This is a genomic window from Bradyrhizobium centrosematis, from assembly GCF_045571495.1.
In the GTDB taxonomy this organism is placed as follows: domain Bacteria; phylum Pseudomonadota; class Alphaproteobacteria; order Rhizobiales; family Xanthobacteraceae; genus Bradyrhizobium; species Bradyrhizobium centrosematis.
The window spans coordinates 1-57465 of sequence record NZ_CP120703.1 but is presented as its reverse complement, the minus strand read 5'-3'; the positions used below and the strand labels follow the sequence as shown (position 1 = coordinate 57465).

Below are 57465 nucleotides of genomic sequence, written 5' to 3'. Positions count from 1 at the left end.
AGCGTAGGCCTTCTCCTGGTAGTCGACGGTCAGCGGCAGGAAGTCGACGCCTTCGCGCGGCGCCTTCGCCGCGACGACGGTGGCGAGGACCACGGTTTCGCCATAGGTGGCGACGACGGCGCCGTCGGCCTGGCGGGCGATCTTGCCGGTTTCAAGCTTGAGCGGGCGTCCGCCCCAGTCGATCTCGACTGAATGCTTATTGAACATAGAGGTCTTCTTTCATGGGTTCTCGAAGGACGGACGACCCCGAAAAACAAAAACCATGCGCAAGATTGCGGGACGCTGGTCGGAGCGGATGACCAGCGTCCTGCGATCCTGCCATGGTTTTTGGATTTCGGATGGCGTCCATCCTTTCGGGTCATACGGGCGCCTTGCCCGTTGTGCCCAGCCGCCGGATTGCTGCTGGACTGTCAGTCGGCACAAACGCGAACACCGAACCGCGGTCTTCGCCGTTCGTGCCCGGATGCTCGCCCTCGACGACTCGCATCCAACGCGCACGCAGCCTCGATCAAAAACCTTTAAACAAAGCGCTTTCGTTCGAAACCACGTGCAAAAACGCGCGCCGGTGGCGCGCGCAGGAACTGTTAACGACGAATATTGTGCTTCTCGAGCAGCGCCTTGTACCGTGCCTCGTCCTTCTTCTTGAGATAGTCGAGGAGCGAGCGGCGGGTCGAGACCAGCTTCAAGAGACCGCGGCGCGAATGGTTGTCCTTCACGTGGGTCTTGAAATGGTTGGTGAGGTTGTTGATGCGTTCCGAGAGGATCGCGACCTGAACCTCGGGCGAGCCGGTGTCGCCGGCCTTGGTGGCATTCGTCTTGATGACTTCCGCTTTGCGTTCTGCGGCAATCGACATCGTCAATTTCTCTCGTTGCGACCGGGGCTGGCAGTCAGGCCGGTCAGGTTGAACACACGCTTGGGGATGATTTCGCCATTGCCAACTTCGGCAAGCGCCAAAAGACGGCCTGCCACCGTGACATAGACTGTGCCGCTACAAGTGGGCGCATCCCGTCCGCGCAACAAAACGGCCTGACCCCGATGGAGCCTTGCCGCATCAGCCCGAGTGACGGCCAGTGCCGGGATGTCGTCCAGCGCGGTCTCAACGGGCAAAAGCGCGTCGGCGAGGCTGCCCTCGCCGGACGCGGCTCTATCGCACAAAGCCTCCAACTGATCCAGCGGAATCATGTCATTTTCGCCAAATGGGCCGACCAGGGTCCGCCTGAGCGCGCAAATATGGCCATAAGTGCCGAGAATCCGGCCCATATCGCGGGCCAGCGCGCGGACATAGGTGCCCTTGCCGCATTCGGCCTCGAACACGGCGTGGTCGTTATCTGGTTGATTAACAAGGGTTAAATGATGAATCTCGACCGGGCGAGGGGCCAGTTCCACGACCTCGCCGTCGCGGGCGAGGTCATAGGCGCGCTCGCCCTGGACCTTGATGGCCGAATAGCGCGGCGGGATCTGCTCGATCACCCCGGTGAAACGGGGCAGCAGGGCCAGGATGGCCTCCCGGGTCGGACGCTGGTCGGAGGTCGCGGTCACCCGGCCCTCGATGTCGTCGGTGTCGCGCTCCTCGCCCCAGCACACGGTGAACTGGTAGCGCTTGCGGCCGTCCATGACGAAGGGAACGGTCTTGGTGGCTTCCCCGAGCGCGATCGGCAACCCGCCCGAGGCGAGCGGGTCGAGCGTGCCGGCGTGTCCGGCGCGCTTGGCGTTGAACAGGCGCTTGAGTACCGCGACCGCCTGCGTCGAGGTCATGCCGATCGGCTTGTCGAGCACGACCCAGCCATGAACGTCGCGCCGGTCGCGGCGAACCTGGTTGCCTTTCTGCTGCTTGGCGCGCGGATCGTTGTTGACGCGGCGCGGCTCCTGATGCGGCTGAGAGTTGCCGCCCATGTCTGCAAAATTGTTTGTCTGCACGTCGCGCTGATCAGCCTCGCTGTCGCCGATCGTGCCGTGAGCCGGGTCCATCGTCATTGCTCTTCTTCCCGATCCGAATCCAGATCCTTGTCCAAGTCCTTCTGCACCGCAGGTGTTCGCAAAAGCTTCTCGATCCGTTCCGCTTCGTCGAATCGTTCGTCGACGCGGAAGCGAATGTCAGGTGCAAATTTCAGGTTAACGCGCCGCGCGACCTCGCCGCGCAGGAACTTCTTGTTGCGCTCGAGCGCAGCGATGACGATCTCGGTGTCGCGGCCACCAAGCGGCATCACATAGACTGTCGCGAGCTTCAGGTCGGGCGACATCCGTACCTCCGGCACGGTGATGATGTGGCCTTCGAGGTCCGCATCATGCACGTTGCCTTGCGCCAGAATATCGGCCATCGCGTGGCGAACCTGCTCGCCGACGCGCAACTGACGTTGCGAGCCTCCGCCCGGCGCGGAACTCTTCTTCTGATGATGGCGTGGCATTCTCGAAAATCACCTCGTCATGCCCGTGCATGGGGCACGGGCATTGTCATTTGTCCTGTTGAAACGAAGAGGGGTGGATGGCCGGAAAAATCCGGCCATCGCACTCCCGCAATTTCAGTTCAAAAAGATCCGAGCGCTTCGGTAAGATTTGGACTTACAGGGAGCGCTGGATCGTCTCCACGCGATAACACTCGATCACGTCACCGGCACGCATGTCGTGATAGTTCTCGAAGGCCATGCCGCATTCCTGACCGGACTGGACTTCCTTCACTTCGTCCTTGAAGCGCTTCAGCGTCGACAGCTTGCCTTCGTGCACCACGACGTTGTCGCGGATCAGGCGCACATTGGCGCCGCGTTCCACGGTGCCGTCGGTGACGCGGCAGCCGGCGACCTTGCCGACCTTGGAGATGTTGAAGATCTCCAGGATCTCGGCATTGCCCAGCATGGTCTCGCGCAAGGTCGGCGCGAGCAGGCCGCTCATCGCCTTCTTCACGTCGTCCACGAGGTCGTAGATGATGTTGTAGTAGCGGATCTCGATGCCGTTGCGCTTGGCGGCCGCAGCTGCCTCCTTGTTGGCACGAACCGAGAAGCCGATGATCGCGGCGTTGAAGCCTTCCGCGAGCGTCACGTCGGATTCCGAGATGCCGCCGACACCGGCATGCAGGATGCGGGCGGCGACTTCGTCGGTGCCGAGCTTCTCCAGCGAGCCGAGGATCGCTTCCAGCGAGCCCTGCACGTCGGCCTTGACGATCAGCGGGAATTCCTTGCGGCCCGCCGTCTTCAATTGCGACATCATCTGCTCGAGCGAGCCGCGCATGCCGGAGATCGAGGCTGCCGCGTTCTCGCGCTTCTGGTGCGCGCGGTAGCTGGTGACCTGGCGGGCGCGGGCTTCGTTCTCGACCACGGCGAGACGATCGCCGGCTTCCGGCGGACCGTTGAAGCCGAGCACTTCGACCGGCACCGAGGGACCTGCTTCCTGCACGGTCTCGCCCTGATCCGAGATCAGCGCGCGGACGCGGCCCATCTCGGCGCCCGCGACGATGATGTCGCCGACACGGAGCGTGCCGCGCTGGACCAGCACGGTCGCCACCGGACCACGGCCGCGATCGAGCTTGGCCTCGATCACGGTGCCTTCGGCCGGACGCTCCGAATTGGTCTTCAGGTCGAGGATTTCGGCCTGGAGCGCGATCATCTCGAGCAGCTTGTCGAGATTGGTCTTGTTCTTGGCGGACACTTCGACGTCGACGACATCGCCGCCGAAGGATTCCACCTGCACCTCGTGCTGGAGCAGCTCGGTGCGCACCCGTTCCGGCTTGGCGTCGGGCTTGTCGATCTTGTTGATCGCAACGATGATCGGCACCCGCGCCGCCTTGGCGTGGTTGATGGCTTCGACCGTCTGCGGCATCACGCCGTCATCGGCCGCGACCACCAGCACGACGATGTCGGTGACCTTGGCGCCGCGGGCGCGCATCGCGGTGAACGCGGCGTGGCCGGGCGTGTCGATGAAGGTGATCTTCTTGCCGCTCTCGGGCGACACCACCTGGTAGGCGCCGATATGCTGGGTGATGCCGCCGGCTTCGCCGGAGACCACGTTGGCATGACGGAGCGCATCGAGCAGCGAGGTCTTGCCGTGGTCGACGTGACCCATGACGGTGACGACCGGCGACCGGGTTTCGGTGTCGGTGGAATCATCGACGGTGTCGAACAGGCCTTCCTCGACGTCGGACGCGGCAACGCGCTTGACGGTGTGGCCGAGCTCTTCGGCGATCAGCTGCGCCGTGTCGGCGTCGATCACGTCGGTGATCTTGTGCATCGCGCCCTGCTTCATCAGCATGCGGATGACGTCGACTGCGCGCTCGGACATGCGGTTGGCGAGTTCCTGGATGGTGATCGCTTCCGGGATCGTCACCTCGCGGACGAGCTTTTCCTTGGGCTCATTCGAGGCGTGGCCCTTCAGGCGCTGGGTGCGACGGCGGAACGAGGCGATCGAGCGCTCGCGCACTTCGTCGGCATTGAGCGCGGTGACGACCGTCAGGCGGCCACGCTCTTTCTGCGGGCCGGGCTTGTGGGTGGTCTTGGGGGCTGCCGCGGGACGCGCGGCGCCGCCGGGGCCGCGACGGACCTGACGCGGACCATCGTCCTCATCCGGTCCCGCGGCCATCGCGGGCGTGCGACCCAGCGGGCCGCCGCCCGGCGGCCGCGTCGTGGTGGTTCCGGGACGCGCGGTCGTCGTTCCCGGGCGTGCCGTCGTCGGGGCGGCGCCGGGACGCGCTGCGGGCGCGCCGGGACGCGGCGCGGGAGCGGCCGGGGCGGCAGTTGCCGGGCGCGGAGCGGATTGCGGTTGCTCGCCCTCGCCGAAGCGCTTCTTGGCTTCGGTCTCGGCCTTGCGCTTGGCCTCTTCCTCGTGACGGTGGCGCTCTTCCTCGGCCTTGCGGCGGGATTCGGCGGCTTCGCGCTCGGCCCGTTCGGCGGCCTCGCGGACCGCGCGACGCTGGGCCTCTTCCTCGGCCTGGCGGCGCTCTTCGATTTCGCGAACCTTGGCATCGGCCAGCGCGCTGGCGCGGGCGGAACGTTCGTCCTCGGTCAGCGTGCGCAGCACGACGCCGGAGCCGGCGTTGCGCGGCGGCGCCGAGCGTGACGGAGCAGGCGCAGGGGCGGCCGGTGCGGGCTTCGCAACAACCGTGGGAGCCTGCGGCTCGGCGCTGCCGTCGATGCGGCGCTTGCCGCGCTTCTCGACCACGACCTGCTTGCTGCGGCCATGGCTGAAGCTCTGGCGGACAGTGCCCGTTTCGACGCGCGGCTTGAGCGATAGCGTCTTGCTCGGAACGCTCAGCTTCTTGTCGTCAGGGGTCTTGGTATCAACCATTCAGCAGTCCTAATCCTGATTTGTCAGTGTTGTGCGTTGCCGCACCGTCCAATCGGGTCGTCTTGTCTCTCAGAAATCCTGGCCGGGCTCTTCGGCAGTCTTGTCAACGTCCGCCATCCGGTATCGGACCAGCATCTGGCTACGTGACAGGAATGACTTGCTCGCCGGGCCCGCGAGCAGGGCAGCATGTATCACATTTGACCGGGTCAGTGCCAAATCCAATTCTACCGATTTCAGCGCGGTGACGACGGGAATCTGCGCCTTGGCGCCGCGATTTCCGGCATTTTGACGCGCCAGCATGTCCAATTTGCGGATTCCGTCCGCGGCCCCGTCGCTGGCGTGGATCAAGACCTCGACCGTGCCTTCTCGAAGGGCGCTTTCGACCTTGCCGAAGCCGGCCACGACCTGGCCGGCCTTGGCGGCGATCCCAAGGGCTTCCGTCACGCTCCGAACCAGGAGCGCCTCGATGTCGGCAGGAAGCGTCTGGGGGGTGCGAAGCTCGCGCTTGAAGGCCTTGCTAAATTGGTGACGCCGCACGGCTTCCGCAACCACCCCGCGGGAGGCCGTGAGCCACATACCGCGCCCGGGCAGCTTGCGCTTGAGATCTGGAACCACGTCGCCTTGCGGCGAAATGACGAAGCGGATCAGCTCGTCGATCGGCCGGACCTCGCGGCTGACCGCGCACATGCGCATGGTCGCGGACCTTTCGGCCCGCGGTCCATGGTCAAGTTCGTTGTCAGTGCTGGCGAGCATCCGGGCGACATCCTCCGTTGCCCTTAAGCCGGCTGATCTTCGGTCGCCTCGGCCTCCTCAGCCGGCTTGGCGAGATCGGCCTCGGTGATCCAGCCAGCCTTGACGCGGGCCTGCATGATCATCGCTTCGGCATCGTCGCGGGAGATATCGATGCCGTCCAGGGCGCCCGGATGCTTGGTGGACTCGCCACCTTCCTTGCGCTCGGTCCAGCCGACCAGATCGTCGGTGGCGCAGCCCGCGAGGTCTTCGACCGTCTTGATGTCGTTCTCGCCGAACTTCACCAGCATCTTGGAGGTGACGCCGGGCACCTCCTTGACGGCGTCCTCGACACCGAGCTCCTTGCGCTTCGCCTCGATCTCGGCTTCCTGCTGCTCGAGATATTCGCGGGCACGGCTCTGCAGCTCCTGCGCGGTCTCCTCGTCGAAGCCCTCGATGCCGGCGAGTTCCTTGAGGTCCACCATGGCGAGTTCCTCGACCGAGGTGAAGCCTTCGGACGCCAGCAGCTGGCCGACCACCTCGTCGACGTTGAGCGATTCCATGAAGACGCGGGTGGAATTCTCGAAGTCGGCCTGGCGGCGCTCCGATTCCTCCTGCTCGGTGAGGATGTCGATGTCCCAGCCGGTGAGCTGCGAGGCCAGACGCACGTTCTGGCCGCGGCGGCCGATCGCCAGCGAGAGCTGGTTGTTGGTGTCGGGCACCACGACCTCGATGCGCTCGCGGTCTTCGTCGATCACGACCTTGGAGACTTCGGCCGGCGCCAGCGCGTTGACCACGAAGGTCGCGATGTCGGGCGACCAGGGGATGATGTCGATCTTCTCGCCCTGCAATTCGTTCACCACGGCCTGCACGCGCGAGCCGCGCATGCCGACGCAGGCGCCGACCGGATCGACCGAGGAATCGCGGGAAATCACGCCGATCTTGGCGCGCGAGCCCGGATCGCGGGCCACCGCCTTGATCTCGACGATGCCGTCATAGATCTCCGGCACTTCCTGCGCGAACAGCTTCGCCATGAACTGCGGATGGGTGCGCGACAGGAAGATCTGGGGACCGCGGGTCTCGCGGCGGACGTCGAAGATGTAGGCGCGGACGCGGTCGCCGTTGCGGAAGACTTCGCGCGGCAGCATCTCGTCGCGGCGGATGATGGCTTCGCCGCGGCCGAGATCGACGATCACGCTGCCATATTCCACGCGCTTGACGACGCCGTTGACGATGTCGCCGATGCGGTCCTTGAATTCCTGGTATTGGCGGTCGCGCTCGGCCTCGCGCACCTTCTGCACGATCACCTGCTTGGCCGACTGCGCGGCGATGCGGCCGTATTCCAGCGGCGGCAGGGTGTCGGCGATGGTGTCGCCGACCTGGGCGCCGGGATTGGCGCGCTGCGCGTCGACCAGCGAGATCTGGTTGGAATGGTTCTCGACCTTGTCGACCACCAGCATGTGGCGCGACAGCCGCAGCTCGCCCTTCTTCGGGTCGATCTCGGCGTGAACGTCAGTCTCGCTGCCGTAACGAGCCCGCGCCGCCTTGGCGATGGCGTCCTCCATCGCCGCGATGACGATGCCGCGGTCGATCGATTTCTCGCGCGCAACGGCGTCTGCGATCTGGAGCAACTCAAGTCGATTGGCGCTGACTGCCATGGCTAGTCTCCTTCGTCAGGCTCGATCTCGCCCCGCCGCGCGCGTTCGGCGGCAAGGCGATGTTTCTTCGTGTTGGTCGGGGCCGGCTTCTTCTTTTTCTGCGGCTTGCTGTTCTTGGTGGTCTTTTCGCTGATCTTGGCGTGCGGCGCCTGCGGCGGCTCGAGGCCGAGATCCCGGCGCATCTGGCGCTCCTCGGCCTTGCCGCGGCGCATGGATTCGGCGATCAGCTCGTCGGTCAGCACCAGCCGGGCCTCGCCGATGTCCTCCATGGTCAGGAGCACATCGGGATTGTCGCCCGCCTTGACGTCGTCGCGGTGCAGATGCACCCGGTTGCCTTCGACGGCGCCGAGCGTGCCGCGGAAGCGCTTGCGCCCCTCATGCGCGACCGCCATCTCGATCTTCACCAGATGGCCGGAATAGCGCTCGAAATCGGACCGGCGGACCAGCGGACGGTCGATCCCCGGCGAGGAGATTTCCAGCCGGTAGGCACGATCGATGGGATCGGCGACGTCGAGGACAGGCGAGAGCGCCCGCGAGATCGCCTCGCAGTCTTCGAGCTGCATCGAGCCGTCCGGCCGCTCGGCCATGATCTGCACGGTGCAGCCGGCCTCGCCGGAAATGCGGATCCGCACCAGGCGATAGCCCATGCCCTCGAGCACCGGCGCTGCGACCGCCGACACCCGTGCCGCCACGCCGGGCTCGACCACGAGTCTCGGCTCGGCCAGCAATTCGGCATCCGTGGAACCAGGGGTCGGTTCGGTCATGTCCAGGGTCAGGCGCTCGATGGTTAAGGCTTGGTTACGATTTCAAAGCCCGCTTTCGGAACTCTCCCGACATGCGTCGGGTCGCATCTTCCGCCGAGCCGCGTTCAGGTAATAAAAAAGAGCGGGTCCTTTCGGGCCCACTCTCACTACGCGGATCGTATGAGAAGATGAATTGGCGCTGATATAGCGCTTTCCCCCCTCCTGGACAAGGCCCATTGCGGGCAAGGGCGGCCTTTTTGCGCCGGTTCGCGGCCCCCTTGGCGCAACGCTTCCTTCATCAAGCAGGCCTAGATTCCCTGATTGTGGGGCGGCTTGGACCAAGGGCGCACCCGCGGCGTGCCCTGTTCGAGTTGCGTTTTCATGACCGTTGCCACGTCGCTCATTCCCGGACTTGACGATATCGTCAAACGCGGCGATCCGCGGCGACGCGGCGAGATCGCGCGTGCCATCTCCGAATTGTTTTTCCAGGATTCCGCCAATCTTCGTCCCGAGCTGATCGATCTCTTCGACAATCTCCTGATCGACCTCGTCCCACATGCGGAGCTTGCCTCGCGCGTCGATCTCGCCGAGCGCTTCTCGCATCTGAACAACGCGCCGCCGCATCTGGTCAATCAGCTCGCGCGCGAGAACGAGATCATGGTGGCCGGCCCGGTGCTGCGCCGCTCGCCGGTGCTCGATGACGCCGCTCTGGTCGAGATCGCGCGGCTGAAGGGCCAGGGCCATCTGCTGGCGATGACGGAGCGTCCCGCTCTGTCGGCTGAGATCACCGACGTGCTGGTCGAGCGCGGCGACCGCGACGTGGTGCGCCGCGCCGCCGGCAATGCCGGTGCGGTGTTCTCGCCCGGCAGTTATTCCGAGCTGATCAAGCGCGCGGCGCAGGACGGCGTGCTGACGCTCAAGATCGGCCAGCGCAAGGATCTTTCGGGTGAAAACCTGAAGCAGCTGCTCGACGGCACGCTCGACGTCATCCGCCGCCGCCTCTCCAGCGTGGTCAATCCGGCGCGCCAGGCCGAGATCAAGCGCGCGATGATGGCGATCGAGGAGGCCGCGCTGCCGCCCGGGCCACGGCGGGATTACTCCGCGGCCCAGCGTACGGTGCTCGCCTTGCATCGCGAGGGCCATCTCGGCGAGAGCGCGCTGCTCGGCTTCGCCAAGGCGAACAAATACGAAGAATCGATCGCCTCGCTCTCGGCGCTGTCCGGCGTTCGCCTCTCGGTGCTCGACCGCCTGATCGCCGGCGACCGCTACGATCCGATCCTCATTGTGGGCCGCGTGCTGAATCTGGGCTGGCCCACCGTGCGCGCGCTCATCCTGCTCTGGTATGATTCGCACCGCACCCCGGCGGATGCCGACATCGAGACCGCGCGCGTGAACTTCTCGCGCCTGATGCCGACGACCGCCGAGCGCGTCGTGAATTTCTGGCGCAACCGGCAGACGATTTGAAGCTCTCTCTCTTGTCATTGCGGGACGAGCGAAGCGCAAACCCGGACTCTCAAGATTGCGGGCTCGATGCGGCGCATTCGCCAGGGAATGCCGACTACGTTCTTCTGAACCGCAAGTAAGCCGCCTTGCGTCCCTCGCGCGCGGCCTTGCGGCCGTAGCGCGTCATGGTGTAGCCGGCCCATGGCTGCCTGAAATCGTCGGCGCGTTCGGCAAGCCAGACGAAATCCGGCGAACGCGCAAGATGCGACAGCGTCCAGGCGCAGTAATCGTCGATGTCGCAGACGAAGCGGAATTCGCCGCCTCCCTTCAGCACACGCGCCATCGCGGCGATCGTCCTGTCCTGGACGAAGCGCCGTTTCCAGTGCCGCCGCTTCGGCCAGGGATCGGGGTGGATCAGGTCGATCCGCGACACCGACGCATTGGGCAGCCAGGCCAGCAGCTCGGCGGCATCGCCGGCGAACAGGCGGATGTTGCCGATGTTGGCGGCCTCGATCTGCGCGAGGATCTTGGCCATGCCGTTGACATAGGGCTCGCAGCCGATGAAGCCGGTCGTGGCGAAGTTCTGTGCCTCCGCCGCAAGATGCTCGCCGCCGCCGAAGCCGATCTCGAGCCGCACGTCCTCGGTTGCGGGACCGAAGATCTCGCGAGCATCCGCCGGCGTCTCGCCGGCGATATCGAGCGCCAGGTGCGGCAGCAGATGATCGATCAGCTCGGCCTGGTGCTGCCTGAGCTTGTGGCCCTTGCGCCGCCCGAAGAAGGCGCGCTCGCTGTCCTCGCGATCGGGGTCTGATTTGCGCTCGCTCATCGCAGCGTCTGATACAGGCGGTGGAGCAGCCGCGCGCGCGGCGCGAGCGAGGAGACATAGAGCTGCTCATAATGGGTGTGGGCGCCCTTGCCATCGACGCCGAGCCCGTCGAGCGTTGCGGTGTGCGAGGCGGTGAAATTGCCGTCCGAGCCGCCGCCGGTGTGGGTGTCGATCAGCTCGAAGCCGATCTCGCTGGCGAGCGTCTTCGCATGCTCGTAGAGCGACGCTCCCGCATTGCTCTTCTCGTAAGGCGGGCGGTTGAGCTCGCCGGTGACGATGACCGTGACGCCGTCGGTCTTCGAGGTCAAAGCGAGAATCTTGCCGACGAACTCGTCGGCATCCCTGAGGCTCATCACGCGCAGATCGACCTCGGCATAGGCCTCCTCCGGCGTGACGTTGGGGCGCGTGCCGCCGCGCACGACACCGACATTGACGGTGACGCCGCGTGCGAGATCGTTCATCCCCTCCAGCGCCAGGATGACGTTGGCGAGTTCGCGAACGGCGCTGCGGCCGTCCTCGGGCCGGGAGCCGGCATGCGCCGGCACGCCCTTGACGAACACCTGGAAGCGTCCGACGCCCTTGCGTCCGGTGACGATCTTGCCGCCGTCGCGCGCCGGCTCCGTCACCAGCACGTATTTGGCCTTGCGTCCCTCCTGCTCGATGAGCGCGCGCGAGGTCGGGCTGCCGATCTCCTCGTCGGAGGTGAACAGGTGCGTGATGCCGAGCGGCGAGCGATCGCCGGTCGCACACAGCGCACCAAACGCGTGATGGGCGATGTAGGCGCCGCCCTTCATGTCGTAGATGCCGGGACCATACGCGACGTCGCCTTCGACCTTGAACGGCAGCCGCTCGATGAAGCCGAGGGGATGAACGGTATCGAGATGGCTCAGCACCAGGATGCCCGGCCGGTCCTGGCCCCAATCGGTGCGCACGATGAGATGATCGCCGCAGCCATCGACGCCGGCGACGCGCTCGAGCGTGACGGGCAAATCGCGGTATTGCTCCGCGACCACGGAGATCAGCTTGTTGACCTGTTCAGGCGCTTCCGTCGGCGTCTCGATCTCCACCCAGCGGCGGATGCCATCGAGAATAGTTTGGGAATCGAACCAATTGGAGCTGGCCATGGACGCATCTGTGCCTTTGAATCGCATCATCGAGGCGGACGCGCATCAGGACGCGGCCACAAATGACGACATAGGCCAGATTTGACGCGGTCTCAAATCGCCATCGAGATGGCAGGTCAGCGCTTGTCGGGACCTTCGCGAGCCGCGATCTGCTCGACCAGATCGACGATCGAGCGGCGCATCTTCGAATCGGTGATTCGCGTGAACGCCTTGGTCAGGGCCAGGCCTTCGGAGGTCGCGAGAAAATCCGAGACGTAAGAGGGCGAAGCGCCTTCGCTGAAGCCATCCGGGCCCGGCACGCCGCTCGGACCGCCCTCGAACAGGAATGACACCGGCACCTGCAGAATCTCGGCGATTTGCTGGATACGGCTTGCACCGACCCGGTTGGTGCCCTTCTCGTATTTCTGGATCTGCTGGAAAGTCAGGCCCAAAGCTTCACCGAGCTTTTCCTGGCTCATGCCCAACATGATGCGGCGCATGCGCACGCGACTGCCGACATATTTGTCAACAGGGTTGGGCGCTTTCGACATTTCCTCAGCCCTCCAAACACCACCCTCAGCGCAATCAACTGGAGTGCCTCAGGTGCAATCAACGTCAAATCAAACCCTGTTATTGGGAAACATTGCGGAGAAATTTAGCAACGCACCACTGTCTTTTGCAGCCGGTGCAGAATGGGGAGCCCGCGTGCAGTCTGTCAACCGTGGGACTACGGTTGTCAAAAGTTTCCGGCTACCTCCGCGGCGACGGCGCGATCAGCTATGCGCGCTTGGCGACGCGTCGGCGGACAGCCAGAATCACGGCCAGCGCGACAAGCATGGCCGCAGGCGCATCGCCCACCCGCGCATAGACCGTCGGCGGGATGGCGGCGGGCAGATTCGCATCCAAAATGCCTTCGATTCCCAAACCGAGGCTGGCGACGGTGCGGCCCAGCGGATCGATCACCGCGGAGACGCCGGTATTGGCAGAGCGGACCAGCGGCAATCCGAGTTCGATCGCGCGCATGCGCGACTGCTCCAGATGCTGATAGGGGCCGGTCGAGATGCCGAACCAACCGTCATTGGTGAGGTTGACGATCCAGCCCGGACGTTCGTTGCGTCCGGCCACTTCACCGGGAAAGATGGCTTCGTAACAGATCAGCGGTAGCGCGGGCGGCGCGCCCGGGACTTGCAGCGCATGCCGCACCGTGCCGGGAATGAAGCCGCCGCGCACACGCGTCAGTTGCTCGAAGCCGAGCGTCTCCATCAATGACTGGTAGGGCAGAAATTCGCCGAACGGCACCAGATGCAGCTTGTCGTAGACTGCAAGCACGCCGCCATCATGGTCGATGACGTAGATCGAATTATAGGCGCGCGTGATCGGCGTGCCCGGCGGCAGGTCGGGGGCGCGGACCGAACCCGTGATCAGCACGGTGCCCTTCGGCAGAAGCTCGGCGATTTGCGCCATCGCGTCGGCTTCTCGGGTCAGGAAGAACGGAAAGGCTGATTCCGGCCAGATCAGGATGGTGGCATCGCGCACGCCGGTCGATTGCGGGCCCGAGGCGCGGTCCGACAGCGCCAGATATTTCTTCATCACCTCCGGCTTGGCGGCATAGTTGAATTTCGCATCCTGCTGCAGGTTCGGCTGCATCAGGCGCAGCTTGGCGCCTGCGACCATCGTGGTCGGATGCAGCGAAAGGCGGATCGCGCCGAAGATGCTCATGACAAGCAACAGCGCGATTGCCGCCGCCGGCGCGCGCCACGGCAGGCGCCGATCGGGCGTGCGGTCGATCAGCGTCGCGGGGCTGGCGAAGATCGCAACCGTCAGGAAGGTCATGCCCCACAGGCCGATCAGCGACGCCGTCTGCGCCAGCGGCAGCGGCTCGGACAGCGCATAGCCGAACGCATTCCAGGGAAAGCCGGTCAGTGCGTGGCCGCGCAGCCATTCGCCGACGGTGAGGCTCGCAGCGAGCGCGAGCACGCGCGTGGCGTTCTTGGTCCAGAGCAGGCGCGCCAGTGCAAAGCCGATGGCCGTGAAGATGGACAGATAGGCCGGCAGGCCGAGCACGGCGAACGGCGTCAGCCAGGCGAACACGTCGGCATCGACGAAGAAGGCATAGCCGATCCAGTAGAGGCCGGGCACGAAATAGCCGAGCCCGAACCAGTAGCCGGTCAGTGCGGCAGCGGGGACGCCGCCATAGCGGCCGGCGCCGGCCCCGTCGATCAGCCACACCAGCACCGGGAAGGTAATGAACAGCACCGGGAAGAGGTTGAACGGCGCCAGTGCCAGCACCGACAGCGCCCCGCACGCCATGGCGATGACCGCGCGCTTCCATCCCCAGGCGAGGATGATGGCAAGCGCAATTTGCCGAAGGCGCTGGAACGGACTCACTGCTGGCCGGTCCCGTCGCTCGGCGGCGGGCTGGGCGTGTCGCCGGCTGGCGGCTGGCCGCCATCCGGGGCGGCCTCGCGCCGCCGGCTCTCGCGCTGGGTGCGCGGCGCCGGGCGCTCCTTGCGCGTCGAGATGCGCAGCCGCTTGACGCGGCGCGGATCGGCGTCGAGCACCTCGATCTCGTAGGTGCCGGGGCCCGAGATCACCTCGCCGCGCACCGGCAGGCGGCCGACGAAGCTGACGAGATAGCCGCCCAACGTCTCAACCTCCTCGCCGGCTTCGCCGGTGACGAAATCCTCGCCGATCACTGAGCGAACGTCGTCGAGGCTGGCGCGGGCGTCGGCGATGAAGGCGTTGTCGGGCAGGCGCACGATCGAAGGCGGCTCGTCGCTATCGTGCTCGTCGTCGATCTCGCCGACGATCTGCTCGACGATGTCCTCGAGCGAGACCAGCCCGTCGCTGCCGCCATATTCGTCGACCACCAGCGCGAGGTGAATGCGTGTGGCCTGCATCTGCGCGAGCAGGTCGATCGCCCGCATCGACGGCGGCACGTACAGCAGCTTGCGGATGATGCGCGCTTCCTCGAGCGGCAGCGCGAGATCGACGGCGCGCAGATCGAGTCCGGCCGGCAGCGGCTTCTTGCGCTTGGTCTTGGTGGCTTCCGACACGCGGGCCCGCGCGGTCATGAAGGCGAGCAAGTCGCGGATGTGGACGATGCCGACGGGATCGTCGAGCGTCTCGTTGTAGACCACGAGGCGCGAATGGCCGGCGCTCTCGAAGCGGTCCATCAATTCGCCGAGCGGGATGTCGCGCTTCACCGCGACGACGTCGGCGCGGTGCACCATGACGTCGGCGATGCGGCGCTCGTGCAGGCCGAGGATGTTGCGCAGCATGGTGCGCTCGACCGCCGAGAAGCCGGTGTCGTCGGGCGTGGTTGCATCGAGCACGACCTGGAGGTCGTCGCGCACCGATCCCGCCTTCCAGCCGAACAACGTGCGGATCGCGCGCAACAGCCAGCCATCGGCCGTCGGGCGCATCACCTCGCCCTGCGTCACCACGGCGGGCAGATTGGCCGTGGTGCGCGGATTGTCGTGGATCGGGTCGGAATCGGGCATCTCAGTGCGTTCCCGCGCGATCTGCATAGGGATCGGGGATGCCAAGGTGAGCCAGGATCTGCGTCTCCAGCGCTTCCATCTCCTCGGCGTCGCCGTCATTCTCGTGATCGTAGCCGATCAGGTGCAGGAAGCCATGCACCGCGAGATGGCTCAAATGGTGGTCGAACGGCTTTTGTTCCTCGTCCGCCTCGCGCCGCATGGTCTCGTAGGCGATCGCTATGTCGCCGAGCATGCGCGGCGCATCGCCGGGCTTCCATTCGCCTTCAGGCTGGAGCGCGGGAAACGACAGCACGTTGGTCGGTTTGTCGATGCCGCGCCAGTTGCTGTTGAGCGTGCGGATGCCGGCATCATCGGTCAGCATCACGGCCACTTCAGCGTCGGCGACGTCTTCGTCGACGCTCTCGGCGGCCGCGGCAACGGCACGCAGGATCACGGCTTCGGAATCAGGCTCGTGCTGCCAGCAATCGGCGACGACGAGAACCTCGGTCATGGGAAGGTTGGTTTGGGACATTGTGCTGTCTGGGACGAAAGGGCGCCGTGTCGGCGCCCTCAGGGGACCCGCTGTTGCCTCGTCAGGATTGGCCGGTGGCCGGCCGCTGCGGCGAACCTTCGTAGGCGGCGACGATCCGCGCCACGAGTTCGTGGCGGATCACGTCCTCGGCCTTGAAATGGACTTGGGCAATGCCCTCGACGCCGTTCAGCAGCCGGGTCGCTTCGGCCAGGCCCGAGGTCTGGCCGTTCGGCAGGTCGATCTGCGAGGGATCGCCGGTCACGATCATGCGGCTGTTCTCGCCGAGACGGGTCAGGAACATCTTCATCTGCATCGAGGTGGTGTTCTGCGCCTCGTCCAGGATGATGGCGGCGTTGGTGAGCGTGCGGCCGCGCATGAAGGCGAGCGGCGCGATCTCGATCTCGCCGGTCTGCAGCGCGCGCTCGACGATGCGCGCATCCATGAGGTCATAGAGCGCATCGTAGATCGGGCGAAGATAGGGATCGACCTTCTCGCGGAGATCGCCGGGCAGGAAGCCGAGCCGCTCGCCGGCTTCCACCGCCGGACGCGACAGGATGATGCGATCGACCTCCTTGCGCTCGAACAGCTGCGCGGCGTGGGCGACGGCGAGCCAGGTCTTGCCAGTGCCGGCCGGACCGATGCCGAACACCAGCTCGTGGCGCTTCAGCGCGCGAATGTAGGAATCCTGTGCGGCGGTGCGCGCACGCACCGGGCGCTTGCGTAAGTTGATGCTGTCGAAAGCCGATTTGGCCGATTTGGCGTCGAACTCGAACAGCGAGCCCTGGGCGATCACGGCACGGATCGCGCCTTCGACCTCGCCCTGGTCGAGATCCTGTCCCTTCGCGGCTTGCGCGTAGAGCATCTCCAGCACGCGGCGTGCGGCATCGCAGCCGTCGCGCGTGCCGCCGATGGTGATGTGGTTGCCCTTGGAATCGACGACGACGCCGAGCCGCCGCTCGATCTGCGCCAGGTGCTGGCCGTAGGGGCCGACCAGCGCGGATGCGGCACGGTTGTCGTCGAAGTCGATGACGACCTGGGTCTCGGGCGGAACTTGCATGTCGCGGTCAAATTTGCGGCTGGGAGCGAACGAAGACGAATCCGATGCGCTTTTTGGCAAGGGTTCAGGCTCCAGTGGCTTGCGATAAAGCGGGCTCGCGCGCGCTATGCGGCGTGGCGAGCTCGCCGAGAAAGCTGTAGCGCTGGAGGCTGTCGATCCGCACCGGCAGAATCTGTCCGATGATGTCGGCGGAGGCCATCACATGCGCAGGCTGGAGGAAGGCGGTGCGGCCGACGATCTGGCCGTCCTTGCGGGCGGTGCGTTCGAACAGCACGTCGACCGTTGAGCCAATCGCGGCCTTGTTGAAGGCCGATTGCTGGCTGTCGATCAGTTCCTGGAGCCGCTCCAATCGCTGGTCCATCTCGGCGGGGGACACCGTCTCCTGCATGTCCGCGGCCGGCGTTCCCGGCCGGGCGGAGTATTTGAACGAATAAGCCGCAGCGTAGCCGATTTGCGTGACAAGCGCGAGGGTGGCGAGAAAATCTTGCTCGCTCTCGCCGGGGAAGCCGACGATAAAATCTGATGAAAAAGCAATGTCTTGGCGTGCGGTACGAAAACGGTCGATGACCCGCCGGTAATCATCGGCGGTATGTTTCCGGTTCATGGCCGCCAGAATACGGTCCGAGCCCGACTGCACCGGCAGGTGCACGAACGGCATCAGGGCACCGAGATCGCGATGAGCCGCGATCAGGCTGTCGTCGACGTCGCGCGGATGGCTGGTCGAATAGCGTAGCCGCGCGATGCCGGGAATCGTCGCCAGATGTTCGAGCAGACGTCCGAGCGGCCAGATTTTTCCGTCGGGTCCCTCGCCATGATAGGCGTTGACGTTCTGCCCGATCAGCGTGAGCTCGCGCACGCCGTTGTCGGCAAGGCGCTTCACGTCGTCGACGATCTTTGCAACGGGCCGCGACACTTCCGAGCCGCGCGTATAGGGCACGACGCAGAAGGTGCAGAACTTGTCGCAGCCCTCCTGCACCGTGACGAAAGCGGAAATGCCGCGTGCGCGGATCGCATCGGGCCTGGGCTGGGCGAGGAAGCCGAACTTGTCCTGAGCGGGAAACTCGGTCTCGATTGCGCGGCCTTGGTCGTCGGCGCGCTTCAACAGCTCCGGCAGATGATGATAGCTCTGCGGTCCAACCACGACGTCGACGACCGGCGCGCGGCGCACGATCTCCTCGCCTTCGGCCTGCGCCACGCAGCCTGCGACCGCGATTTTCATCGTGCGGCCCCCGCGTGCCGCCTCGTCCTTGGCGACGCGCAGGCGCCCGAGCTCGGAATAGACTTTTTCGGAGGCCTTCTCGCGGATATGGCAGGTGTTGAGAATGACGAGGTCGGCCTCCTCGGCACTCGCGGTCTCCACGAATCCTTCCGGAGCCAGCGTGTCCACCATGCGCTGGGCATCGTAGACGTTCATCTGGCAGCCATATGATTTGATGTGCAGCTTGCGCGGCGGCGTCATGGAACCCGAAATGGCGGTGAAGGACGGCCTTCAAATATAGGCTGGAGGGTCGAAAATCCAGCGAATGAGGGCCATTGGCGCCGTCATTCCGGCGCGCGCGCAGCACGAACCCGGAATCTCGCGCCAAAATCTCCGGATTCCCTGTTCACGCGCGTCGCGCGTGCCCTCGAATGACATTAATGATCAGTCCGCCAAGGCCTTCGCCTCCACCCGCCGGACCAGTTCCGGCAGCTGATGCATGTCGGCAAAGGTCAAGTCGGCGCCGGTCTGGCGCAGGATTTCGGCATAGCCGTCGCCGCAATGGCTGCCCCCGTAAAAGCCGAATACGGTCATGCCGGCGGCGCGGGCACCGGTAATGCCGGCCAGGCTATCCTCGATCACGACGCAGCGCTCAGGCGGCACGCCCATTTCGCTGGCCGCGAACAAGAACAGGTCCGGCGCCGGCTTGCCGTTCTTCACTTGCGAGGCCGAGAAGATATTCGGCGCCAGGCGCTCGTAGAGCCCGGTGCTCCCGAGGCTCACGCGCATGCGCTGATGCGAGCCGCTGGAGGCGACGCAGACGCGTTGCGTGACGACATCGAGCACATCATGGATGCCGCGGATCGCTTCGAGGTCGGCCTCGAACGAACGAAATAGCTCGTCCTGAAGATCGCCGTGATAGGCCTCCGGCAGCTTGCGGCCGAGCTCGGTCTCGATCTCCAGATTGGCCTGCCGCGTCGAGCGGCCGAGAAAGCGCTCGAACACCTGGTCCGGCGTGATCGGATAGCCGTGCTTGGTCAGCACATCCGCGTGCGCACGACAGGAGATCACCTCGCTGTCCACGAGCACGCCGTCGCAATCGAAGATGATGAGGTCGATGTGCACTTAGTTGGTGGGCTTGTCGTCGTCGAGCGGGACGCAATAGAGCTCGAGGCGGTGATCGACCAGCTTGTAGCCGAGCTTGCGGGCGATCTCCGCCTGCAGCTTCTCGATCTCCTCGGAGGTGAACTCGATCACCTTGCCGTCGCGCAGATTGATGAGGTGGTCGTGATGGCTGTCGCGCATCGTCTCGTAGCGCGCGCGGCCTTCGCGGAAATCATGCCGTTCGATGATGCCGGCATCCTCGAACAGCTTCACGGTGCGATATACGGTCGAGATCGAGATCTTGTCGTCGACGGCGACGCAGCGCCGGTACAATTCCTCGACATCGGGGTGATCGATCGCCTCCGCCAGCACGCGGGCGATGACGCGGCGCTGCTCGGTCATGCGCATGCCGGTGGCGGCACAGCGCGCCTCGATACCAGAGGCCTTGGATGCGGCGGAAGCTTTAAGTCCAGTCATGTGTTGTCTGCCTGACGGGGCGTCTTCTGCCATCAATATTACGACAAGTCACGTCGCATCAGAAGGGCGTTCAATTGTTCCCCGTTCGGCTGCTTATAGTAGCGTTCGCGGCGCCCGACCACCACGAATCCGCACCGGTCATAGAGCCGCCGCGCCGGCTGGTTGTTTTCCTCGACTTCGAGAAATATTGTGCGCACGCCGCGCCCTGCGAGGTGACTGAGATGGGTCATCAGCAGCGTGCGGGAGAGGCCGCGGCCGCGATAGGCCTCGTCCACCGCGATCGAGAGGATTTCCGCCTCGTCCGCGCCGATCCGCGACACCGCAAAGCCGATTGTCCTGCGGCCGAGGCGCAAGCGATGCACCAGCGTGTTGCGCTCGCCGATCATGCTCTCGAATTCGCCTTCACCCCAGCCATGCGCGAAGGAGGCGCCATGCAGCTGCGCCAGCCGCAGGGCGTCGCGCGCGGAGGCGGGCTCGACGGCGGCCGTGCCGCCGCGCCACCATTCCGACAGCCAATTCATCATGAGATCGCGGCTTGCGCTGCAAACGGCGGCTGTGCCGCCGGCTTGGCGTCCGGCGCCTTCAGGTAGAACGGCCGCGCCGGATTTGTCGCGGGATCGGCGGCCGCGCCGAGCCATGCGACCCAGCCGATGTCGGGCGCGGGCTGCGCGTCGACCGCGACCGGCTGCTCGCCATCTTTCGGCCAGCGCGCGGCGAGGATGTCTGCGGCATTGCCGATCAGATGCGGCGGACCGAATTGCGAGGCCGCGATGGCTTCGTCGATGGGAGCGACGCGCGGCCGCACCAGCTGGCTGCCGTCGCCGGCGACGATCTGGAAATAGACGTGGTCGTGACGGGCGTCGATTGCGGACATCACGGGCGACGATTTGCTCTGGCCGACGATGCTGGCGGCATAGGCCGACAAAGTGGTGAGGCCGACGGCGGGCTTGTCGGCGGCAAGCGCAAGGCCGCGCGCCGCCGAAATGCCGACGCGCAGGCCGGTGAAACTCCCGGGGCCGACGGTGACGCCGATGCGGTCGAGTGCGGTAAAGGCGAGGTTGGCCGAGTGCATCACGCGCGCGATCATCGGCATCAGCGCCTCGGCGTGGCCGCGCTTCATGAGAAGCTGCTCCTGTGCAAGGAGCTCGACCGCTTCGGTGTCGAGCACGGCGACGGAGCAGGCGTCGAGCGCAGTATCGATGGCAAGGATCAGCATGGAGAAGCAAATGGCGAGTGTCGAATGGAGAGCAGTCTAGCGAACGGAGCGCCTCTCCGCCATTCATCACGCACGATTTGCACGCCCCCGATATGCCACCCTATGACAACCGTCATTCCGGGGCGGCCCGTAGGACCGAACCCGGATCTCGAGATTCCGGGTCTGGTGCTGACGCACCATCCCGGAATGACGACTTCGTCGTCACATCGGCCGGACTTCGACCACGTCCGGCACGAAATGCTTGAGCAGATTCTGGATACCGTGCTGCAGCGTCGCGGTCGACGAGGGGCAGCCGGAGCAGGCGCCCTTCATGTTGAGATAGACGATGCCGTCCTTGAAGCCGCGGAAGGTGATGTCGCCGCCGTCATTGGCGACTGCCGGCCGCACGCGGGTCTCGATCAGGTCCTTGATCATGTCGACCGTTTCGGCGTCGGCCTCGTCGAAGAACTCGTCCTCGTCGTCGAGATCGTCATCGGCCTGAGCCTCGCCGCCGGCGAGCAGAGGCGCGCCGGACATGTAGTGCTCCATGATGGCACCGAGGATCGCGGGCTTGAGCTGCTGCCATTCACCGCTCGCCTTGGTCACGGTGATGAAGTCCGATCCGTAGAACACGCCGGTGACGCCGGGCACCTCGAACAGCTTTTCAGCGAGCGGCGAGCGCGCGGCCGCTTCGCGGCTCGAAAATTCCATCGGGCTGCCGTCGACCACGACGCGGCCGGGAATGAACTTCAGCGTGGCGGGATTGGGGGTGGCTTCGGTTTGAATGAACATGGTTTTCTCCAGACGTCGCCGGTTCAAGGCCGGCGCGTGCTCCAATCCCTAGCAGATGGCGACGGCGAACGCACGGTCAAGGGGAGGCGGGATATTAGTTCATAAGAATCAGAGGGTTGAGCTTCGCCTACCCGCCCTGGAGGGGGAGGGTCGATCGCGCGAAGCGCGAGCGGAGTGGGGTGATCTCTCCCCACGGGCAGCGTCCGATGCGGAGAGACCGTCACCCCACCCCGTCTCATGTTCTCGCTTCGCTCAACATGAGCCGCCCCCCTCCAGGGGAGGGTAAGAGCGGCTACGACAGCGAATCCACGCTCTGGTCGCTCAGCGCGCCCGAGATGATCGTCACGGGGATCGGGAAGGTTCCGACCGCGTGGGCGAGCAGGACAACCAGCGGCCCCGGCCCTTCCGCGCCGGGATTGGCCGCGAGCACCAGCATGGCGATGTCGGGGTCCGCGTCGATCACGGCGAGCAACTGCTCCATCGGCTCGCCCTCGCGGATCACCCGCTCCGGCGTGATCGCGGCGATGCCGTTGGCGCGGCCGGCGGCGCGGTCGAGCGCGGCTTCCGCCGCTTCCTGCGCCTCGGCGCGCATGATGTCGGCGACCCCCAGCCATTCCTGGCTCTGCCGCTCAGGCTCGATGATGCGCAGCATCACCACGCCGCCGCCGGCGCGGATCGCCCAGCGGCTGGCATAGTAGACCGCGCGGTCCCATTCGGCGGTGTCATCGACGATGACGAGGCATTTGGGCTTGTGACCCGGCTCGTAGCAAAGTCGCTTGCTAGTCATGCATGTCCCGGATTGTGCACGACCGGCATGCTGCCACACTCCCGCAAAATTGGGGAGAGGAGAAGCGGTCGGCGCTCGGGGCGCCGACCGTCTTCAGCGCCGGCGAATGAAGCCGACGATGTCCTTGGACAGCTTCATCGTCTCCTCGGCGAGGGCGCGGGCCCGGTCGGAGCCGTCGATCAGGATCGCGTCGATATGGCCGGGATCGGCGACGAGGCGCTTCATCTCGCCCGCGATCGGCGCGAGCTTGGTGACGCACAGCTCCGCCAGCGCGTTCTTGAAGCTGGAGAACTGGCCGCCTCCGAACTCACGCAGCACGTTCGCCTTGGAGCGGCCGGAGAGCGCGGCGAAGATGCCGACGAGATTGTCGGCCTCGGGACGCGCTTCGAGGCCCTTTTCCTCGGTCGGCAGCGGCTCCGGATCGGTCTTCGCCTTGCGGATCTTCTGCGCGATGGTGTCGGCGTCGTCGGTGAGGTTGATGCGCGAATTGTCGGAGGCGTCCGACTTCGACATCTTCTTGGTGCCGTCGCGCAAGCTCATCACGCGCGTCGCCGGGCCGGTGATCAGGGGCTCCGGCAGCGGGAAGAACAGCCCGTCATTGTTGCCTTGGGCACGGATGGACTCGCCGAAGTCGTTGTTGAACTTCTGCGCGATGTCACGCGAGAGCTCGAGATGCTGCTTCTGGTCCTCGCCGACCGGAACGTGGGTGGCCCGGTACAGCAGAATGTCGGCGGCCATCAGCACGGGATAGTCGAATAGGCCGACGGAGGCATTCTCGCGGTCCTTGCCGGCCTTTTCCTTGAACTGGGTCATGCGGCCGAGCCAGCCCATGCGCGCGACGCAGTTGAAGATCCAGGCGAGCTCGGCATGGCCGGAGACCTGGCTCTGGTTGAACACGATGTGCTTCTTGGGGTCGATGCCGGCGGCGATGAACGCAGCGGTGACCTCGCGCGTATTGCGCGTGAGCTCGGCCGGACCGCCCCAGACGTCGACACCCTGCGTGATCGCGTGCATGTCGACGACGCAATAGATGCAGTTGTGGGTTTCCTGCATCTTCACGAAGTTGACGATGGCGCCGAGATAATTGCCGAGGTGCAGATTGCCCGTCGGCTGGACGCCCGAAAAGACCCGTTCAACGAATGGCATGGCAAGCTTTCCTAAGGGGTAGCCGGCGTCGTTTCCAACAGCAGCGCTGCCCCGTCAAGGGTAATTCCACCTCTCCCGATGGGAGGGGTGAAGAGCCTCCGCGCGAGCGCGCTAACGTGCGGGCCGTTTCAATGCGTTAACCGCCTCACGCCAGGAGGCGACACCGAGGATTTGCAGCAGCAGACCGTAGACGGCGATGCCGGCGCCGATCTGCAGCCCCAGCACGATGAAGCGGATCAGCCCAGGGCTCCCGACCGGCACCAGGCCCGTGGTCAGCCAGAGCAGCGCGCCCATGGCAATTGCAGCCAGCACGATCCGCGGCAATCGCGTGCGGGCGCCGGCATCGATCGAGAAGCCGAACGCGGCCGCGCCCTTTCGGAGCAGCGAGAGCGCGCTGCTCCAGGCGCCGGCCGCGATGCTCGCCGCGATCCCGCTCGCGCCGAAAAAATGGCCGAGTAGGACCGCAAGCACGATGGCGACCGCAAAACCCTTGGCGGTGGCGCGAAGCGGCGTCATCGTGTCGCTCCGCGCATAGAAGGCCGGCGACAGGGCCTTGATCAGCACGTGGGCGGGCAGGCCCAGCGCCAGCCACATCAGCGCGTGCGCCGTGGCCACGCTGTCATCGGCGCCGAACGCGCCGTGCTCGAACAGCAGGCGCACGATCGGCTCGGCCAGCACCATCAAGCCGAGCGTGGCCGGCAGCGCCAGCCCGGCCGCCAGCTCCAGCGCGCGCGATTCGGCATGCGCCACTGCCTCGCGGTCGGAGCTGGCGACGGCGCGGGTCAGCTCCGGCACCAGCACGGTGCCCATGGCGACGCCGACGATGCCGAGCGGCAGCTCGATCAGCCGATTGGCGAAATAGAGCCAGGACACAGCGGACGGCGTCGCCGATGCGATGACCGCGCCGGCTACCATCAGCCATTGCGGCCCGGAGCTTGCGATCATGCCGGGAATCGCCCTGGCGAAGAAGCCGCGCATCTCCTTGTCGAAGCTGATGCGCAGCGGCGTCGCGAGGCGCGCACTTCGCTGCGAGAGCAGCATCACGAGCTGTAGCAGCCCGGCGATGCCGACGGTGGCCGCCAGCAGCCAGGCGGCGAAGGCCGCATCTGCATGAACGACGAGCAGCGCCGCGATCGCGGCGATCAGCGCGATGTTGAACAGCAGCGGCGAGAAGGCGGTGAGAGCGAAGCGTCCTTGCGCGTTCAGCAGGCCCATCAGCACCGTGACCGGTCCGGCGAAGGCGAGGTAAGGCAGCATCAACCGCGCGTTCTGAACCGCAAGATCGAGCGTGCCGCTGCCGAGGAATCCCGGCGCGACGACCGCGATGATCAACGGCATCGACAGCGCGATCAGGAGCGAGATCGCGATCAGCGCCGCGCTGACGGTTCCGAGCACGCGTCCGGCGAATGCCGCCGCGACCTGCTCGCCGGCGCGGTCCCGGCTGTGCAGCCAGGCCGGGATCAGCGCCGCATTGAGCGCGCCCTCGCTGAGCAGGCGGCGCACCACGTTGACGAGTTGGAAGGCCGCCAGAAAAGCGTCCGCCACGGCGCCGGTGCCGAGCAGCGCCGCGATCAGGGAATCGCGGGCAAAGCCCAACAGGCGCGAGGCCAATGTTCCCGTCGAGACGGTCAGGAAGGAGCGGATCATCGGCGCTTATAATACCGTTGCTTGCTCGTGCGGGCCCGGTCGTGATAGGCCGCGAGCCGGATTTCAGGCCGACAGGAAGCGGATTCTCGCAGGGTCCGCAATCCGCCAGACAGGATCAAGGTGAATGGCTGACGTGAAATATGACGTTCTCGGCATCGGCAACGCGCTGTTCGACGTGCTGGTCAGGACCGACGAGGCCTTTTTGGCCAAGCACGGCATGACCAAGGGCAGCATGTCCCTGATCGACGAGGCCCGGGCGGCGGCCATTTACAAGGACATGGGGCCGGCCACCGAAGTTTCGGGCGGCTCGGCGGCCAACACCATCGTCGGCATCGGCAGCCTGGGCGCGCGTGCCGCCTATGTCGGCAAGGTCAAGGACGACCAGATCGGCAAGCTCTACGTCCACGACATCCGGGCCTCCGGCGTCGCCTTCAACACGCCCGCCGCGAAGGACGGTCCCGCCACCGGGTGCTCCTACATCCTGGTCACCGACGACGGCGAGCGCACCATGAACACCTATCTCGGCGCGGCGCAGGATCTGTCGCCCGCCGATATCGACCCGGCCGAGATCGCGAGCGCCGGCATCGTCTATCTCGAAGGCTATCTCTGGGACCCCAAGAACGCCAAGGACGCCTTCGTCAAGGCGGCCAAGATCGCCCATGACGCCAAGCGCAAGGTGGCGCTGACGCTGTCGGATTCGTTCTGCGTCGATCGCTATCGCGACGAGTTTCTGTCCTTGATGCGCAGCGGCACCGTCGACATCGTGTTCGCCAACGAGTCCGAGCTGCATTCGCTGTACATGACCTCGGACTTCGACACCGCGCTGAAGCAGCTGCGCAACGACGCCAATCTCGGCGTGGTCACCCGCAGCGAGAAGGGCTGCATGGTGGTGTCGGTGGAAGATGCCGTTGCTGCCCCGGCATTCCCGGTCGACAAGGTGGTCGACACCACCGGTGCCGGCGACCTCTTCGCCGCAGGCTTCCTGTATGGTCTGGCGCGCAATCTTGCGTACAAGCAGTGCGGCGAGCTCGGTGCACTCGCCGCCGCCGAAGTGATCCAGCACATCGGCGCGCGGCCGCTGGTGTCGCTGAAGGAGCTGGCCGGCCAGCGCGGGCTGACCGGGTAGGGCGAGGCTCTATCCCCGTCATTGCGAGCCAACGGGTCCTCGCGAAGCGCGGCCCGACGACAGGCTCCGCAAAGCAATCCAGAATCCCTCCGCGGAGACAGACTGGATTGCTTCGCTGCGCTCGCAATGACGATGTTGATGCAGGTGCGCGTCTCACTCACGGTCGTCATGCCCGGGCTTGTCCCGGGCACGTACGACGTGCCGTGCTGTGAGCCGTGGATGGCCGGGACAGGCCCGGCCATGACGCATGGCGAGAGCTACCTGCCCCCTCACGCCGCCTTCTGCCCGCTCCCCGCATCGAGTCCGGCATACACGCCGCGCTCGAATCCTGCGAACGCCTCCAGGCACTTTGCGTCGGCGAACGGCAGCAGCTGCATCAGAATGACGCCGGTGACGTCGCGCGAGGGATCAATCCAGTAATAGGTGTTGGCAAGGCCCGCCCAGGCGAGGCTGCCGGCGCTGCGGCCTTCGGCCGTCTTGGCGGTGTTGATCATGAAGCTGAGGCCCCACTTCTTCACCTGCTCCGGATAGAGATCGACGTCGTTGGTGTACATCGGCGCCGATGTCGTCATTTTGCCCATGGCAAGATCGCCGATGTGGTTCTGCCCCATCGTCGCGACCGTCTCCGCCTTCAGCACCTGGTTTCCGTTGCCGCGGCCCTTGTTCAGAATCATCTGCGTGAACTTGATGTAGTCGGCCGCGCTGGAATAGAGGCCGCCGCCGCCCATGTGGAATTCGGGCTCCTGCTCGAGCTCGAACGGAATCGATGCGAGCTGACCGTCCTCGCCGCGCGCATGCATGCCGACGAGGCGCCTGCGCATGCTGTCGGTGATCTTGAACGCCGTGTCGCTCATGCCGAGCGGGTTGAACAGATTGTCGCGCAGATAGGCGTCGAGCCGCTTGCCGCTGGCGGCCTCCACGGCCTTGCCGACGAAATCGATATTGGTGCCGTATTCCCAGCGCGTGCCGGGGTCGGACATGATCGGCGTCTTCAACGCCGCGTTCTGGCAGGTGGTGATCGCGGGAATGCCGTGCTTGTCCAGATAGACCGCGAGATCACCGTTCCACATATTGTAGCAGAAGCCCGCGGTGTGGGTCATGAGCTGGCGCAGCGTGATCGGTCGCTTCGCTGGCCGCAGCTTCGCCTCGCCATTGGCATCGAATCCTTCGAGCACCTGCGGATTGGCGAGATCGGGCAACAGCTCGCCGATCGGCGCATCCAGCAACAGCCTGCCCTGCTCGACAAGCTGCATCGCGCCGGCCGTCGTCACCGCCTTCGTCATCGAGGCGATCCAGAACACGCTATCGGCCGTCATCGCGTCGGGCTTGGACAGGTCGCGCTTGCCGAACGCGCCCTGGTACAGCACGTCGTTACCGCTGGCAGCGATGGCGACGACACCGGGAATCTCCCTGGCCTCGCTCTTCTGGCGCAGAATCTCGTCGATCTCGGCTTGGCTTTGCATGGCGTTTCCTCCGGTTTGATTATTGTTGGAAGTGATCGATTGTCCTCCCGCAGGTCGCGAGCGGCAAGCGTCTCAACTCCTGCGCTGGTCGCGATGTCGTGACTTGACGGTCCGTGCCCCAGGCAGGACGACAGGTCGGCTGACCGGCAACACTCCGTCACAATCTGCGGTGGATGGCCGCAGCCAGCGGTGACCGTGGATGGGCTCCGGCGGTATGTTTCACCTGTTTGAAGCACTTGAAACATTTCGTGCGTTGCGGCGTTTCAGCACGCGGCCAATCGGCCGCTGACGTTCAGACTTGATGCAAATTGGCGGCGGCTGCCGGCCGCGAGGGGACCTTAGATGATTTCGACCTGGAGCGAATGGAAGCGCTATCCCCGTCCCGGACGGGGCGAGAACCTGGAGGCGCCGATTTCGCCAGGGATCTACGAGGTGCGCATCGCCGGGACCGGCGCACTCTATTCCTTCGGCGCGGTCGACAACCTGGCGCAGTCGCTGGCGCTGCTGCCGGTCGGCTCGAAATCCTGGTTCGGCCGCCGCAACGCGTCCGACGTGCCCGATCTCGAATACCGGACCTGCGCGACCTCCTCGAAGGCCGATGCCAAGGCCGCCGCCGAACGCATGATCGGCCGGCGCGAGACATATATGAGCGGCGCGGCCTGATCGTATCCGCAATGTTGATGCTCCACCTCTCCCATAGAGAGAGGTGGAGCATCGGTCGCTCTAACTTTAGCTATCAGCAGGTGTGCGTTGCAGGGCGGTGCATCGGGCGCCGCTTGCCCCTATATTCCGGGCCAATCCGATCGCCCCAGGGAGAGACGCCATGACCCCGACCGCCGCTGCACGCGCCCCGCAAGCCACCGCCACCCTGCGCGACCGGCTGAAGGACCCTTCGCTCCTGAAGGAGGCCTGCTACATCGACGGCGCCTGGGTCGGCACGCCGGTCTTTGCCGTGAACAATCCCGCAACGGGTGTCGAGCTTGCAAAGATCCCGCAACTCGGGGCGGACGACACGACCCGGGCGGTTGAAGCCGCGCAGCGCGCCTTTCCGGGCTGGGCCAAGCACACCGCCAAGCAACGCTCCAACATCCTGCGCAAATGGTTCGAGCTGATCATTGCCAACCGCGAGGATCTCGCGCTGATCCTCACCTCCGAGCAGGGCAAGCCGCTGTCGGAAGCGCTTGGCGAGGTCGACATCGGCGCGGCCTATATCGAGTTCTTCGCCGAGGAGGCGAGGCGCGTCTATGGCGAGACCATTCCGACGCAGCGGCCCGATGCGCGCCTGCTCGCGATCAAGCAGCCGATCGGCGTCTGCGGCGCGATCACGCCGTGGAACTTCCCGAACTCGATGATCACGCGCAAAGTCTCGCCGGCGCTTGCGGCCGGCTGCACCGTGGTGCTCAAGCCCGCCAACGAGACGCCGCTGTCGGCGCTGGCGCTCGCCGTGCTCGCCGAGAAGGCTGGCATCCCGAAGGGCGTGCTCAACATCATCACCGGTGATGCGCCGCCGATCGGCAAGGTGCTGTGCGAGCATCCGGCGGTGCGCTTCGTCGGCTTCACCGGCTCGACCGCGGTCGGCAAGATCCTCTACCAGCAGGCCTCCGTCGGCGTGAAGCGGCTCGGCCTCGAGCTCGGCGGCAACGCGCCGTTCATCGTGTTCGACGACGCCGACATCGACGCCGCGGTCGAAGGCGCGATCGTCTCGAAATATCGCAACATGGGCCAGACCTGCGTCTGCGCCAATCGCATCTACGCCCAGGACAAGATCTACGACGAGTTCGTGCAGAAGCTGTCGAACAAGGTCGCGGCGATGAAGCTCGGCGACGGCACCGAGAACGGCGTCACGCAGGGCCCGCTGATCAACATGAAGGCCGTCGACAAGGTCGAGCGCCACATCGCCGACGCGGTGAAGCGCGGCGCCAAGGTCGTGACCGGCGGCAAGCGCAGCGAGCTCGGCCGCTCCTTCTTCGAGCCGACCGTTCTCGCCGACGTCAAGGCGGACTCGCTGGTGTCGCAGGAGGAAACCTTCGGCCCGCTCGCGCCGGTGATCCGCTTCAAGGATGAGGCCGATGTCATCGCGATGTGCAACGCCTCGCCGTTCGGCCTGGCGTCCTATTTCTATTCTCGCGATCTCGGCCGCGTCTGGCGCGTCGCCGAAGCTCTGGAGTCGGGCATGGTCGGCGTCAACACCGGCCTCATCACCACCGAGGTCGCGCCGTTCGGCGGCGTGAAGGAAAGTGGCCTGGGGCGCGAAGGTTCGCGTCACGGCATGGAAGAGTATGTCGAGATCAAATACGTGATGATGGCGGGAGTATAGCCGCCGCCGTCGCTTGACGCAGATCAAGAGGCCTCGGGCGGGACAGCATAGCTTGACGCGAGCGGCATCACAGGGTGGCGCGCGCGCAAGGTTGCGGCTTGCGAATGCTGACGAGGATTTCTTTCGTTCCGGGTGAAAAGCAGCTTCTGGGCCGATTCTGGCAGAGCGCCTCCGGCTACTGGCGCGGACCAACCGCATGGACGGCGTGGCTCCTGGTGGTCGCGCTGATCGTCAACGTCATCCTGCAGCTCCTGACCCAGTACGGGCTGAATTTCTGGAATCGGGATTTCTTCAACGCCGTTGGCCGAAAAGATCAGGCGGAGCTGCTGTCTCAGGCACTTCGGTTTTTGCCACTGGCGGCGGCGAGCATCGCCTTGGCCGTGTTCTCGGTGTGGGCGCGCATGACGCTGCAGCGCTCCTGGCGCGAGTGGTTGAGCACCCGCCTCTATGGCGACTGGCTGGCGGATGATCGTCCTCCGGGGCGGAGCTCCATCGAGGGACATCACGAGGCGCCGGAATATCGCATCGCTGAAGATGCCAAGGTCGCCACGGACCTCCCGATCGATCTGGTCACCGGCCTGCTGCAGTCGGTGCTCACGATTGCAACCTTTGCCGGGGTGCTATGGTCGGTCGGTGGCAGCCTGACGATCGCACTCGACGGCATCGCCTTTGCGATTCCCGGTTACCTCGTGCTCGCGGTGATCGCCTATTCCGCGCTGCTGGTGATCGGCATCTGGCTGACAGCCGGCCGCCTGACCCGGGTCATCGAGGAAAACAAGCGCATGGAAGCCGAACTACGGGCGATCGGAACGCATGTACGCGAGGCCCGCGAAGGCAAGGCGGTGCAGGAGACCGGCAGCAACGACCGCCATGCCGTCGGCGCCGCCTTGAAAGCCGTGATCGCCATCTGGCGAATCTACTGCTGGCAATTGATGCGAATGACGCTGGTCACCTATACGGGCCTTCTGGTGACGCCGGTGGTCGGCCTGCTGCTGTGCCTGCCCAAATATCTCGACGCCACCATGACGCTGGGCGAGGTCGTTCAGGCGTCGGCGGCGTTCGTCGTCGTCCAGACCGCCTTCAACTGGTTCACCGACAATTATGCCAAGCTCGCGGAATGGACGGCGTCCGCCAACCGGGTTGCCGAGCTCCTGCTCGCGCTCGATGCGGATCAGGCGATCGAGGCTTGAGATCGCTCGGCGCGTGTCGTCCAGGCGCAAAAGCCAATCATGCCGTGAGTGCCTCCCGCCCAGGCGTCGTCATACGGTGCGAGCGACATCTTTTGCTACCGCCGCAGCACCGCGATGGTTCGGTTCGCAAATGTCAGCCGCTCGGCCATCACCGACACGAAATAGGTCAGCAGCTTGTGGCTGAGTCCGGGGTCTTCGGACTTGATCGCGTCGAACTGATGCGTGTTGAGCACGTAGAGCACGCTGTCGATCTCGGCCTGGATCGTCGCGCTCCGCGGCGTGCGCGACACCAGGCCCATCTCGCCGATCGTGGTGTAGCGGCCGAGGCTCCGCACGCGCGTGGTGCGGCCGTCGTCGGCGGGCACCATAATGCCGACGCGGCCGTCCAGGATGAAGTGCATGGAATCGGCGGGGTCTCCGGCATTCACGATGATCTCGCCGGCCCCGACCTCGATGCGCTGGCAGCGGCGGATCAGTTCGTCGGCATCCTCCTCACTGCCGAGGATGCGCGCGAACCAGTCGCGTAAGGAGGCTTCCTCCTGCGCCAGGTCCTGATGCTGCGAGATGATCGCGTTCTCGCACCATTCCAGCGCGTGATCGAGTTCGGGAATGAGCGTGACGCCCTGGCCGATGAAGTCGCTGGCACGCAGCACCTTCTCGGCCGAGGCCGACAGATGCACCAGGATCAGCTCGACGCCGAGGTCGGCTGCGCTGCGCTTGATCTGGGCGAAGCTGTAGGCAGCGGACGAATCCACCCCGGTGACGAGCTTGAAGTCGAACAGCAGATAGCGGCACTCGGGGCGCTCCCGCAGCAGCAGCTTGACGTGCTGGTAGAGCCGGTTGGCGGAGCCGAAGAACAGATAGCTCTGCAGGTTCAGCCCCTGGATCTTGCCGCCATGGGCCAGCAGCACGTCCTGGTCGTCGCGCGAGCGGTCAAGCGAGGAGCGGTATTCCGAGCCGTTGAAACTGTACTTGATCGATTCGACCCTTGCGGCGCTGAACGCAAACGTGGCGCAGCCGATGATCACGCCGATCAGGATGCCCGGCACGAAGCCCCAAGCCACGATGATCGCGATGATGGCGACCAGCGAAAGATATTCGAGCTTCGAAAGCCGCTTGCGCGATTCGATGATCCATTTGTGCAGCTGGTCGGCGCCGAGATAGAGCAGCAGGCCGCCGAGCACGAATTTCGGGATGAAGCCGAGCAGCTGCGGCGCGATCGCAAGCATCAGCAGCGACAGCGCCGCGACGGTGAGGCCGGACAGGCGGCCGCGGCCGCCGCTGCTGAAGTTGAGGACCGAGCGGCTGATCGAGATGCAGCCGGCATAGCCGCCGAGCGCGCCGGTCAGCATGTTGGCGGCGCCGGTGACGTTCAGCTCGCGTTCCAGATTGGCTTCGCGATGCAGGGCGACTTCGATCCCGGTGGTGTTGAACAGCGTGCTCGACGCGGTGACGAAGATGACGGCGACGAGATTGCCGAGCAGGTCGGGCACGGCGAACCAGGGATAGTGGACGAGGTCGTCAGTGTGCCAGGGCATCATGAAGGCAGCCTGGGGCGGCGGCTGAAACGTCCAGCCGAGAGCGCGGGCCTCGCCGAGCGAGATGCCCGCGGCCCAGAATGCCAGATGCGCCGTGAGCACGCCGCCGATCAGGATGATCGGCAGTCCGAACGGGCTGCGCGAGCGATGCCAGGTCAGATACAGCACCAGCGCCATGACGCAGGCGGCACCTAGCTCCAGCAATGTGGTGCCGTTGGCGAAGCGCAGCAACGTTGCGGCCGGATGATCGGTGATGACCCGGATTGCACCCATGACGATCAGAAGTCCGGTGGCACCGAGGAAGCCGCCAACCACGGGATAGGGCACGTAGCGGATGGCGCGGCCCATCCGCGTCAGGCCCAAGCCACATAGCACCAATCCGGTCAGCACCGTCGATAGGCCGAGCGTGATCAGGATCGGTGAAAGCAGCGGCATCGACGGGTTGGCCGCCTCGATCCGCTCGAGCACCGAAGCCGCAAGAATTCCCGTCACGGCCGCCGTCGAGCTGTCGGGGGCGGCCACCGCGAAGGGCAGGGAGCTGCCGAGCGCCACGACGGCGGCAAGCACCGCGGAGCTGATGAAGGTCGCCGCGATCCCGTAGGACAGATAGGGCGACAGCGGGCCCGCGAAGATCAGCAGCGCGTAGGACAGCCCGAAGGTGACGGTCAGGACGCTGGCGGCGCTGCCACCCAATACGTCGTTCAGTGCACGCTTGAGGACTGGCTTGAGCCGCGGGGCCGGACTGAGGGTAATCGCTGGGTCGGTCACGTCCTGACGCTCGCCCGTGAAAAAATTCTGTTTGAGATGATGACAGGCTTAGCGCAACAGGAATCTTGTCGCCACGAAATATCTGGCGGGTTTGACTGTCGTCCGGCAAGGGATTCCGTTCACGGCGGATGAATGGTCAATCATATGGAGGAGAATCGAAGCCGTCGCCTTCACCTTCGTCCTGGATCAGCGCTCCGTTTCGCTACGCTTGTCCAGGACGAAGAGGAGCACGGATCTCTTCACGTCATGCTTCGCCGCAAGAGCTCCTCGCAATGACGGAGCTTGTGGCAACAGCCGGCTTAAATCTTCAGCTCAGTTCCGGTCACCCGCCGATACGCCTCGAGATACCGCTTGCTGGTCGCGTCCACCACGCTCGCCGGCAGTGGGGGCGGCGGAGCGTCGCCGTTCCAGCGGCCGGCGCGGCGCTCGACGTCGAGATAGTCGCGCAAGGGCTGCTTGTCGAAGCTCGCCTGCGGCTGGCCGGGCTTGTAGGCATCGACTGCCCAGAAGCGCGAGGAATCCGGCGTCATCACCTCGTCGATCAGGATGATGCGGCCGTCCTTGTCGCGGCCGAACTCGAACTTAGTGTCGGCGATGATGATGCCCTGCTCGCGCGCCAGCTCCTCGCCGAGCGTGTAGATCGCGCGCGTCATGCTCTCGAGCGTGTAGGCGACCTCGTCGCCGACCACTGTGCGCATCTTCGCGATGGTGATGTTCTCGTCATGGCCGGTCTCGGCCTTGGTGGCCGGGCTGAAGATCGCCGGCTCCAGCTTCTCGCTCTCGACGAGGCCTGCCTTCAGCTTCTCGCCCGCAAGGGTGCCGCTGGCGGCGTATTCCTTCCAGGCCGAGCCCGAGAGATAGCCGCGGATCACGCACTCGATCGGGAACACGGTGGTGCGCTTGCACAGCATGGCGCGGCCCAGAATCTCGGCGCGGTGCGGTTTCAACGCCGGCACGGCGGCGATGATCTCGTCGGTGTCGGCGCTGATCATGTGATGCGGCACCACGCCTTCGAGCTCGCCAAACCAGAACGCGCTGATCTGCGTCAGCACCGCGCCCTTCATCGGGATGGTTTCGCCCATCACGACGTCGAAGGCGCTGATGCGGTCGGTGGTGACGAGCAGCAGGCGGTCGTCGTCGACGGCATAGATATCGCGCACCTTGCCGCGTCCGATCTTGGACAGAGGCAGGTCGCTGGAGAGCATGGTGGTCATCGGCAAAGCCTTCGCAACAGGACATCCGGCCGCGTCTCGGCCGGACACCGGATTAGCCTATTCCGGCAGCGGAATGAACTCATGTTCCTGCGGAACTGCCGCGAAGCGACCGGTTTTCCAGTCCTGCTTGGCCTGCTCGATCCGCTCCTTGCTGGAGGAGACGAAATTCCACCAGATGTGGCGCGGACCTTCCAGCGCATCGCCGCCGAGAAACATCATCCGCGTCGCCTTCAGCGCCTTCACGGTAATACGGTCGCCGGGCCGGAAGATCAGCAGCCGCGGGCCCTCATAGCGTTCGTTGGCGATCTCGACCTCACCGTCGACGACATAGATCGCGCGCTCCTCGTGATCGGGATCGAGCGGCACGCTCGCGCCGGCCGTCGCCGTGACCTCGGTGTAGAACCAGGGCGAGACCATCGACACCGGCGAGGTGATGCCGAAGGCGGAGCCCGCGATCACGCGCGCGGTGAAGTCGCGCTCGGAGATCATCGGCAGATCGCCCGCCGCGTAGTGCTGGAACGACGGTGCGATCTCTTCCGATCCGGCCGGCAGCGCGATCCAGCTCTGCAGGCCCAGCATCTGCTGGCCCGAGGCGCGCTGCGCGTCCGGCGTGCGCTCGGAATGCGCGATGCCGCGCCCCGCCGTCATCAGATTCATCGCGCCCGGAGCGATCTCCTGGACATTGCCCTCGCTGTCACGATGCATGATCGCGCCGTCGAACAGATAGGTGACGGTGGCAAGCCCGATATGCGGATGCGGGCGCACGTCCATGCCCTTGCCGGAGACGAACTGAACGGGGCCGAAATGATCGAAGAAGATGAAGGGCCCGACCATCTGCCGCTTGCCATGCGGCAGCGCGCGCCGCACCGCGAATCCATCACCGAGGTCGCGCGTCCGCGGCACGATGACGAGATCGAGCGCATCGCAGGACATGGGATCGCCGAGCACGGGATCGTTGGAGGGCTGCCAGCTCATGGGTAGGCTCCTTTTGGACTTTATTGGGCGCGATGGTAGCAGGATTTCGCATCGCCGTCGCGACAAAGGTCCGCTAACCCTGGCATGCGGATGGTCCTTGAAAATGCGAGCCTGACGGACGATGTTCGGCTGCCTTCAACTGCGACCGTTCGACCCAGCCGATGACCCTTGCCGCAACCGAGCTTGCCTTTCGCGCCGCCAGCGTTGCGCTGCTGCTTGTGCTCGCGGCCTCGCTTATCTCCGACTTCCGCAACGTGCTGGCAGCCCGCCTGGGCGCGGCGTTCGCGCTGGGCTCGGCGGCGCATGCGGCGAGCTATTCCATCGGCGTCGCTTCGCTGGCCGCGGGCTGGCACGCGCCGCTGATTGCATTGTCGACTGGCAACATCGTCGTGTTCTGGCTGTTCACGCGTGCGCTGTTCGACGACGAATTTCGCCTGCGCTGGTGGCACGGATTGACCTGGGCAGCGGTCGCGGGCTTCAGCTTCGCGGGCTGCGTCTGGATTGCACCAGGCGGCCATGCGCGGTTCTCCGTGACAACAGTCAATCTGATCGTGCTCGGCTTCATCGCGCTTGCGATCGGGCAGACGATCGCCTCGTGGCCGGCCGACCTGGTGGAGCGGCGGCGGCGCGTTCGCGTTTTCATCGTCTGCGCTGCGGCGCTCTATGGCGGGCTGAACGCGCTGCTCCAGATCGCGATCGGCGGCAGTGCCGGCGAGGTCGCCAACACCATCAATGCCGGCGCGCTCGCCTGCGTCGTCGCGATCATCGCCTATGCGATGATGCGCGTCGATGGCGCCGATCTGTTTCCGGCCGCGGTTGCGGCGCCGACAATTCTGACGCAGCCTGCGGCGGTCGAGGAATCCGCCGACCAGAAACTCATCGACGCGCTGATGCGGCTGATGGCCGACGAGCGGATCTACCGCCAGGAGAACATCACCATCGGCGTGCTGGCGGGCCGGCTGAAGATTCCAGAGTACCGGCTGCGCCGGCTGATCAACCAGCGCCTCGGCTACCGCAACTTCAATGTGTTCCTGAACAACCATCGCATCGAGGAGGCCAAGGCCGCGCTTGCCGATCCCGCCCAGGCCGAGGTCCCTGTCGTCACCATCGCCATGGACGCCGGCTTCCAGTCGCTGGGACCGTTCAATCGCGCCTTCAAGGCGGTGACCGGCGTGACGCCGACCGAGTACCGCCGGCTGAAGGTGAATGCGGCGTAGTTTGTAAGCTTCTGTAATCGCAGCGGCATTCCGGATTCGGCGAGCCGCGCTTAATTTCAGCCAGGCCGTTTTCCAAATCCGGCGAGCGCTTCTTCGCCCGCTCCGGCTTCCTCCCGGCACAGCCCCAGCCGGAGAAAGCCCGTGACCCGCCGCCGCAAGCTCGTCCTCCTCACCATCACCATTGCCGCTGCCGGCCTCGCGCTCGGCGCCGCCCGGGCCCGCGACGTCCCGAAGGTCGCCACCGGCTTCGTGGCCGATATCCTCTGCTCGGAGACGTTCGTGTCCGGCCTCGACGTCAAACGCAACTTTGCCGAGACCACTGATGCCATGCCCGGAACGAGCCTGATCACCTGGGCGATGGACTATCGGGTCGACCATGCGCGCAAGGACGTCACGGTGACGCTGTTCGGCATCGGCCGCAGCCATGCCGTCTATCGCGAGGGGCTCGGCTGCTCGCTCGACCATGGCGTGGGACTTGCCGCTATCGAGCCGCCCCCGACCGACAAGCAGCCCGCGCTGCTGCCCGAGATCGCCGGCCCCGGAATCGTGGCGCCGCAAAGCCCCTCGCTCGCCGCCGCGCTCGAGCGCGCCTTCACCGAGCCTGCGCAGCCGCCTTATCGGCGCACCCGCGCGGTGGTCGTGATGAAGCAGGGCCGCATCATCGCGGAGCGCTATGCGGACGGCATTGGACCGCAGACGCCGTTGCTCGGCTTCTCCATGACGAAATCCGTCATCTCGGCGATGACCGGCATTCTGGTGCGCCAGGGCAAGCTGAAGCTCGACGGACCCGCGCCGGTCGCTGCCTGGAACGATCCCAGCGATCCCCGCCATGCCATCACCGTCGATCAGCTGCTGCGCCACGCCGCGGGGCTTGCGCTCGGCAGCTCGTTACAGGCGTCGCTCGGCTCCGCCTTCGAGCCGGTCAACCGGATGAAGTTCATGGAATCGGACATGGCGGCCTATGCCGAGAGCGTCCCGCTCGAGACCGCCCCCGGCACGGCGTGGAATTATCACGACGGCAACATGCTCATCCTGTCGCATTTGATCCGCGATGCGGCCGGCGGCACGCCGGAAGACGCGCTACGCTTTGCGCGCCGCGAATTGTTCGCTCCGCTCGGCATGCGTCATGTCGTCCTTCAGCTCGATGGCTCGGGCACGATCGAGGGGTCGAGCGAGATGCTCGCCTCCGCGCGCGATTGGGCGCGCTTCGGCCAGCTCTATCTCAATGACGGCGTCGCCGGCGGCAGACGCATCTTGCCGGAAGGGTGGGTGAGTTATTCGGCGACGGCCACGCCGAATGCATGGGTCGGCATCGGCGCCGGCTTCTGGACCAACCAGGGCGACAGCTTTGGCGCGAATTTTCGCGTCACGCACGGCTGGCCGCGCGATGCCTTCTTCGCCAAGGGCACGATCGGGCAATACACCATCGTGATCCCGTCGGAGAAGCTGGTGATCGTCCGGATGGGACGCTCGCCGAACGCACCGCCAGAGGCGGACGGCGTGTTCGATCTCGTGCGCGATGTCGTGGCGGCGACGCGCGAGAAGGGGAAGCTGGCGGGGGTGGATTGATCCGTCTCTTACCCTCCCCTGGAGGGGGAGGGTCGATCGCGCGCAGCGCGAGCGGGGTGGGGTGATCTCTCCCCACGAGCACTTTTCTTCGAAGAGAGACTGTCACCCCACCCCGCTACGCATTCCGCTTTGCTACATGCGTAGCGACCCTCCCCCTCCAGGGGAGGGTAAGCAAACGGCGCGGGCCAATCCTATCTCCCCAATTCCGTCGCCCGCGCCACGCGGTCGAACCGCTCCAGCGTCATGATCGCGTCGGCGAATTTTTCGGCGCGCGCGTTCAGCACGGGGCGGGCCAGCGTCAGGAATTTCTGCTGCATCGCCTGCGTGTCCGGGAAGGAGGTCGGCTCGCCCGAGGGATCGGCATAAAGCCGCTCATGCACGCCGTTATCCGTGGTGATGCTGACACGGGCGCCGAATGGATGGGTGCGGCCGATCTCGAGCCGGTCGTCCTGCACCACGTCGAACTTGTCGGCGAGCGCGTCGATCGCGGCGTCGCCGAGACGGTTGTAATCGTCCCAGCCGAATGAACCCTGGTCGAGCGCGAGCGCGCCGGTGAAGAACATCGAGAACTGGCCGCCGACGATCGAGCGCGGGTGCCGCTTGGTGGCGGCGTCGCCGGTCAGCGTGATGCCGTTGCGGTGAAGGCCGATCTCGACGCGCTTGACCTGGTCCGGCGTCAGATTGTGCTCGCGCCGCATCGCGATCAGTGCGTCGATCGCGGCATGGGTGTAGCGGCAGCTCGGATAGGGCTTCACGCCGATCTTCATGGTCTCATAGGTCTTGCCGAGCTCGGCGACGGCCTTGTCGGGATGCGCATCGTCGGTGTAGCCGGCGAGGAGGCCGTGCTTGCCCTCGACCGATTCCGTTGCGCCGACGAAATCGTTGCGCGCCAGTGTCGCGGCGATCACCCCGTTCATCGCGGCGGCACCGACCTGGTAGCGCTTGTTCCAGGCGCCGTTGACCAGGAATTGCAGCGAGCCCGCGGCCTGGCTGCCGGAGACGCCGAACGCGGCGATCAGCTGCTTCTCGCTGAGGCCGAACAGCTTGCCCGCGGCCGCGGCCGCGCCATAGGTGCCGGCGGTCGCGGTCGGGTGGAAGCCGCGCGCGTAATGCGAGGTCGGGTCGAGCGCATTGCCGAGCCGGCAGCAGACCTCATAGCCGGCGACGATGGCGGTCAGCACGTCGCGCCCGGAGGCGCCGACCATCTCGCCGACGGCGAAGGCGGCCGGAACCACCGGCGCGCTCGGATGCAGCGAGGAATCGGCGTGGGTGTCGTCGAAGTCGAGGGAATGGCCGAGCGCGCCGTTGAGGAGCGCTGCGACCGCCGGCGTCCAGGTCTTGCTATCGCCGAACACGGTGGATTCGCCCCTGGTGTCGAGCGCCAGCGCCTCCAGCATCTTCAGCATCGACGGGGTCGATTCCGCCTCGCGCCGTGCCCGGATCGCGCTGCCGAGGAAGTCCAGCGTCAGGACCTTGGCCCGCTCCAGCACCTCGGCCGGAATATCCTGGTAGTTCAGATTGAAGACATAGGCGGCGAGCGTTGCGGTTTCGTGAGCCATCGTGTTTCCTCGTTTTGGCGCGCAAGTTAGGCGGGCTGATTTGGCCTTTCAAGCGGCCTTGCGGCTGCGGGCATCAGCCATGCTTTTGCCTGGCGCAAGAGGATCGGGATATTCCGCATGACGCGCGCAAGGCAGCTGTTCGACCGGGTTCGAGCGCGGCGGACGCAGCTTGGGCTGGCGATCCGGGTCACCGTGGCGGCGACCGCGGCCTATGCGCTCGCCACCGCGCTGCATCTGTTGTTGCCGCTCTGGGCGGTCCTGACCTCGCTGATCGTGACCCAGATGAGTGTCGGCCGCTCGCTGAAAGCGACGCGCGACTACATGCTCGGCACCATCGGCGGCGCGATCTATGGCGGCGCCATCGCGATCCTGATTCCCTATTCCAGCGAAGCCGGCCTCCTTGGCTTGCTGGTGCTCTCGGTCGCCCCGCTCGCCTTCATCGCCGCGATCAATCCGAGCCTCAGCGCGGCCACGGTGACGGCCGTGATCGTGCTGCTGGTTCCCACCATGCACCATTCCGATCCCATGACCTCGGCGATCGACCGCGTCAGCGAGGTCGGCGTCGGCGCGGTCACGGGATTGCTGGTGTCGTTCCTGGTGCTGCCCTCGCGCGCGGTACGGCAGATCCGTGCTGCCGCTGCGCAACTGCTCGAGCTGATCGCAGATGCCTTCAGCGAATTGCTGGCTGGCCTCACGCGCGGTCGCGACAACGACGCGCTACATCGGATCCAGGATGGCATCGGCACCGCGATGGTCGGCATGAATGCCATCGGCGCCGAAGCCGAACGCGAGCGCGCCGCGCGGCTGTCGAGCGGGCCCGACACCGGCCCGCTCTTGCGCACCGTCCTGCGGCTGCGCCATGACGTCGTGATGATCGGCCGTGCCACCGTGGTGCCGCTGCCGGTCGAGGTGCAGATGCGGCTAGCTGCTCCGCTGACGGAGGTGTCGAGCGTGATCGCCCGTTTCCTGCGTTCGGCTGCTAGCGCCTTGCGCGAGGGCGCGGGCGCGCCGCCGATCCATCCCGTCCACGTCGCGCTCCAGCGTTACGCGGAGGCGGTCGCGTCGGTCCGTCAGGACGGCTTGATCCGCGGCCAGCCCGGCGACACCGCCGAACGTTTCTTCGCGCTCGGCTTCTCGCTGGAGCAGATGCACCAGAATCTCTGCGATCTCGATCGTGTCGTCGGCGAATGGTCCGAGGCCGCAGGCGCCAAATCCGTGCGTGTAGCGGAGTGAGCTCGGGCGGCCTTCTGGACGTCCGCCTTCGACAGCAATGCGCACGTTGCGCGGCTTGGCCCTGATCGGCCGCCTGCGACCCCGAGACGCTGCACGCGTCAGGTCGCTTGGGGCCATGTTGCTGACGCAATTTCTGTCTTAATCGGCGACAAGCTAAACGCGACGTGAGGACCACTCCGGTTCCCACAACGGTTCCGTAGCCAGGGGTTGGCTCGAATCCGCAAAACGATTGGCGCAAGTTGATGAACGCGGCTGCGTTCGCTTGACGACGTTTGCGGTTCTGGAACCGGACAATCCAGAAAATCACAGGACTAATGATGCTCTTCCGCTCGAGCGCCGCAATTTGCGGCGCCCTGATTGCGCTCGCCGTTTCTGTTGCCGGTGCGCGAAGTGAAACTCGTGGGGATCACTCAAACCATGTCGTCAATGCCGCCTCTGGCAATGCGATCGTTGGCGCGGCGTCCACATACAATCCGTTCAAGCCCGGCAAGGAGGAGGGCGGTCCGAAGACAGCCACCGGCGAGCGTTATGATCCCTCTGCCTGGACGGCCGCCATCAAGACGAGCTTGCGTCGGAAATTCGGTGGGGTTCAATTTGGCACGAGGCCGAAATATGCCCTCGTCGAAGCCGTGGGCAAAAAGGTCATCGTCAAGATAAATGACGTGGGGCCGCTGAGACCTGGCCGCATCATTGACCTCAATGAGCGGACGATGCGTCATTTCGATCCAAGCATGGACCTCGGCGTGATTCCTGATGTGAGAGTTAGTCCGCTTGCAGGTGACAATTGGACCCCGGGCCCGGTGGGCTGAACAAGGGCAGTGTTCATCAATGTCGGCCTGCACGCCGCGTCAGCCCCTTGTCCTGCATGCGCCAGACCAGGAGATCGATGCGGTCCTGCCCGAAGAAGGGCTCGTTCTCGAACACGAAGGTCGGCACGCCCCAATGGCCCGACGCGGCGTGGTCCTTCTCGTTCTCCGCGATCACCTGCTCGTAGCGATCCGGGTCGGCGGTGATCGCGGCGTCCATCGCGGCGAGGTCAAAGCCGGCGGCTTCGGCCGCGCGCGCGAGATGATCACCTTCGTTCCATCCCGCCACCGAGCCGTCCCACAGCACGCGGGCGATCGCCGAAGTGAATGCGAGCGCGCGTCCCTCGAGCTGCGCCATCGCGCCCAGCCGGGTCAGGCGGTGGATATAGGGCTGCTCGGCCGCGACGTCGAACGTCGTCTTGTCCTGCACGATCGGATCGGGCCGGGGAAAGCGGAATGGAATGCCCTCGTGCTGCGCCACGCGCGTGCTGTCGAGCACCACGTAGCGAATGAAATTCGGATTGGCCTTCTTGAAGAAGCCGGGCACGCGCACCGCGAGCGGGTAGACCGGCCGCAGGTTCACGGCGAGATCGTAGTCCTCGACGAGCTTTTGCGTCTTCGGCAACGCCAGATAGCTGAACGGGCTGCGGAAGGAGAAGAAGAGATCGACGGACAGCGTCATCTGGCCGGCTCCACGATGTCTCCCATCATGCTACGGGCTACGAGCTTGTGGAAGGGCACGATCAGCGTGAGGTAGGCCCGTCCGAGCAGATTGTTGGTCCGCACCAAGGTGGTCAATGTCACCCGCCGGTCCGCCGCGTCGCCGGCGACGTCAACCACGACGCGGAAATCGAGATGGTAGTCGTCAAACCCGGCGATTAGCCGCTCCGGCGTTTCACTCAGCACTGGAAAGAGGCCGATCATCCCGTGCGGCGCCGGAGCACCCTCGCCGGACGTCTTCAGTCCGAAGGGTTTCACCAGGACGTTGCGCAAGCGCGTCAGCGCATCGATCCAGCGCGGTCCGTGCAGCACCATTCGGGTGCAGGCCTCGCGGGCACTCAATTGCATCGCGCCGACCTCCACGCGAAAGGCGTCGATGAACTGCGCGCCTGCCAGCAGCGTGCCGGCATCGACATTGGGGGTGACTTCGCGGACCGTTCCGATCATCCCATTAGTTTGCGCGTCAGCATCCGGAAGCGCAAGATCAGCAGCCCGGCATAGACGAAGGTGCCGACCGAGAATCCGACCCAGACGCCGACCGCGCCGAGCCCGGTGTGGAAGGCCAGCATCCAGGCGACGGGAAAAGCGACGCCCCAATATCCGATCGCCGCGAACAGCAGCGTCATCCTGGTGTCGTTGATGCCGCGCAGCGCGCCGCCCATGATGGTCTGCAGGCCGTCGGCGATGAAGAAGGTGGCGCCGACCAGCAGCAGCGTCGCGGTGAGCTCGACGGTGGCCGCGCTGCCGGCGCCACGGCCGAAGAACAGCTGGCCGAGCTGATAGCGGCCGAGGATGATCGCGATCGTCAGGGCACAGACCAGGCCGATGCCCAGCACGGCTGCGGCCAGCCCGGCGCGCGTCACGGCGGCCGCATCGCCGCGGCCGAAGGCGTGGCCGACCCGCACCGTCGCCGCCATGCCGATGCCGAGCGGCACCATGAACAGCACCGCGGTGACCTGCAGCGCGATCTGATGCGCGGCAATCGCGGTGGTCGAGATCAATCCCATCAGCAGCGCCGCCGAGGAGAACAGGCCGTATTCCAGCAGCAGCGAGAACGAGATCGGCGCGCCGAGCGCGATCAATTGCCGCATCAGAGGCCAGTCGATTCGCCACAGGCGCGCCAGCGGGCGGTAGTCCGAGAACGGCTTGCGCAGCCCGGCGATGGCGAGCACGGCGACGAACGTGCCAAGGTTGACGATCGTGGTCGCAAGTCCCGCGCCGAACAGGCCGAGCTCGGGCAGGCCGAACAGGCCGTGGATCAGGGTATAGACCAGCACGGCATTGACCGGGATCGCGGCCAGCGTGATCCACAGCGGCGGCTGCGGCCGGTTCACCGCACTCATCATGCTGCGCAGCGCGATGAAGCCGAGCGCCGGCGCAATGCCCCAGGCGAGGCCGTTGAGATAGCGCTGCGCCAGCGCGGCCGATTGCGGCACCTGTCCGAGCGCGAGCAGGATCTGCTCGCCATAGAGCGGCGAGGCCATCATCGGCAGCGAGATCAGAAACGCGACCCACAGCCCGACGCGCAACGAGCGGCGGATGCGCCTGACGTCGCCCGCGCCGAACGCCTGCGCCGCCAGCGGCGACACCGCCGACATCAGTCCGAGCCCGAAGGTGAAGCTGACGAAATAGACCGTGTGCGCCAGCGCCGCCGCGGCCACCGCATCCTCGCCGAGCCGGCCGATCAACGCGAGATCGGTCGTGATCATCGCGATCTGCCCGAGCTGCGTCAGCATCAGCGGCACGGCCAGCCGCAACGTCTCGACCAATTCGTCGGCGAGGCGGCTTTGCGGCACGCCGGCTTGCGGCTGCGCATGATGTTGGACGGTGTCGAGCATGGCGGCTCAATAGCACGGCCGGGCGACGAAAACATGGCCCGTGCTTGTAGAATCCCCTCTCACCCGGAGCGCGCCCTGGGCGCGCGTATTCCGGCCTCTCCCCGCACGCGGCGGAGCGCTATCGCATATGGCTTTGTGGTGGGGTCTGAGCAAGCGCCTCTCCTTCGAGACGCCCGCTTCGCGGTCTCCTCAGGATGAGGCTCAACTGTATCGGTGTCCGTTGAAAGTGCTGCCGCGCACTCCGTCCTCATCCTGAGGGCCCGCCAAGGGCGGGCGTCTCGGAGGATGCGCCACAGGCAACCGAACTCATATGTGATTGCCCGTGCCGCACGCGGGGAGAGGAAGATCAGCTCTTTCGTTCCGGCACGCGCTTGATCTTCGCGCCCAGCGCGTTCAGCCGCTCCTCGATGCGCTCATAGCCGCGCTCGATCTGGTCGGCGTTGTTGATGGTGGAGGTGCCTTGCGCGCAGACGGCCGCCAGCAGCATGGCCATGCCGGCGCGGATGTCGGGCGAGGTCATGGTCGCGCCGTGCAGGCGGCTGGGACCTGCGATGATCGCGCGGTGCGGGTCGCACAGCACGATGCGCGCGCCCATCGCGATCAGCTTGTCGACGAAGAACATCCTGGATTCGAACATCTTCTCGAACATCAGGATGACGCCCTCGCATTGCGTGGCGGTGACGATCGCGATCGACATCAGGTCGGCCGGGAAGGCCGGCCAGGGCTGGTCCTCGAGCTTGGGCACATGGCCGCCGAAATCGTCCTGGATCTTCAGCGTCTGGTTCGAGGGCACGATGAGATCGTCGCCCTCGACACGGCAGACGATGCCGAGCCGCTCGAAGCCCATCCGGATCGAGCGTAGATGCTCGACGCCGGCGCGCGTGATGCGCAACGGAGAGCGCGTCACCGCCGCAAGCCCGATCAGCGAGCCGACCTCGATATGGTCGGGCTGGATCCGGTAGGTCGTCTCCCCCAGCGTCGCCGGCCCGTGCACGATCATGGTGTTGGTGCCGATGCCTTCGATCTTGGCGCCAAGCGCGACCAGGAAATTGGCGAGATCCTGCACGTGCGGCTCGGACGCCGCGTTGCGCAAATATGTGACGCCATCGGCGGCGACCGCCGCGACCAGCGCATTCTCGGTCGCGGTGACGCTGGGCTCGTCCAGGAACACGTCCGCACCGGCAAGCTTGGGTGCGCGGAATTCGAGCCGGTCGGTCGCGGTGACCTTGGCCCCTAACTGCTCCAGCGCCAGCACATGCGTGTCGAGCCGGCGGCGGCCGATGACGTCGCCGCCGGGCGGCGGCAGCATCACCTCGCCGCAGCGTGCGAGCAGGGGGCCGGCGAGCAGGATCGAGGCGCGGATGCGCACGCACAGCTCGGGATCGAGATCGGCGGCGCGGATGTTCTTGGCGTGGATATGGAGCGTGTTGCGCGCAGTCCATTCCGCCGACGCGCCGACCGAGCGGATCAGCTCGACCAGCGTCTCGGTGTCGCGAATCCGCGGCACGTTCTCCAACGTCACCGGATGTGAGGTGAGCAGCGCCGCGGCGATGATCGGGAGCGCCGAATTCTTGTTGCCGGATGGCTCGATCGAGCCCGAGAGCCGGTGACCGCCCTCGACGATGTATTGGATGGGCGCCACGGGGTTCTCGCTGTCCTGTTGAATGGGGGGCCTGTTTCGGGCGGAAACTACAGAGATTTGAGCGCGGGAGCAATTGTACTGGCTGTAACCCGCACCCATCCGTCTGGCGTTTGTGGCAGCTGGCCTGCCCCTCAAAACAGCCCGATGATATTCCCGATCACATAGAGGATCGCGATCAGGATCAGGGCCCCGATCATGACGAAGGAGATTTCGATGGCGATGGCGCCGGTGCCGAGTGTGGCGGCAACAGCGGCAAGGAGCCGTTCCTCCCGGAAGATCAGGGAAAGCACCGAAAGCAGGATGGCGAGCAGGCCGAGCGAGATTGCTGTGACCGACGCGGTTTCGCTCCAGCTTCGTCCCGCCGGCTTCTCAGGCCTCGGAGCCTGATACTCCTCGCCCTTCACCTTCGCGACGATGCGGTCCTTGATGCGATGTCAGGTGTCGACGATCACCTTGTCCGCCGGCGGCGGCGGAAACACGATCGGCACGACCCAATGCGGCAACACGGCCGCTATCATCGCCAGCACGCCGACGATGCTGCCGATGATGCCGAGGCGGCGCGAGGGCGCGGTGGAACTGGTCCTTGCAGAGGCGGTCATGACGCGACACTTCCCGGCCGGAATTGGCCGACGGGTTCATGCCGTTTCGTCGCGACGGCGGGTAGGGAGGTTCAGGCGTTGTTGCCACACAGGTGGTGCGCTCCCTCCCCCGCCTGCGGGGGAGGGCGGGGAGAGGGTGTCTCCACAACGGGACAATCCCTCAGAGGAAAGAGCCCTCACCCGCCGCTTCGCGTCGACCTCTCCCGCAAGCGGGAGAGGTGCAGCAACAGCTTGGCTAGCAGATCAATCCAAAGCCATCCTGCCTTCAGATATCGATCGTCGCGCTGAGCGAGTGTTCCTGGATGAAGTCGCGGCGCGGCTCGACCACGTCGCCCATCAGCTTGGTGAAGATGTCGTCGGCCTCGTCGACCTCCTTGACCTTCACCTGCAGCAGCGAACGCGCGTCGGTGTTCAGCGTGGTCTCCCAGAGCTGCTCCGGGTTCATCTCGCCGAGGCCTTTGTAGCGCTGCAGCGCGATGCCCTTGCGGCCGGCTTCAGTCACGGCCTCGAACAGGTCGGACGGACCGTGCACCACATGCTCGCTATCCTTGCGGCGCAGCTTGCCGGAGCGCGCGTAGACGTCCTGGAGCTTGGGCGTGTACTCGTCGAGCTTGCGCGCTTCGGCCGAGCCGAGCAGCGCGTCGTCGATCACGGCGGCTTCCTTGACGCCGCGGACGGTGCGCTCGAACAGGAAACCCTGGCCTTCGACGAATTGGCCGACCCAGCCTCGCTCGACCTCCTCGGCCTGGCTGTCCAGTCGGGCCGCGATGTACTGAGCCGCGGCCGTGGCGTTCTCGGGGTTGCCGTAGACCGACTTGTTCAGCACGCCGGTGATCGCGGCCTGCTCGACCACCTTGCGGTTATAGCGGCTGTGCAAGCTGCGCAGGATGCTGCGGACCACGCGGGCGTCGTCGACCAGCGCGCGCAGATCGCGCCCGGAACGGTCGCCGCCGGTACCAGGGATGTACACGCAATCGTCGAGGCCGGCGTCGATCAGATAGTCTTCCAGCGCGCGCTCGTCCTTCAGATACTGCTCGGACTTGCCTTTGCTGACCTTGTAGAGCGGCGGCTGGGCGATATAGAGATAGCCGCCGTCGATGATGTCGCGCATCTGCCGGTAGAAGAAGGTGAGCAGCAGCGTGCGGATGTGGGCGCCGTCGACGTCGGCGTCCGTCATCACGATGATCTTGTGATAGCGCAGCTTCTCGACCGAAAATTCGTCGCTGATGCCGGTGCCGAGCGCGGTGATCAGCGTCCCGATCTGCTCCGATGACAGCATTTTGTCGGGGCGGACGCGTTCGACGTTGAGAATCTTGCCGCGCAGCGGCAGCACCGCCTGGAACTCGCGGTTGCGGCCCTGCTTGGCGCTGCCGCCTGCCGAGTCACCCTCGACGATGAAGAGCTCGGACTTGGCGGGATCCTTCTCCTGGCAGTCGGCGAGTTTGCCGGGCAGCGAGGAGACCGAAAGCGGGCTCTTGCGCGTCAGCTCGCGTGCTTTTCGTGCAGCCTCACGCGCCGCCGCGGCCTGGATCACCTTGCCGACGATCATCTTGGCCTCGGACGGGTGCTCCTCGAACCAGGCTTGGAGCGCCTCGTTGAGGACGTTCTCGACCACGGGACGCACTTCCGAGGACACCAGCTTGTCCTTGGTCTGCGACGAGAATTTCGGATCGGGCACCTTCACCGACAGCACGGCCGTCAAGCCTTCGCGACAATCGTCGCCGGTCAGCGCGATCTTTTCCTTCTTGGCGTTTGCCTCGGCATAGCCGTTGACCTGACGCGTCAGCGCGCCGCGGAAGCCGGCGAGATGGGTGCCGCCGTCGCGTTGCGGGATGTTGTTGGTGAAGCACAGCACGTTCTCGTGGTAGCTGTCGTTCCACCACAGCGCGGCCTCGACGCCGATGCCGTTGGCCTCCGAGCGCACCATGATCGGCGCCGGCACCAGCGCCTTCTTGTTGCGGTCGAGATATTTGACGAACTCCTCGACCCCGCCGGAATAGAACATCTCCTCGCGCTTCTCGACCGCGTGGCGCATGTCGGAGAGAACGATGTTGACGCCGGAATTGAGGAAGGCGAGCTCGCGCAAGCGATGCTCGAGCGTGGCGAAATCATATTCGATGTTCTTGAAGGTCTCGGTCGAGGCCAGGAACGTCACCTCGGTGCCGCGCTTGCCGGGTGCGGCGCCGACGACCTTGAGCGGGGCCACGGCATCGCCGTGGGCGAACTCGATATAGTGCTCCTTGTCGTCGCGCCAGATCCGCAGGCCGAGCTTGCTCGACAGCGCGTTGACGACGGAGACGCCGACGCCGTGCAGGCCGCCGGAAACCTTGTAGGAGTTCTGGTCGAACTTACCGCCGGCATGGAGCTGGGTCATGATGACCTCGGCCGCCGAGATGCCTTCGCCCTTGTGGATGTCCACGGGAATGCCGCGGCCGTCGTCGCGCACGGTCACGGAATTGTCGGCGTTGAGCACGACCTCGACGCGCGTGGCGTGGCCCGCCAGCGCCTCGTCGATCGCGTTGTCGACGACTTCGTACACCATGTGGTGCAGGCCCGAGCCGTCATCGGTGTCGCCGATATACATGCCAGGGCGCTTGCGGACGGCGTCGAGACCCTTGAGCACGCGGATCGATTCCGCACCGTATTCGCTCGGATTGGAGGGCTCGTTTTCGGCAGCGGGCTGCCGAGCAGGTTCTGTCATGAGAGGCCTTCGAAATGTCGCCCGAATCAGCGGCGCAAAAGGCGCTGATTTGCGGGGCTATTTGTGCCACGAAAGGGGCATTGCGCCTAGCGCAAAGTATGCTGTCGCAACCCTTTGAGCAGATAGGGATTTTTGGCCAGTTTTCAAGGCGTTTGAAGGCCGATTCCGGACCTCGAAAAAAGCGCGATTCGGAGGGCCTTTGGGGCGCGGAAAGGCGGGGTTTTTGCGGACGTGGGAGAGGTCTGTTTCGAGCTGCCTTGGGCATTCACTTGGGCATTCACAGGTGCCGTCATGGCCGGGACAAGCCCGGCCATGACGATGCGGCGGTTCTAACGGCCCGGCACCTCAATACATCTGCAGCGGCAGCACGTCGCCGCTCGGCCCCACCATCAGACCCCAGGCATCGCCGGCGGCGACGGTGAGGGTCTCGGTACGAGCGGGCTGCCCGGGTACGCGCAGCGCGTATTGGTACTTGCCCGGCGGCAGATCGAGAATCGGGCCCTTCGGCGATTGCGGACCGCCGGCACCGGCGGCGATCTTCACGGTTTGCTTGTTGATCGTGAGCGAGGCGTCCTTGTCGCCCATGTTGCCCATCATCACGCGGGCCTGTCCGGCCTTCGGAATGATGTCGGCCTTGGCCGCGGCATCCGGATTTTTTTGCACCAAATTGACCGTGGTCTCGCCCTTGGCGCGGGCAAGCCTGAGCACGGCCGGTCCCTGTGGCGAGGAGAAGGCGATCTGCGCGCGTTCTGCGGACACGATGGCCCCGTCAGTCTTTTCCTGCCAGCCGAGCCGGGACAGCTCCGTGCGGTAGAAGGACAGGACGTCGCCGAGCGGGGCGGGAATGCTGGCTTCGAGCTCGCGGCGGAACGGCGTCTCGCTACCCGGGAATTTCGAGCTGGCGAGCGAGGTCGACGAGCGCTGCGTCGGCACGGGCAGCTGAGATTCGGTGTCGGGCTTGAGCGGCTCGGAGGATTTGGCCTGCACCTCCGGGATCGTCGCAGGCTTCGCCGCGGCCACCATGAGGGCCGATCCGCTGGCCCGAACATTCACCTTCGGGCCCATCTGCATGACCGTCATCGAGATCGACTTGCCGCCTTTGGAGAATTCCATCACCGCCATGTTGGGCTGGTTGATCACGGAGGGCTGCTCCTTCCAGCCTGCGGGCTTGAGCGATGCGCGATAGAACGCAGTGAGCGCCTTGACGCTCGAGCTGGAGGAGAATTCGAGGTGGCCGCCATTGCCCTCGAACGTCACGCCTTCGGCGGTCTCGGGCAGCGGCACCGGCGTGTTGCTGCCGGCAAGCGCATTCAGCGGCGCATCGGACAGCGCGGCCGCCTGCGCCTTGCGCCTCGCTTCGTCGGCGGCGATGACCTGCTTGGCGGTCCCCAGCGCATCCGCGAGGAACTTCTCGTCGGCCTCCTTCTTCGCCTTGGCGCGCGCGGCGAGCGCGGATTCCGTCACCTGCGCGGTCAGGCTGACCATGGTGAAATCATATTTGCGGCCGAGCCGCAGCACGCCGGTCTCCTCGGTGTTGGAGACCTTGATCGCGATCTCGTCGCCAGGGGCGAGCGGTGCGCTGCCGTCTTCCCGCCAGCCGCGCGCGGCGAGCTCGCGTCGATAGAAGGCGAGCACGGCGGGCAGCTCGGCCATCGCGGCAGCACTCATCTCGCGCTTGTTGGAGCTCGCGCTGCCGAGCCCTCTGGAGGATTTGGTCGGGCTTGGCCGCGGCAGGCCGGCGACATCGCTATCGGCCTTGAGATCGGCGGGCAGCGCGAAGGGTGCGATCCTGATGTCGACATTGGTCCGGCCATCGTCGCGGCGCGTCAGCGTCAGCATCACCGGCTTCTGCTTGTAGAACTGCGTCGTGTCGCCCTCGGGATGGTCGTAGAAGGCGCGCACGCCGTTCGGCACGGTCTCGTCGAGGCCGGCACTGGTCCAGCGCGCGGCCGTTTCCGCCGTGAGCTTGCGCCAGCCGATCGCCTCCATCTGGCTCTTGTAGAAATCCGATGTGGCATCGAGCGCGCCGGGCGCGATGCAGCCGAGATAGGGCCTGGTGCCGTCGAACACGAGGTCGCTCGCGCCTTCGGGGAACGGCACGTCCGAATAGATCCGGTCGCTCGTGTAATACACCACGGACTGATCGGGGCGGCCGAGTGCTTGCGTGAAGTGAACGGACAGGCCCTGCCGCCCCTTCTTGAATTTCAGCGTGGTGCTCTTCTCCTCCAGCGGCAGCACATAGGGCAGCCAGCCGTCGGCGCTCAGCAGCTTCCGCACCGCCTGTGACGTCGCGGCTTGCGGCGTCGGCACGCGATATTCGACGCGGTAGGGATCGGGGCGCGAGGTGTCCTCCACCGCCCCCTCGAGCTGCGGCAGCGCGTGGACGTCGGCGATGCCCCCGTCGGCGCCGGCTGCGATGGAGCAGCTCGCCACCAAGAAGAGGCCACAGGCAAGCAGCCGCCATCGTGCCGGGACCTGCGTCCCGCGCGTCATCTTCAACATGGTCAATTCTCCAGGGACGTGGCGCAGCGCACCGGCTCGCGCGCAATTGCCGGCCTGCGGCACCGTCGGCGCGGCCTCTGACGAGAAGTCGCAGCTGGAACCCGTGAGGTTCAAAGACCGCCGAAGGCCTTCAATACAGCTGGAGCGGAGGCCGGGCGTCGCCGTCGCGCCCGACCGAGAGCTCCCAGGCATCGCCAGCGGCAATGGTGATCGTGTCGGTGATGGCCGGCCGGTCGGGCGCACTCAGCTCGTAGGAATATCTGCCGGGCGCCAGATCCAGCGATACCGCGTTGGTGCCGGCGGCACGCTTGACGGTCCGCGCGTCGATCGTCAGCACGATGTCCTTGCCGCTGATATTGGTGAACACCAGCTTGGCCTGGCCGGGTTCGGGCATGATATTCGCCCGCGTCGCCGCTTCGGCATTCTTCTGCACGAGGTGAATCGAGGTGCTGCTGTCCTTGCGAGCGAGCTCCAGTGCGGCGGGCCCCAGCGGAGAGGCGAAGGCGAGCCGGACGTGATCGGCTGCGATCACTGCACCGTCGCGCTGCTCCTGCCAGCCGAGCTTTCCAAGCTCCGTGCGGTAGAAGGCGAGGACGTCGCCGAGCTGTGCGGGCACCGTGGTTTCGAGCCTGGTGCGGAGCGGTGCCGCGATGCCAGGCATCACGGTGGTGTGGGTGCCGCGATAGAGATAACGGGTCGGCGCCGGCAGCTTGGCGGCGGGGTCCAGCGTCAGCGCGGACGAGAACAACGGCAGCAGGTTCGACACGAACGCGCCGGCGCTTGCCGCGAGCAGGCAGCTTGCGAGCAGTGCGAGGCCGCACGCAAACAATTGCCATCGTGCCGGAGCTCGCGCCCCACGCCTCACCGTCGTCATGCCGATGCTCCAAGAAGACTGCGAAGAATATCGCGCGTGTCCGAGAAATTCGCGCGATGGCCGCATCTTGCGGCTCAAGCAGCTAGTCGCCGACGGAAACGGGCGGGTTCAATCGCGCTGCTGGCTTCGGGCGGAGACTCGTCCGCTCTCGACGTCAAACACTTCGCCTCCTGCGCCGATGTCGGCGAAAGCGGCAGGATCGGCGCCCGTCAGCCACACCTGCGCGCCGAGCGTCTTCAGCTCGTCGAACAGCGCGGCGCGCCGGTTCGGGTCGAGATGCGCGACGACCTCGTCGAGCAGCAGCAGCGGCACGATGCCGGTCATCTCGGCGACCAGGCTCGCATGCGCCAGCACGAGGCCGATCAGCAGCGCCTTCTGCTCGCCGGTCGAGGCATCGCGCGCCGGCATGCTCTTCGGCGCATAGACGACCTGGAGGTCGGTGAGATGCGGGCCGTCGGTGGTGCGTCCGGCGATGGCATCGCGCGGACGGTTGTCGCGCAGGATCTGGCGGTAGCGGTCCTCGACCGAGGTCGCGGTCTCCTCCAGCAGCGCGTTTTCCATCCAGCCGTCGAGCGCGATCCTGGCCGAGGGAAAGGCGGAGGCCTGCGCGCGCGCGTTGAGCATGCCGGTCAGCCTTGCCGCCGTCTGGCCGCGCGTTGCCGCGACCGCGACCGCAAGCTCCGCGGTCTCGCGCTCGATCGCGTCGCACCAATGGTCGTCGTAATTGCGGGTCTCGAGCAGGCGGTTGCGCGAGCGCAAGGAGCGCTCCAGCGCGTTGATGCGGCTCGAATGTTCGTTGTCGATGGCGAGCACCAGGCGGTCGAAGAAGCGCCGCCGCTCGGAGGCCGCGCCCATGAACAGCCCGTCCATTGCCGGCGTCAGCCACACCATGCGGATGTGGTCGCCGAAGGCGCTGGCCGAGCCCACCGGCTCGCGGTCGATGCGACAGCGCCGGCTCACTGCAATGTCCGCGCGCGGCGGCTCGATGCCGGTGCCGAGCGTCGCCAGCCCGAGCGCGCCCTCGACCTGCGCCGAGACGGCCCAGGAGCCGTCGCCCTGGTTGTCGGCGACGTCTTCCAGCGTGGCGCGCCGCAGGCCCCGGCCGGGCGACAGGAACGAGATCGCCTCGATGCAATTGGTCTTGCCCGCCCCGTTCGGCCCGACCAGCGCCACCAGGTCAGCCGCCGTCTCGAGCCCCGCCGCCCGGTAATTGCGAAAATGCGTCAGCGTCAGGCGATGAATGCGGGAGGGGGTCATGTCAGCTCGTCATTGCCGGGCTTGACCCGGCAATCCATCGTCCGCGTCAGCGGGCAACTTCGTCATATAGGTCTTGCCACATCGGATTGCTTTTCACGATCAGATCGATCTTCCACTCGCGCGGCCAGTGCTTCATGTTCTTTTCGCGCTGAAGGGCAGCAACGATCGTGTCATGCGCCTCGAAATAGACCAGAGTCTTCACCCCGTAACGTTTGGTGAAACCGTCAGCCAAGCCCTCGCGATGTTCATAGACGCGGCGGACCAGATTGTTTGTGACGCCGATGTAGAGTGTTCCACCGGGCTTGCTGGCGAGGATGTACACCCAATAGGTCATCTTGTTCGATGGATGGCCGGGTCAAGCCCGGCCATGACGAGAGAGAGAAATCGCCTCACACCCGCATCGGCATCAGCACGTACAGCGCGCTCTTGTCGTCGCGGTCCTGCACCAGGGTCGGCGAGCCGGGGTCGGCGAGCTTGAGCGTTGCGACGTCGCCTTCGATCTGGGCGGCGATGTCGAGCAAATAGCGGGAGTTGAAGCCGATATCGAGGGCGTCGGAGGCGTATTCGACCTCGAGCTCTTCGGTCGCACTGCCGGAATCCGGGTTGGTCACCGACAGCACCAGCTTGCCGGCCGACAGCGACAGTTTCACCGCGCGGCCGCGCTCGCTGGAGATGGTGGAGACGCGATCGACCGCGTTCTCAAAATCCTTCTTGTCGACGACGAGCTCCTTGTCGTTGCCTTGCGGAATGACGCGGCCGTAATCGGGGAAGGTGCCGTCGATCAGTTTCGAGGTCAGCACGACGTTGCCGATCGTGAAGCGGATCTTGGCCTGCGACAGCTCGATCGTCATCTCGGCGTCGGTATCCTCGATCAGGCGCTGCACCTCGCCGACGGTCTTGCGCGGCACGATCACGCCGGGCATGCCCTCGGCGCCCTTGGGCTGCACCAGGTCGAGCTGGGCCAGGCGGTGGCCGTCGGTGGCGACGCCGCGCAGGGTGGCGGCCTTGGGCGTCCCGGCGGCGTGCAGGTAGATGCCGTTGAGATAATAGCGCGTCTCTTCCGTCGAGATCGCGAACTGGGTGCGGTCGATCAGCCGCTTGATGTCCTTGGCGGGGAGCGAGAAGGAATGCGACATGTCGCCGGCGGCCAGATCCGGGAAGTCGTTCTCCGGCAGCGTCTGCAGCGTGAAGCGCGAGCGGCCGGCGCGGATCGCCAGCACGGCGCGGTCGCCGTCGGCCTCCAGCACGATCTGCGAACCGTCCGGCAGCTTGCGCACGATGTCGTAGAACATGTGCGCCGGCACGGTGGTGGAACCGGCGGTTGCGGTCTCCGCAGGCAATGTTTCCGTCACCTCGAGATCGAGGTCGGTCGCCTTCAGCGACAGCTTGGCGTTCTCGGCCCGTACCAGCACGTTGCCGAGGATCGGAATCGTGTTGCGGCGCTCGACCACGCGGTGGACATGGCCCAGTGACTTCAGGAGTTGCGCGCGTTCGACCGTAACCTTCATTGCACTACTCGCCCGATCCCCAAGATGTGAAAGGCCGGGCAGCCGAAAAGCGCCGCGGCACCGATGACCCCGGTCGGCCGGGTCATCCAACCGATATGACCAAAGCCGCCAGGGTCGCGCAAGGTGGCGCGGAAAGCCATCCGTTTCAAGGGATTGGGGGTCAGTTCCCCACGATTTACAGGCAAAAACGAAGCCGCCGCTCAGGCGGGGCCGGGCCGGCGGCAGAATGGCAGGAGCGGCTTAGGCGTTTATTCCTGAAGCTGGCGCTTCAGCGACTCCACTTCCTCCGACAGCGCGGTGTCCTTGGAGACCAGCGCCTCGATCTTGCGCACGGCGTGCAGCACCGTGGTGTGGTCGCGCCCGCCGAAGCGGCGGCCGATCTCGGGGAGCGAGCGCAGGGTCAGCGTCTTGGCGAGATACATCGCAACCTGCCGCGGGCGCACCACGTTGGCGGTGCGGCGCGAGGACAAGAGGTCGGAGCGGCTGACATTATACTGCCGCGCCACCACGCGCTGGATGTCCTCGATCTTGATCCGCTTCGGCTCCTGCGGCCGGACCAGGTCGCGCACCTCGCGCTCGGCCATCTCCAGCGTCACCGGCTGGTTGTTGAGCTTGGAATGTGCCAGCAGGCGGTTGATCGCGCCTTCGAGGTCGCGGCCGTTATGGGTGATGGTGCGCGCCAGATAATGCAGCACCTCCTCCGGGACGTCGAACGTCGCATGATGGGTACGGGCGGCTGCAACGCGCGACTTGAGGATGCCGTGGCGCAGCTCTTCGCCGAGCGAGCCCATCTCGACCACGAGGCCGCCGGCGAGCCGCGAGCGGACGCGATCATCGAGGCTCTCGAGATCCGACGGCGGACGGTCGGCCGCGATCACGACCTGGCGGCCGGCATCGATCAGCGCGTTCAGCGTGTGACAGAACTCGGCCTGGGTCGACTTGCCCTGCAGGAACTGCAGGTCGTCGATCACAAGCACGTCGATGCCGCGCAGCGCTTCCTTGAAGGCCAGCGCCGTCTGCGTCTTCAGCGCGGCGACGAAGCCGTACATGAATTTTTCCGCCGTGAGATACAGCACCTTGCGCTCGTTGCCGGAATTGCCGGCCCAGGTCACCGCCTGGAGCAGATGCGTCTTGCCGAGGCCGACGCCGGCATGGATGTAGAGCGGGTTGAACATCACGGGGTCGCCGCGGCGACCTTCCGCGACCTGACGCGCAGCCGCATGCGCCAGCGTGTTGGAGCGGCCGACGACGAAGCTCGCGAAGGTTAGGCGCGGATCGAGCGGCGAGCCGCCGAGCGCGTCGTGATTGGCCGAGACCGGCGCAGTCGCGGTCGAGCGCAATTCCGGCGTCGGCGCGCGGCGCGCCTCGACCGGGGCCGGCGCTTCCTTCGGCTGCGCCACCGGGCGCACCGCGGAGCGGACGGTGAGGTCGATGCGATGCACTTCCGGCATCTCGGCCTGCCAGCACGACAGCACGCGCTCGGCATAATGGGCCTGGATCCAGCTCTTCAGGAAGCGCGTGGGCACCGAGAGCCGCACGCTCTCGTCCTGCACGCCTTCCAGATCCATGCGCGCAAACCAGCTCGTGTAAACGTCCTCGCCAACGCTCGAGCGCAGCCGACCCTTCACGCGTGACCAGCGATCCTGTTCCATTGTCAT

Annotated in this window: 49 protein-coding genes and 1 pseudogene (1 of these 50 only partly in view); 9 read left to right on the top strand and 41 right to left on the bottom strand. The window is 65.7% G+C overall.

Going from position 1 to position 57465, the window contains the following annotated elements; genetic code table 11:
- The 8 genes from pnp to rimP form a co-directional block, all read right to left on the bottom strand.
- Positions 1 to 207: the start of a polyribonucleotide nucleotidyltransferase gene (gene pnp, locus P6U31_RS00250; protein WP_407186325.1), read on the bottom strand. 1956 nt of this gene lie to the left of the window's left edge; 207 of the gene's 2163 nt are visible here — the first part of the coding sequence; the start codon lies at positions 205 to 207; the stop codon falls past the left edge of the window.
- A gap of 377 nt (positions 208 to 584) precedes the next feature.
- Positions 585 to 854, bottom strand: a complete 270-nt coding sequence (rpsO, locus tag P6U31_RS00245) for a 30S ribosomal protein S15 (protein ID WP_008540131.1) — start codon at positions 852 to 854, stop codon at positions 585 to 587.
- A gap of 2 nt (positions 855 to 856) precedes the next feature.
- Entirely contained in the window at positions 857 to 1975 is a 1119-nt protein-coding gene (gene truB, locus P6U31_RS00240; RefSeq protein ID WP_407186324.1) for a tRNA pseudouridine(55) synthase TruB, read from the bottom strand.
- A complete protein-coding gene (gene rbfA, locus P6U31_RS00235; protein ID WP_128928629.1) occupies positions 1972 to 2406 on the bottom strand; it encodes a 30S ribosome-binding factor RbfA in 435 nt (144 codons plus the stop codon). Before rbfA ends, truB begins: the two co-directional genes overlap by 4 nt.
- Before the next feature lie 154 nt (positions 2407 to 2560).
- Positions 2561 to 5272: a translation initiation factor IF-2 gene (infB, locus tag P6U31_RS00230; protein ID WP_407186323.1), complete on the bottom strand. Its 2712-nt coding sequence runs from the start codon at positions 5270 to 5272 to the stop codon at positions 2561 to 2563.
- 69 nt (positions 5273 to 5341) lie between these two features.
- Positions 5342 to 6025 carry an RNA-binding protein gene (locus P6U31_RS00225; protein ID WP_407186322.1) on the bottom strand — a complete coding sequence of 228 codons (684 nt, stop codon included), beginning with the start codon at positions 6023 to 6025 and terminating at the stop codon, positions 5342 to 5344.
- A 23-nt stretch (positions 6026 to 6048) separates the two neighbouring features.
- Positions 6049 to 7659, bottom strand: coding sequence for a transcription termination factor NusA (nusA, locus tag P6U31_RS00220; RefSeq protein WP_407186321.1), 1611 nt, complete (start codon positions 7657 to 7659; stop codon positions 6049 to 6051).
- Between the two features lie 2 nt (positions 7660 to 7661).
- On the bottom strand, positions 7662 to 8423 hold the full coding sequence (rimP, locus tag P6U31_RS00215) for a ribosome maturation factor RimP (protein ID WP_407186320.1): 762 nt from the start codon (positions 8421 to 8423) through the stop codon (positions 7662 to 7664).
- A gap of 360 nt (positions 8424 to 8783) precedes the next feature.
- Between rimP and P6U31_RS00210 the strand changes: the two genes are divergently transcribed.
- Entirely contained in the window at positions 8784 to 9866 is a 1083-nt protein-coding gene (locus P6U31_RS00210; protein ID WP_407186319.1) for a DUF2336 domain-containing protein, read from the top strand.
- Positions 9867 to 9960: 94 nt separating this feature from the next.
- On the opposite strand, the gene trmB is transcribed toward P6U31_RS00210, so the two are convergent.
- The 16 genes from trmB to murJ form a co-directional block, all read right to left on the bottom strand.
- Positions 9961 to 10671 carry a tRNA (guanosine(46)-N7)-methyltransferase TrmB gene (gene trmB, locus P6U31_RS00205; protein ID WP_407186318.1) on the bottom strand — a complete coding sequence of 237 codons (711 nt, stop codon included), beginning with the start codon at positions 10669 to 10671 and terminating at the stop codon, positions 9961 to 9963.
- A complete protein-coding gene (locus P6U31_RS00200; protein ID WP_407186317.1) occupies positions 10668 to 11825 on the bottom strand; it encodes a M20 family metallopeptidase in 1158 nt (385 codons plus the stop codon). The genes trmB and P6U31_RS00200 overlap by 4 nt, the downstream gene beginning before the upstream one ends.
- Positions 11826 to 11911: 86 nt before the next feature.
- On the bottom strand, positions 11912 to 12325 hold the full coding sequence (locus P6U31_RS00195; RefSeq protein WP_018319423.1) for a helix-turn-helix domain-containing protein: 414 nt from the start codon (positions 12323 to 12325) through the stop codon (positions 11912 to 11914).
- A 226-nt stretch (positions 12326 to 12551) separates the two neighbouring features.
- The gene (lnt, locus tag P6U31_RS00190) at positions 12552 to 14162 is read right to left on the bottom strand and encodes an apolipoprotein N-acyltransferase (RefSeq protein WP_407186316.1); all 1611 of its coding nucleotides are present in this window, start codon (positions 14160 to 14162) and stop codon (positions 12552 to 12554) included.
- Positions 14159 to 15277, bottom strand: coding sequence for a hemolysin family protein (locus P6U31_RS00185; protein ID WP_407186315.1), 1119 nt, complete (start codon positions 15275 to 15277; stop codon positions 14159 to 14161). The genes lnt and P6U31_RS00185 overlap by 4 nt, the downstream gene beginning before the upstream one ends.
- Position 15278: 1 nt before the next feature.
- The gene (gene ybeY, locus P6U31_RS00180; RefSeq protein WP_407186314.1) at positions 15279 to 15788 is read right to left on the bottom strand and encodes an rRNA maturation RNase YbeY; all 510 of its coding nucleotides are present in this window, start codon (positions 15786 to 15788) and stop codon (positions 15279 to 15281) included.
- Between the two features lie 61 nt (positions 15789 to 15849).
- Positions 15850 to 16845 (bottom strand): PhoH family protein, encoded by a 996-nt coding sequence (locus P6U31_RS00175; protein ID WP_407186313.1) that lies wholly within the window; start codon positions 16843 to 16845, stop codon positions 15850 to 15852.
- Between the two features lie 64 nt (positions 16846 to 16909).
- On the bottom strand, positions 16910 to 18304 hold the full coding sequence (miaB, locus tag P6U31_RS00170) for a tRNA (N6-isopentenyl adenosine(37)-C2)-methylthiotransferase MiaB (RefSeq protein ID WP_407186312.1): 1395 nt from the start codon (positions 18302 to 18304) through the stop codon (positions 16910 to 16912).
- A 183-nt stretch (positions 18305 to 18487) separates the two neighbouring features.
- A complete protein-coding gene (locus P6U31_RS00165) occupies positions 18488 to 19168 on the bottom strand; it encodes an HAD family hydrolase (RefSeq protein ID WP_407186311.1) in 681 nt (226 codons plus the stop codon).
- Positions 19169 to 19624 (bottom strand): Fur family transcriptional regulator, encoded by a 456-nt coding sequence (locus P6U31_RS00160; protein WP_128928614.1) that lies wholly within the window; start codon positions 19622 to 19624, stop codon positions 19169 to 19171.
- A gap of 38 nt (positions 19625 to 19662) precedes the next feature.
- Positions 19663 to 20148: a ribosomal protein S18-alanine N-acetyltransferase gene (gene rimI, locus P6U31_RS00155; protein ID WP_407186310.1), complete on the bottom strand. Its 486-nt coding sequence runs from the start codon at positions 20146 to 20148 to the stop codon at positions 19663 to 19665.
- Positions 20145 to 20840, bottom strand: a complete 696-nt coding sequence (tsaB, locus tag P6U31_RS00150) for a tRNA (adenosine(37)-N6)-threonylcarbamoyltransferase complex dimerization subunit type 1 TsaB (RefSeq protein WP_407186309.1) — start codon at positions 20838 to 20840, stop codon at positions 20145 to 20147. The genes rimI and tsaB overlap by 4 nt, the downstream gene beginning before the upstream one ends.
- Positions 20841 to 21041: 201 nt before the next feature.
- The gene (locus P6U31_RS00145) at positions 21042 to 21611 is read right to left on the bottom strand and encodes a NifU family protein (protein WP_407186308.1); all 570 of its coding nucleotides are present in this window, start codon (positions 21609 to 21611) and stop codon (positions 21042 to 21044) included.
- A gap of 292 nt (positions 21612 to 21903) precedes the next feature.
- Positions 21904 to 22398: a universal stress protein gene (locus tag P6U31_RS00140; protein WP_407186307.1), complete on the bottom strand. Its 495-nt coding sequence runs from the start codon at positions 22396 to 22398 to the stop codon at positions 21904 to 21906.
- 93 nt (positions 22399 to 22491) lie between these two features.
- Entirely contained in the window at positions 22492 to 23544 is a 1053-nt protein-coding gene (gene trpS, locus P6U31_RS00135) for a tryptophan--tRNA ligase (RefSeq protein WP_407186306.1), read from the bottom strand.
- A gap of 111 nt (positions 23545 to 23655) precedes the next feature.
- On the bottom strand, positions 23656 to 25191 hold the full coding sequence (gene murJ, locus P6U31_RS00130; RefSeq protein WP_407186305.1) for a murein biosynthesis integral membrane protein MurJ: 1536 nt from the start codon (positions 25189 to 25191) through the stop codon (positions 23656 to 23658).
- Positions 25192 to 25315: 124 nt separating this feature from the next.
- Here murJ and P6U31_RS00125 point away from each other — a divergent pair, with 124 nt between their 5' ends.
- A complete protein-coding gene (locus P6U31_RS00125) occupies positions 25316 to 26317 on the top strand; it encodes an adenosine kinase (protein WP_407186304.1) in 1002 nt (333 codons plus the stop codon).
- Between the two features lie 269 nt (positions 26318 to 26586).
- Here P6U31_RS00125 and P6U31_RS00120 read toward each other — a convergent pair whose 3' ends face one another.
- Positions 26587 to 27780 carry a serine hydrolase domain-containing protein gene (locus tag P6U31_RS00120; protein WP_407186303.1) on the bottom strand — a complete coding sequence of 398 codons (1194 nt, stop codon included), beginning with the start codon at positions 27778 to 27780 and terminating at the stop codon, positions 26587 to 26589.
- Positions 27781 to 28122: 342 nt separating this feature from the next.
- Between P6U31_RS00120 and P6U31_RS00115 the strand changes: the two genes are divergently transcribed.
- From P6U31_RS00115 to P6U31_RS00105, 3 genes are all read left to right on the top strand, one after another.
- On the top strand, positions 28123 to 28443 hold the full coding sequence (locus tag P6U31_RS00115; protein ID WP_100178576.1) for a hypothetical protein: 321 nt from the start codon (positions 28123 to 28125) through the stop codon (positions 28441 to 28443).
- 160 nt (positions 28444 to 28603) lie between these two features.
- Complete coding sequence (locus tag P6U31_RS00110) at positions 28604 to 30097, top strand: NAD-dependent succinate-semialdehyde dehydrogenase (RefSeq protein ID WP_407186302.1); 1494 nt, start codon at positions 28604 to 28606, stop codon at positions 30095 to 30097.
- A gap of 104 nt (positions 30098 to 30201) precedes the next feature.
- Positions 30202 to 31287 (top strand): SbmA/BacA-like family transporter, encoded by a 1086-nt coding sequence (locus tag P6U31_RS00105; RefSeq protein WP_407186301.1) that lies wholly within the window; start codon positions 30202 to 30204, stop codon positions 31285 to 31287.
- A 95-nt stretch (positions 31288 to 31382) separates the two neighbouring features.
- On the opposite strand, the gene P6U31_RS00100 is transcribed toward P6U31_RS00105, so the two are convergent.
- The 3 genes from P6U31_RS00100 to P6U31_RS00090 all read right to left on the bottom strand — a co-directional run bounded on the left by P6U31_RS00100 (position 31383) and on the right by P6U31_RS00090 (position 35782).
- Positions 31383 to 33593 carry a SulP family inorganic anion transporter gene (locus P6U31_RS00100; RefSeq protein WP_407186300.1) on the bottom strand — a complete coding sequence of 737 codons (2211 nt, stop codon included), beginning with the start codon at positions 33591 to 33593 and terminating at the stop codon, positions 31383 to 31385.
- A gap of 299 nt (positions 33594 to 33892) precedes the next feature.
- Positions 33893 to 34807, bottom strand: coding sequence for a phosphoribosylaminoimidazolesuccinocarboxamide synthase (locus P6U31_RS00095; protein WP_407186299.1), 915 nt, complete (start codon positions 34805 to 34807; stop codon positions 33893 to 33895).
- Positions 34808 to 34864: 57 nt separating this feature from the next.
- The gene (locus P6U31_RS00090; protein ID WP_407186298.1) at positions 34865 to 35782 is read right to left on the bottom strand and encodes a pirin family protein; all 918 of its coding nucleotides are present in this window, start codon (positions 35780 to 35782) and stop codon (positions 34865 to 34867) included.
- Between the two features lie 161 nt (positions 35783 to 35943).
- On the opposite strand from P6U31_RS00090, the gene P6U31_RS00085 reads away from it, so the two are divergent.
- Complete coding sequence (locus P6U31_RS00085; protein ID WP_407186297.1) at positions 35944 to 36999, top strand: helix-turn-helix domain-containing protein; 1056 nt, start codon at positions 35944 to 35946, stop codon at positions 36997 to 36999.
- Between the two features lie 141 nt (positions 37000 to 37140).
- The gene (locus tag P6U31_RS00080) at positions 37141 to 38568 is read left to right on the top strand and encodes a serine hydrolase domain-containing protein (protein ID WP_407186296.1); all 1428 of its coding nucleotides are present in this window, start codon (positions 37141 to 37143) and stop codon (positions 38566 to 38568) included.
- 191 nt (positions 38569 to 38759) lie between these two features.
- Here P6U31_RS00080 and P6U31_RS00075 read toward each other — a convergent pair whose 3' ends face one another.
- Positions 38760 to 40127 carry an MmgE/PrpD family protein gene (locus P6U31_RS00075; protein WP_407186295.1) on the bottom strand — a complete coding sequence of 456 codons (1368 nt, stop codon included), beginning with the start codon at positions 40125 to 40127 and terminating at the stop codon, positions 38760 to 38762.
- A gap of 117 nt (positions 40128 to 40244) precedes the next feature.
- Here P6U31_RS00075 and P6U31_RS00070 point away from each other — a divergent pair, with 117 nt between their 5' ends.
- Positions 40245 to 41360, top strand: coding sequence for an FUSC family protein (locus P6U31_RS00070; protein ID WP_407186294.1), 1116 nt, complete (start codon positions 40245 to 40247; stop codon positions 41358 to 41360).
- Positions 41361 to 41674: 314 nt separating this feature from the next.
- Positions 41675 to 42169: a septal ring lytic transglycosylase RlpA family protein gene (locus P6U31_RS00065; protein WP_407186293.1), complete on the top strand. Its 495-nt coding sequence runs from the start codon at positions 41675 to 41677 to the stop codon at positions 42167 to 42169.
- A gap of 16 nt (positions 42170 to 42185) precedes the next feature.
- Here P6U31_RS00065 and P6U31_RS00060 read toward each other — a convergent pair whose 3' ends face one another.
- The 12 genes and pseudogenes from P6U31_RS00060 to dnaA form a co-directional block, all read right to left on the bottom strand.
- Positions 42186 to 42848, bottom strand: coding sequence for a 2-hydroxychromene-2-carboxylate isomerase (locus P6U31_RS00060; RefSeq protein ID WP_407186292.1), 663 nt, complete (start codon positions 42846 to 42848; stop codon positions 42186 to 42188).
- Complete coding sequence (locus P6U31_RS00055) at positions 42845 to 43333, bottom strand: DUF2867 domain-containing protein (protein ID WP_407186291.1); 489 nt, start codon at positions 43331 to 43333, stop codon at positions 42845 to 42847. Before P6U31_RS00055 ends, P6U31_RS00060 begins: the two co-directional genes overlap by 4 nt.
- Positions 43330 to 44724, bottom strand: coding sequence for an MATE family efflux transporter (locus P6U31_RS00050; protein WP_407186290.1), 1395 nt, complete (start codon positions 44722 to 44724; stop codon positions 43330 to 43332). The genes P6U31_RS00055 and P6U31_RS00050 overlap by 4 nt, the downstream gene beginning before the upstream one ends.
- Positions 44725 to 45070: 346 nt before the next feature.
- Positions 45071 to 46366, bottom strand: a complete 1296-nt coding sequence (gene murA / locus P6U31_RS00045) for a UDP-N-acetylglucosamine 1-carboxyvinyltransferase (protein ID WP_407186289.1) — start codon at positions 46364 to 46366, stop codon at positions 45071 to 45073.
- Positions 46367 to 46497: 131 nt separating this feature from the next.
- Positions 46498 to 46965, bottom strand: a pseudogene (locus P6U31_RS00040) (hypothetical protein).
- Positions 46966 to 47230: 265 nt separating this feature from the next.
- On the bottom strand, positions 47231 to 49666 hold the full coding sequence (gyrB, locus tag P6U31_RS00035; RefSeq protein ID WP_407186288.1) for a DNA topoisomerase (ATP-hydrolyzing) subunit B: 2436 nt from the start codon (positions 49664 to 49666) through the stop codon (positions 47231 to 47233).
- A gap of 345 nt (positions 49667 to 50011) precedes the next feature.
- The gene (locus tag P6U31_RS00030) at positions 50012 to 52168 is read right to left on the bottom strand and encodes a hypothetical protein (RefSeq protein WP_407186287.1); all 2157 of its coding nucleotides are present in this window, start codon (positions 52166 to 52168) and stop codon (positions 50012 to 50014) included.
- 130 nt (positions 52169 to 52298) lie between these two features.
- Positions 52299 to 53042, bottom strand: coding sequence for a hypothetical protein (locus P6U31_RS00025; RefSeq protein WP_407186286.1), 744 nt, complete (start codon positions 53040 to 53042; stop codon positions 52299 to 52301).
- Positions 53043 to 53150: 108 nt separating this feature from the next.
- On the bottom strand, positions 53151 to 54299 hold the full coding sequence (gene recF / locus P6U31_RS00020) for a DNA replication/repair protein RecF (protein WP_407186285.1): 1149 nt from the start codon (positions 54297 to 54299) through the stop codon (positions 53151 to 53153).
- Between the two features lie 46 nt (positions 54300 to 54345).
- Positions 54346 to 54633, bottom strand: a complete 288-nt coding sequence (locus P6U31_RS00015) for a GIY-YIG nuclease family protein (RefSeq protein WP_407186284.1) — start codon at positions 54631 to 54633, stop codon at positions 54346 to 54348.
- 55 nt (positions 54634 to 54688) lie between these two features.
- Entirely contained in the window at positions 54689 to 55807 is a 1119-nt protein-coding gene (dnaN, locus tag P6U31_RS00010) for a DNA polymerase III subunit beta (protein ID WP_407186283.1), read from the bottom strand.
- 248 nt (positions 55808 to 56055) lie between these two features.
- The gene (gene dnaA / locus P6U31_RS00005; RefSeq protein ID WP_128928584.1) at positions 56056 to 57465 is read right to left on the bottom strand and encodes a chromosomal replication initiator protein DnaA; all 1410 of its coding nucleotides are present in this window, start codon (positions 57463 to 57465) and stop codon (positions 56056 to 56058) included.

Bases quoted from the DNA above. Each gene is read 5' to 3' on its own strand.
- rpsO (WP_008540131.1), bottom strand. From the start codon at position 854: ATGTCGATTGCCGCAGAACGCAAAGCGGAAGTCATCAAGACGAATGCC.
- truB (WP_407186324.1), bottom strand. From the start codon at position 1,975: ATGACGATGGACCCGGCTCACGGCACGATCGGCGACAGCGAGGCTGAT.
- rbfA (WP_128928629.1), bottom strand. From the start codon at position 2,406: ATGCCACGCCATCATCAGAAGAAGAGTTCCGCGCCGGGCGGAGGCTCG.
- infB (WP_407186323.1), bottom strand. From the start codon at position 5,272: ATGGTTGATACCAAGACCCCTGACGACAAGAAGCTGAGCGTTCCGAGC.
- P6U31_RS00225 (WP_407186322.1), bottom strand. From the start codon at position 6,025: ATGCTCGCCAGCACTGACAACGAACTTGACCATGGACCGCGGGCCGAA.
- nusA (WP_407186321.1), bottom strand. From the start codon at position 7,659: ATGGCAGTCAGCGCCAATCGACTTGAGTTGCTCCAGATCGCAGACGCC.
- rimP (WP_407186320.1), bottom strand. From the start codon at position 8,423: ATGACCGAACCGACCCCTGGTTCCACGGATGCCGAATTGCTGGCCGAG.
- P6U31_RS00210 (WP_407186319.1), top strand. From the start codon at position 8,784: ATGACCGTTGCCACGTCGCTCATTCCCGGACTTGACGATATCGTCAAA.
- trmB (WP_407186318.1), bottom strand. From the start codon at position 10,671: ATGAGCGAGCGCAAATCAGACCCCGATCGCGAGGACAGCGAGCGCGCC.
- P6U31_RS00200 (WP_407186317.1), bottom strand. From the start codon at position 11,825: ATGATGCGATTCAAAGGCACAGATGCGTCCATGGCCAGCTCCAATTGG.
- P6U31_RS00195 (WP_018319423.1), bottom strand. From the start codon at position 12,325: ATGTCGAAAGCGCCCAACCCTGTTGACAAATATGTCGGCAGTCGCGTG.
- P6U31_RS00185 (WP_407186315.1), bottom strand. From the start codon at position 15,277: ATGCCCGATTCCGACCCGATCCACGACAATCCGCGCACCACGGCCAAT.
- ybeY (WP_407186314.1), bottom strand. From the start codon at position 15,788: ATGTCCCAAACCAACCTTCCCATGACCGAGGTTCTCGTCGTCGCCGAT.
- P6U31_RS00175 (WP_407186313.1), bottom strand. From the start codon at position 16,845: ATGCAAGTTCCGCCCGAGACCCAGGTCGTCATCGACTTCGACGACAAC.
- miaB (WP_407186312.1), bottom strand. From the start codon at position 18,304: ATGACGCCGCCGCGCAAGCTGCACATCAAATCATATGGCTGCCAGATG.
- P6U31_RS00160 (WP_128928614.1), bottom strand. From the start codon at position 19,624: ATGACTGGACTTAAAGCTTCCGCCGCATCCAAGGCCTCTGGTATCGAG.
- rimI (WP_407186310.1), bottom strand. From the start codon at position 20,148: ATGATGAATTGGCTGTCGGAATGGTGGCGCGGCGGCACGGCCGCCGTC.
- tsaB (WP_407186309.1), bottom strand. From the start codon at position 20,840: ATGCTGATCCTTGCCATCGATACTGCGCTCGACGCCTGCTCCGTCGCC.
- P6U31_RS00145 (WP_407186308.1), bottom strand. From the start codon at position 21,611: ATGTTCATTCAAACCGAAGCCACCCCCAATCCCGCCACGCTGAAGTTC.
- P6U31_RS00140 (WP_407186307.1), bottom strand. From the start codon at position 22,398: ATGACTAGCAAGCGACTTTGCTACGAGCCGGGTCACAAGCCCAAATGC.
- trpS (WP_407186306.1), bottom strand. From the start codon at position 23,544: ATGCCATTCGTTGAACGGGTCTTTTCGGGCGTCCAGCCGACGGGCAAT.
- murJ (WP_407186305.1), bottom strand. From the start codon at position 25,191: ATGATCCGCTCCTTCCTGACCGTCTCGACGGGAACATTGGCCTCGCGC.
- P6U31_RS00125 (WP_407186304.1), top strand. From the start codon at position 25,316: ATGGCTGACGTGAAATATGACGTTCTCGGCATCGGCAACGCGCTGTTC.
- P6U31_RS00120 (WP_407186303.1), bottom strand. From the start codon at position 27,780: ATGCAAAGCCAAGCCGAGATCGACGAGATTCTGCGCCAGAAGAGCGAG.
- P6U31_RS00115 (WP_100178576.1), top strand. From the start codon at position 28,123: ATGATTTCGACCTGGAGCGAATGGAAGCGCTATCCCCGTCCCGGACGG.
- P6U31_RS00110 (WP_407186302.1), top strand. From the start codon at position 28,604: ATGACCCCGACCGCCGCTGCACGCGCCCCGCAAGCCACCGCCACCCTG.
- P6U31_RS00105 (WP_407186301.1), top strand. From the start codon at position 30,202: ATGCTGACGAGGATTTCTTTCGTTCCGGGTGAAAAGCAGCTTCTGGGC.
- P6U31_RS00095 (WP_407186299.1), bottom strand. From the start codon at position 34,807: ATGACCACCATGCTCTCCAGCGACCTGCCTCTGTCCAAGATCGGACGC.
- P6U31_RS00090 (WP_407186298.1), bottom strand. From the start codon at position 35,782: ATGAGCTGGCAGCCCTCCAACGATCCCGTGCTCGGCGATCCCATGTCC.
- P6U31_RS00085 (WP_407186297.1), top strand. From the start codon at position 35,944: ATGACCCTTGCCGCAACCGAGCTTGCCTTTCGCGCCGCCAGCGTTGCG.
- P6U31_RS00075 (WP_407186295.1), bottom strand. From the start codon at position 40,127: ATGGCTCACGAAACCGCAACGCTCGCCGCCTATGTCTTCAATCTGAAC.
- P6U31_RS00070 (WP_407186294.1), top strand. From the start codon at position 40,245: ATGACGCGCGCAAGGCAGCTGTTCGACCGGGTTCGAGCGCGGCGGACG.
- P6U31_RS00065 (WP_407186293.1), top strand. From the start codon at position 41,675: ATGATGCTCTTCCGCTCGAGCGCCGCAATTTGCGGCGCCCTGATTGCG.
- P6U31_RS00060 (WP_407186292.1), bottom strand. From the start codon at position 42,848: ATGACGCTGTCCGTCGATCTCTTCTTCTCCTTCCGCAGCCCGTTCAGC.
- P6U31_RS00055 (WP_407186291.1), bottom strand. From the start codon at position 43,333: ATGATCGGAACGGTCCGCGAAGTCACCCCCAATGTCGATGCCGGCACG.
- P6U31_RS00050 (WP_407186290.1), bottom strand. From the start codon at position 44,724: ATGCTCGACACCGTCCAACATCATGCGCAGCCGCAAGCCGGCGTGCCG.
- gyrB (WP_407186288.1), bottom strand. From the start codon at position 49,666: ATGACAGAACCTGCTCGGCAGCCCGCTGCCGAAAACGAGCCCTCCAAT.
- P6U31_RS00030 (WP_407186287.1), bottom strand. From the start codon at position 52,168: ATGTTGAAGATGACGCGCGGGACGCAGGTCCCGGCACGATGGCGGCTG.
- P6U31_RS00025 (WP_407186286.1), bottom strand. From the start codon at position 53,042: ATGACGACGGTGAGGCGTGGGGCGCGAGCTCCGGCACGATGGCAATTG.
- recF (WP_407186285.1), bottom strand. From the start codon at position 54,299: ATGACCCCCTCCCGCATTCATCGCCTGACGCTGACGCATTTTCGCAAT.
- P6U31_RS00015 (WP_407186284.1), bottom strand. From the start codon at position 54,633: ATGACCTATTGGGTGTACATCCTCGCCAGCAAGCCCGGTGGAACACTC.
- dnaN (WP_407186283.1), bottom strand. From the start codon at position 55,807: ATGAAGGTTACGGTCGAACGCGCGCAACTCCTGAAGTCACTGGGCCAT.
- dnaA (WP_128928584.1), bottom strand. From the start codon at position 57,465: ATGACAATGGAACAGGATCGCTGGTCACGCGTGAAGGGTCGGCTGCGC.